Source organism: Rhizobium sp. BT03 (genome assembly GCF_030053155.1).
Classification (GTDB): Bacteria; Pseudomonadota; Alphaproteobacteria; order Rhizobiales; family Rhizobiaceae; genus Rhizobium.
Genome location: NZ_CP125641.1, coordinates 570,749 through 627,897 on the forward strand (window position 1 = coordinate 570,749; position 57,149 = coordinate 627,897).

The window sequence follows — 57,149 nt, forward strand, 5'->3', positions numbered from 1 at the left end:
TGGTCGTGAAGGCCAAACCGGTCGATCTCGACGCCGATCCAGATCAGGGGTTTGGCGGCATTCTGCAATCTTTCGCTGATTTGCGCGATCGACTGATTGAGGCTGTCCTCGTCGGATATATCAGGCGCCGCCTTTAATGCATTCGACGGACGCGTGCATTCCAGGTCCACCATGTCCTCCAGCAACTCGATATAAACAGGACGTCTTTCCGTGATGCACTGTGTCAGCGCATAATCTATGAGCATTGGCGCAAGATGAGGGCTATCGATGCGGACGGCAGCGGCGGTGATGTATTCGAACACCTGACGATCTGTTTCCCGTCCGCTGATGAAGTGATGCGAACTGTAACCGGTTTGTTCGAATGTGAGCGTTTTCTGGATACTTGGCGCACCGTTGATCAGAACGACCGGCACTTTCTCAACGTAAGATCCGGCGATCGCATTTGTTGCGCAAAGCGAGCCTGCGGAATAGGTGACGCACAGCGCGCCAATTCCTTTCAGTCTCGCATAGCCGTCGGCCGCATAACCGGCATTCAGTTCATTCACCTCTTCGATGACCTGAATACGGCTTTTCTCGACATAACTGTTCACCCATTCGATCGAATAATCGCCCGCTACGGAAAACAGGTGCCCCAGGCCCAGTTCGCCAAGTCTGTCGACCAGATATTGCCCAACCGTGTATGTATCGCCCATGTTCCAACGGCTCCCCTGTTGACGACAACTGACGTATATTAGAACTCGCTCGCGTTATCGAATAAGCGCGGTATGTATATGTCGAATATTCCGGGGCATTTTCGCTCGGGAAATCTTTCCAGCAGGAAGCGCTTGAAAGCATCATTGGTGAGTCCGTTGCCGGCGGCCTCCATGGCGACGGACAAATACTCTATATTTTTGGCAACTTCGTTTTTGTCAGCCGGAAAGCCGTGACCGGGAAGGAACAGGTCATAGTCGGACAGCAGCATGCCCTGCAAAATCCCGATCCAATGCTCCATGTATTTCGTCAGATAGAGGTGCGTTCCGCTGTAGATCAGGTCTTGCGCAATAAAAACGCCCACATCAGGAAGACCTATGGTGAGGAGAAAATCGATCTCCGTATCGACGACTTTATCAAATACGTATTTGACTCCGTCGATGATCTCGTGGCCGGCGCGGACGGTATTTTCGGGAATGACCAAGCTCTTCGGAGTGAGGTTGCCCAATTTCCAATGGTCATTCAGGGAATCCTGCCCATGCTGCCTCAGGAACTCCTTCGTCTCCGGTAATGTATGAATCGGTATGTCGCTGAATGCGGCTCCCAGGCCGAACCAATGGTCGGGGTGCCTGTGCGAGAGGTAAATCCGGTCGATCTCCTTGCCGATACTGTCGGCATACGCCCTGAATTGCAGCGCATAGGGAACGAGGAATTGCCCATCGACAAGAACAAGCTTGTTCCTGCTTTCGATGATGTGCGTCGCATTGGCGATATTGTCATCCGTGAAAGCTGAGATGAACGTATGAATACGGACATCGCCTGCTCGCCTGACGATTTTGATGGGATCCGGCAATTGCGTCACCATAGGTATCTCCCTGATTGAAAGGTCGTTTGCTGAGGTTTGACGTTCACCCGGGCATGGCGGAGATGTGGGATCGCCAAGATTCCCGGCCAGCATCCCCGGACTGTTTCCGACATGTGCGCCGGAGCGCCATCACCGATGAGATCGACGGCCGTGGGACGCGATCTTTTCCTCCAATGAATTCAGGGCGGCGCGCGCAACGTCGTAGGCGCTGTCGACGCCGGCCTCCGGCGCGTCCTCGCCGGGCCGCCAGAAGCGTCTGCGCGTCATTCGCATCGAGTTCTCGAAGGGGGGAATCGCGTTGAAGACTTCGACGAGATAAGGGCCGGAATAGACCGGCTCGATTTCGTCCAGCATGATCTCCCAGGGAATCCAGCTATCTCTGACAGCGCCCCGGTCCGGCGCTGAGATATGAACGTAATTCAGCCGGCTCTGCCGTGCTGCCCGGGCGACATTGTTCCTGAAGACTGCCGGCCCCTGGCTTTCCATCACGACCTGGGCGGTATCGATCGTGACGCCACAGACCGGAATGTCGGCGCCTTCGAGAAAATCCAGCGCTTCCGAGACCATGGTCGGCCCGGGCGTTTCCCAATTCTTGACGGGTTCGATGGCGAGCTTCACCCTCTTCTCGGCGGAATATTGCGCCAATTCCCGGAAGATGGGGGCCGCCGCTGCATATCGTGGCTTCATCCAATCCTGAAGCGCGTCGCTCCAGATCCCTTCACCGTCATCCGTCAGCGGAAAGATACCATAGGGGTACAGGAACGGCCCCGACATGATCGTATTCTCCCCGCCCAGCACCGAGGTGATGTCGACGCGGGATTTAAGATAGGACAAAGCCTGCTTGCGCTGTTCCTCGTAGGGCGAGGTCGGATCGAAGGTTCGCGTGGTCCCCACATTGGTTGTGAACTTCGCATCCCGGAAGCCCGCCTGATCGAACGCTCGTCTGAGGCTGATATAGCTTTCGACCTCAGCGTGATGATCGACATGGGCCGGTCCTGGGGCGATATGCACGTCGAAGCCGGTGTAGCCGATCTCGGTAAGAGCTTTCAGATGTCTGACGAGAACCTGGGTATAGGCCGCGTCATTCGGCCTCAAGTCCGCTGTAAACATAAAGAAGCTGAAATATATATCTCGCCTGCGTGCCTCTTCCATCTTCATCGCTCCAGCTGTGGCTATCCAGGAATGCGTGGTTCAGGGTGATGTCTCGCCCGGCATTGTGATGAGGCGAGATCCGTCGCCGCCTCCTTCACATTGCCATCGGGCTGAAACAACGGTCTGCGCCGGGCTACCATCCAAGCAGCTTGCGCAGATATTCGCGGCCCATTTTCGCGTATTGCAGCGGAGTGGCCTTGGCCGGGTCCTGCTCTGCCTCGATGCAGATCCACCCGGCGAAATCCGCCTCGGCCAACGCATCGAGGATTTCCGGAAAAGTTTCTATGGAGCCGTTGCCCGGCACGGTGAAGATCCCCGCCTCGATCCCTTGCTGGAAGGACAATTCTTTGTTGTGAATGTTCCTAACCACCTCGGCGCGAATGTCTTTCAGGTGAACATGCTTGATGCGGTGGGCGTATTTTCTGGCCAGCGCCAGCGGATCGACGCCGGCTGCCGCCTGGTGCGCGGTGTCGAGAAGCATGTTGACCAAGCGAGGATCCGTCTCGTCCATGAGCCGGTGGATCGCTTCCGTGTTCATCACCCCAGTTCCGAGATGTGGGTGATAGCAGAGCCGGCGGTTGCGGGCCCTGGCTTTCTCTCCAGCCGCATGCAGGCCTTCGATCAGCTGTTTCCACTGGTCCGCGGAGAATTCGGGGCAATTCGGAAACAGGGCGACCGGAAGCGGATTGACCGCTCCGCCAAACTCGGCGACGACAAGATCGGCCCTGCGCGGATCGTCGCTGCCGCCTTCCATGGCTTCGAGGAAGTCGAGCTGAGCATCGACGCTTTCAAGCGTATGACGATTCATCGCCTTGATGGTGAAGTAGGTGCTCACCCAAGGCTCGGAAATCCGCAATCCCCTGAGTTCGAGGACCGGCCGCAATATTTTCGGATCCGTCGGATATTTATGGCCGACGCCGCATCCGACATAACCGGCGAGCGCCATTTCACTCAGAGCCTGCTCGTAGGGGATACCGATGTCGATGTTGATGAAATCGTCATTCCACCAGAGCGTGGGGATGACACCGAGCCAGACCTTGTCGGGCGTCAGTCGATGCAGATGTGTCGTCATGGCAATGATCCAGTTCTGTGAAGACAAACGGAAGCGGCGTTAGGTCAGGTTGTGGAATCGAGAGCCGGAGAAAGCCGGAATTTTCGGCGGAGAGGCCCAGGAGCCGAAGCCCGGCCCCTTGGCGCCTGCAGGGTGGGCTCCGATCGCCTTCCAGAGCAGACCCTCGATATAGGCGTCGGGAGAAACGACGAAGGTGATATTCGCAGGTCTGGGGCCAAAGCGCTCCGTCCAGGCGGTGGGCAACTCGAACCAGGTGCCGGAATACCAGAGCTTGATCAGCGCGCGGGCCACGTCTCCCAGCAATTCATTGCCGAGAATGGTCGTGCGCACGGCCTGGATACGGGCCTCACCTTCCGGCACCGGCAGGGCGGTGAAAGCGGCCAGCAGCGCGTCGGTGATCTCGCTGCCGACCACCTTGTCGAGCGTGGCGAGATAGCGTTCCGCCAGGCCGGTTCCCAGAAGATCGAAGTGGGAGAAGGCCGTCAATTCGACGGAGAGACCCAGAAATGGCTCGAAACGGCTGGTCATGCGTTCACCTCCGCCTGCCGGGTGACGGCTGGCTGTTTGATACCGCCGGGGATCTCATAGGTGGGGCTGCCGTTCTTGCCGGGATGCTTCGGCAGGGGATTGCGGATGAGTTCGAGGATCATGTTGCGGAATTCGAACATCATCGGAACGGCTTCCAGCAGGAGGCTGGGCTGGCCGTTATAGGCCCGCGTCAAAAGCTGGAGAAATTCGCCATAGCGCGTGTTGAAGGCGATCGCCGCCTCACGCAGTTCCGTGCCTTCGAATATATCCCCCACTTTCAGGTTCTCTTTTATGGGATAGGCGCCCTCCCAATCGACCTGCAACTGCGGACCTGTGGGGTGGCCGGGCTGGTCGCCCTTCTGGTAGTAGCGGCCTTTGACGAGTTCCTCGAAACGATAGTAGTGAGCCAGTTCGTGGTCGTCGTCGTCGTAGATACCGCCGCCGTCGCCCTCGCCCTGTTCGATGATGAGCTCGATGGCTTCCAAGGCGCTTTTCAGATCGGTCACGGGAAACAGCTCGCCGCCGCCGGAGTAATAATATTCCGAGGTGATCTGGCGCGAGCTGTCGCCGATAAAGATGGTTGTGCCCGCCCCATGCGCTTCGGCTTCCAGGTATTTGATGCCTTCCACGATGGTCGAGTAGAACTCGCCGATACTGTAGAAATGGAGGTCCTCATGCCTCGGATGGCTGGCAAGCGCGGTGATATGAGCGGGAGTTTTGCGGTATATCAGACCGTTGCCGACGAGATGTTCGGGACGCTGGGCCGGCCGCTCGATTTTCAGGAAGGTCGCCAGCGCGTCACGGCCGAAAGCCTGGATGCTGACCTTGAAATCGGTCTCACCGTCCGGCAGGGCGGCGGGATAGCTGACCACGAAATCCGGCCTGACAAGATCCGGCGTGCCGCCGATGGCATTGAGAATATTGGCCGCGATGGTCAGATGCAGCATTTCTTCCACCACGATCACGCGCAGAACCTGGGTCGCATCCTGGTTGACGCCGGACTTGATCGAGTAAAGCGCCGTCAGATACGGCGGTATCGTCGCATGTTCGAGCTGCATCGCCCGGTAGAGAAACTCTTTCAGCTCATCGAGCGTCTTAATACTGTAGGAATACATGATCAGGCTCCATGAAAGATAAGTTGGGCGCACCGGCCGGCTTCGTGTCGCTTGCGTCGAGCTCATCGGTTCGTTCCGCGCAGCGGCTGCGGTCTTCGTTCAATGCAGAGACTTCAGAATGTCGCGACCGCTTCGGAAACACATGGCGGCCAGCGTCAAGGTGACATTGGCCGTGCCGATCGTCGGCATGCTGCCGCCGCCCACGAGATAGAGGTTTTCGTGGTCCCAGCTGCGCTGGTTCTTGTCCACGACGGAGTTGGTCTTCGTCGTTCCCATGATATGGGTGCCGGCCAGATGATTGCCGCCGCGGATCGCATAGCCTTGCCCTTCATAGGCCACATAGCCGAAATCGCCGGGGTCGTAGCGCGTATGATCCTGCGCGCCCAGGCGGGTAAAGACGGTGCGCGCAAACTGGCGGCCATAGGCGGCACCCTTCATGGTATATTCCGGAACCGTGAAGGACAGGATGGGCCGCATGTTGCCCAGAGCATCGGTATATTGCGGATCGACCGCGATACGGTTGCTTTCGACGGGCATGACCTCGATCATGAATGCCAGCAGCAACTGCCGCGAAACCTGGTTGATCATGCCGTGCCGAAGATCCGCCCCGTAGAGGTTGCGATCATCCACCAGTTCGAGAAGGTCGGAGGTCGGCGCACCCGTGGCCCAACCCCAGCCGTCGTTGTGGATATCGATGGCGAAGGCGGCCTGCCTTTCCCGGAAAGGGCCGTCCCGTAAGTCCACGATACCGCCCGTCGAACTGGTTCCGCGCATCGTACCGCAGATCTCCGGCATCAGCGCCCAGTTCAGCAGATAGGCGTGGTCCATCAGATTGCGCCCGACAAGGCCGCTGGTGCTGCGCAGGCCGGAGGCCAGCATAAGACGCGCCGTTTCGATGGCGCCTGCCGCAAGCACGAAAACCTTGCCCTTCACGGTGATGGTCTCGTGAGCCGGTGAGGCCGGGTCCTTGTAGATCTTGACCTCGAGAGAGCGGACTTTCCCGCTATCCGGATCGATGTTGACCTTCGATGCGACCGCCTGTGGCAGCAGTTCGACAAGCCGCTCGCCCCTTTTTCCGTTTACCGCGAACGCCTTGGCAAGCGTTTTGCCGGAGTGGTAGCGCGCTTGCACGGGACAGAGCGGTACGCAGTTGGTGTTGCCCTGGCAGCGACCGCCCTCTTCGACCTGATGCGTATCGACGGCGCCGATCGGTCGGTAGCCCTTCCCCCCGTCATAGGCCGGGTTTGGGATGCTGTTGCGCCCCTGCGGATAGGGCCTGACCTTCAGGGGATAGGTCTTGTCGTAAAGTTCGACGCTGGTGCCTTCAATGCCCTTGTTGACCTGCTGATCCAGATAGGAAAGCGGCAGGCCGCGCATGGGAAAGACATAATCGTTCGGGAAGGTCTGCCCCAGATATTGCTGATCTTCGACATTCGCCGATACGCCGATTTCCCGCTCGGCCAGGTGGTAATCCTCCTCGACTTCCTCAAAGCTCAGCGGCCAGTCCAGCCCTTGGCCGAAAAGCGTGCGCGTTTTGAAATCGGAGCGAAGTAGACGGGGCGTTTTCGCCTCCCAGTGCATGGTCGTTCCGCCGAAAATACGGGTATATACCGTATCACTGACATAAGGGCCGGATTGAACGATATAGCTCGAGCTATCGGTTTCCCCCGCCTGCAGCTTGCGAAGCTGCGGACTGCGGGGCATGGCCGCGTTGGCATTCACCGGAAAGGGCGACTGGTTGTCCTTGGAGGCGGCCGAATAGAACGTCGTCAGCAGATTGTCATAGCCTGCCAGAGTGACATTGGCACCGGTTCCGGCTTCAAGGATAAGAACGCGCTTGCCCGCCTCCGCAGCCTGCTTGGCAATGATGGCTCCGGAAATGCCGCTGCCGACGATCACGATATCGTAGTCATCGGACTCTGCGACGGTCTTGGCTTCGGCTCTTATCGCCGATTCGAGGGGAAAAAGCACTTTGGTCCTCCATTAATCCCGGAAAGCCGTATCAGGCTTTGCGGATCATGCCGTTCTGGACTCAATCGGGATTTCAGGCCGGACGGCCTGAAATCGTCATGATTTTGGGCCGCGGGAGTTTCGGGGTTTGGACTTGGCGGCCGGGGCGGCGGCGGAGCGGGCTCTGACGGCCGAGAGGAAGGAGGCATAGCTCCACGTCAGATTCCGGACGCTTTTCTCATAGCCGACGGTTCCATCGAATTGTTCGCTCAGCTCATAGTGATCGCTGTGATAGACGATGGCGCGCAGCATGACGTCGGACGAAGTCCGCAAGGCAGCCGCTGCGTCGGCGGCGCTGCTCGATGCGCCAAGTCCCAGTTCCGCGAAGAAGGGTTCGGAGAACGGATCGAGGGGGAGGGCGCCGCTGGCCTCGATGGCATTGGCAAGCCGATATTGAAACTCGGCGAAGTTGGCGGTGCACAGAGCCCAGGGATGTCCGCCGACCACCGGAGCCGCCACGTCGCCATCGTAATGATCGCCTGGATAGCGCCCGAGGAGCGGTCCAAGCCCCTGGGCCGCGTCGGCGCCATTGACCGGGTAATAGTTCGAAGACGAAGGATCGGCCCACTGGCGCCGCAGGATGGCCGCCGTTGCCAGAAGCTTGGTATCGGTCGGCTCGATGCCGCCATAGCAGACCGAAGAGACGATATCGATGTTCGCGTCGTAACCGGCTTGCTCCGCCGTGGCATCCAGAATGCTCACATAGAGCTGCCCGTTCCAGTGGCCGGCCAGCTGGCTTTCCAGCCAGGAGATAGCATCGGCCACCCCGGCAGGCACGGCAATGCCGATCGTGTTTGTGGAAATTTCCCGGAAAAAGCGCAGCTGTACGGCTCTTGCGAAAAACGAATAGCCCTCATATTCCTCCCAGAGATTTGTGGTCTTGTTCTGGTAAACGTCGAGAAGATAAGAGAGGTTGGTCTCGACCAATTGTTTGGCGATCGTCTGCGTGGCGCCATCCAGCTGATCGAACAAGGTCATGATCGCGATCGACTGAATGGCAGGCCCGTCATTCTGCTCCGACCACGGACGAACCTCGCCGGTGATGGTGAAGCAGGCGTGGCCAAGTGTGACGGTCGCGGAATTCTTCGCATTTTCCTGGCAGAGCGCGGCGAAGTTCACATAGTCGACTAGGCTCGGCAAAACCCCGCCCGAAACGGGCAGCAAGCCGGCAAGCGCGATCTCGATGGCGGTAATCGCCCCGTCGCGGACCCAGTTGAAAACATAGTCCTGGTCGACACCCGGCGTGTTTGCGGGATAGGAGGGTGCGGCGATGACGCAGCCGGGGGCCGAAAAGACGCCGGGCGATGCCGGATCCTCGATGACATAGCCATCGCTGGTGATGTTGCGCATCATCAGAAGAGAAAAATAGCGCGACAATGCGACCAGATCGGTCTGCGCGAAGGCAGGCCGCGGTTTGACTGCCGGCGCATTGGCGCCGATATGGGCCGGGTTCGCACCCGTCATTGACTGACTCCAAAGCGCAACTGTCATTGACTGACTCCAAGATCGGTTGAGACTTGCCGGGACCAGATCGAGATATATTCCGGACCCTGATGGGAGAAATATTGCGGCCGAATGGGCGTTGAGAGTGAGCACAAGGTCTCTGCTGCGGCGATGATCAAGGTGGCCGGTCACCCGCCGCCCTTCCCTCGCCGCCGCTGAACCTTTAACTAGAAAGATCGTCGACGATCTGCTTTTTATCAACCTAAAGGTGTTGATCTCAGGTCAAAAAATCGCAGAGAATTGCGCCTGGCGTTACGGGTGCTCCGGCGGGATGGATTCGACCAGCCCGGCGAGATTGGACCGCGTTGCCGCAGACCGGTTGCGCAATGCCAGAACCATTTGCAATTCCGTAGCGGAGATCGCGCTGTTCCTATGCCAGTCCATCGTGCCCCGCCCGAGCAGCAGCCAGTCGAGGGAGACATCTAGCAAATCGGCGAGCGCGCAGGCGCTTTCCAGCGAGGTGTGACCGCCATTCTGCCAGCGTGAGACGGCGGCGACGGACACGTCCAGTTCGGCCGCCAGAGCGTGAACTTTCCGGAACTTGCCGCGGGATATCGCCTCTCGAATACGTTTGCCGCGTGCCATGTCGTGGGTCATCAAGAATCCTCCCGTTGTTGCGTTAAAATTGGCAATTACCAAGAGCTTTCGATCGACGAACATCAGAAACTGCTTATGGAAGGGGACGGCAAAGCCAAGCACCGGTCAACCTGGTGAAATATCCAGATTGCGCCCGGTCGGCCTCCTGTTGAAACGTCAGCACATCAGGAGGGACGGATATGTTGCGGATACTCACCAAAGACATGCTCGAGACCGATCGACGGGCTTTCGATGAAATGTTCCGGGCTCGCGCCGCCGTTTTTCGCGATCGGCTGGGATGGCAGGTCGATGTCCGGGATCAATGGGAGAGGGACCGATACGACGAGGCCGAGGATCCCGTATATCTCGTCACGCAGCAACCTTCCGGCACACTGACGGGTTCGCTGCGCCTGCTGCCGACTACAGGAGCGACGATGCTCAAAAGCGAGTTCCGGCATTTCTTCGATCAGCCTATCGACGTCGATAGCCCGACGACCTGGGAATGCACCCGCTTTTGTCTTCATCCGTATGCCGGACACATGGAGCAATCGCGCGCAGTCGCCACGGAGCTGCTCTCAGGGCTTTGCGATCTTGCGCTCGACACCGGTATCGAGAGCATTGTCGGCGTCTATGACGCCGCGATGGTCGCTGTGTACCGGAGGATTGGCTGGAAGCCGACGCCGCTTGCCCGATCCCGGCCAGAGATCGGTAAGCTGTATGTTGGCCTATGGGATGTGACGGCGGACAATTGTCGGACACTTCGGGCCAACCTGTCCCGACTTCTGGAGCAAGCCTCTCCCTATCCTGCCAGAGCTCTTGTCGATGGCGGCATGCGGTAAGCGCCGTGGCTGTCCCAACACCCAGCAGTGGGATAGATCTCACCAGTTCTTTAACCTGTTCTTCATGTCGCGTCATGGTTGCCAAAAAATATGCTGTTCTCGGCAATCGCGAAATGTTACCGTTGCGAGCAGTTATGGAAATACGCAACCACGAGTCCATCTCATGCTGAGCAGTTCTCGTTTTTTCTACTGTCTGGACCGGATCTCCGCATCGCCGACATTGCAGGATCTGGAAACGACGCTGGATGAAGTCCGCCACATCTATGCGATATCGCATATGGTTCTGCATGTGACCCGCTCTTCGGGGGCGGCGGACAGCAATCCATTGCTGATGCTGACTTACCCGCCCGAGTGGGTGAAGCAATATCTTGACCGGGACTATTTCAGCATCGATCCCGTCATACGTCTCGGCCGGCGCGGCTTCCTGCCCGTGGAATGGTGCGCATCGAAATGGGATTCAGGCCGGGCCTACGGCTTCTTCAAGGAGGCCATGGCCTTCGGCGTCGGGCGACAAGGGGTGACCTTGCCGGTGCGGGGGCCGCAAGGGGAGCGTTCGCTGTTTACGGTGACGTCCAATCATCCCGATGCCTATTGGCGGCAGTTCCGCATGGACAGTATGCGCGACCTGCAGTTTCTCGCCCACCATCTTCACGACAGGGCCATGGTTCTGTCGGGGATGAGAAAAACCGCGGATTTTCCGCAATTGTCGCGTCGCGAACTGCAGTGCCTGGAGATGACCGCCAACGGCCTTCTGGCAAAGCAGATCTGCGCCCGCCTGTCCATTTCGGTGAGCGCGGTGCAGCTCTATCTCGCCTCGGCGCGCCGGAAGCTGACCGTCGCCACGACGAGTGAAGCGGTCGCCAAGGCGACGGCGCTGGAGTTGATATAAGGGTGGGGATCGCGTCTCACCGCCGGCCTCTGGTGCGCGTCGCCAGAACATTGCGGATCGAGAAGCTGGAATGAATCCTGAGAACGCCCGGCAGGCTCGATAATATTTCCTTGTGGATGCGCTCGAACTCGCCCGGACTGGCGACCTCCACGCGCAAGAGATAATCGGAACCGCCCGTCATCAGAAAACATTCCCGGATCTCGGGATGCCGGCGAACCGCCGCCTCGAAGCGGTCGAGATGATCCTCCGTCTGTCGCTCGAGCGTGATGTTGATGATCACGGCGATCATCTCGTCGGCGTTGCCGGTGTCCACCAGCGCCGTGTAGCCGCGGATCACCCCTGACTTTTCCATGATCTTGATGCGCCTGAGGCAGGCCGATGGCGACAGGCCGATCTCGGCGGCAAGCTTGGCGTTGCTCATGCGCGCATCGAGGCGCAGCAGTCTCAGGATATTGCGATCGATCGAGTCGAGGGCGGGCATGATGGATGATTCCAAATTTTCGTCGATTATGCGGATAATAGGCAAATCATGCAATAATCGACTGCTGATTGATAGGCAATTTCGCGCATTGTTTCATAAACTTTCTTGAGATCGAGAGGGATGGACATGGATGGCGATATTTTGGTTTCCCGCACACGCACCGCGACGACCGCGCAGGGAGCCACAGGCTATCTGACGATCGATCTTGCCGCACTCGGCCGCAACTACCGCAAGCTCGTATCGATGCTGGCGCCGGTCCGCGCGGGGGCCGTCGTCAAGGCCGATGCCTACGGTCTCGGCGCCGAGCGCGTCGCCAAAACGCTCTACGGCGAAGGCTGCAGGCATTTTTTCGTCGCCCAGTTCGTCGAGGCCGTCAGGCTGCGGCCGGCCCTTGCGCGCGACGCGCAGATTTTCGTGTTGAACGGCTTGCAGCCGGGCAACGAGATCGCCTGCGCCGAGATGGGCATCGTCCCGGTTCTCAACTCGCTGGCCCAGTGGCGGCAATGGTCGGCGGCGGCGCGCATGCTGAAGCGCTGCCTGCCTGCCGTGCTGCAATTCGACACCGGCATGTCGCGGCTCGGCTTTCCCGGGGAGGAACGAGCCGAACTCGCCGCAGCGCTTCGCGACGGCAGCAATGTCGAAATCCTGTTCATCATGAGCCATCTGGCTTCGGCCGACGATATGGAGAGCGACCAGAACGGCGAACAATCGGCCGAGATGTCGCGCATTGCCGATGAATTTCCCGGCTTCGACATGTCCTTCGCCAATTCCGGCGGGGTCTTCCTGGGTGATGCCTATCACGGCGTGCTCGCCCGCCCCGGCATCGCGCTTTACGGCGGCGCGCCCAACGCCGGCGAGACGAACCCGATGGAGCCGGTCGTCAGCCTCGACGTCGCCGTCGTGCAGACCCGCACCGTGCCGGCAGGCACCAAGGTCGGCTATGGCGGCGCGCATGTCACCCAGCGGGAAATGCGTCTTGCCACCATCGCCGCCGGCTATGCCGACGGTCTGCCCAGGTCGCTCAGCGATCGCGGCGCCGTCTATGTCAACGGCATCCGCCTGCCGATCGTCGGCCGGGTCTCGATGGACAGCGTGACCGTCGACGTGTCGGCACTGCCCGAAGGCACGCTGACGCTGGGCAGTCTGGTCGAAGTGCTTGGCCCGAACCAGACGCTCGAGGACATCGCCGGCGATGCCGGCACGATATCTTACGAAATCCTAACCGGTCTGGGCGATCGTTACGACAGGCAATATCGCTGAGAGCCCGGCGGCTCCATCATTGGGAAGATCATGAAAGTCATTGTTCTGGGTGCCGGTATCGTCGGCGTCACATCCGCTTATCAGCTGGCCAAATCAGGTCATGAGGTCACCGTCGTCGACCGGCAGAAAGGCCCGGCGCTGGAAACGAGCTTTGCCAATGCCGGCGAAGTCTCCTTCGGCTATTGCTCGCCATGGGCCGCGCCCGGCATTCCGGCGAAGGCGATGAAGTGGCTGTTCATGAAACATGCGCCGCTGATCCTGCGCCCGAAGCTCGACATGGCCATGCTCTCCTGGATGGCGCGGATGCTGTCGAATTGCACCTCCGAGCGCTACGCGATCAACAAGAGCCGCATGCTGCGGCTTGCCGATTACAGCCGCATCGCGCTGGCCGACCTTCGCGCCGAGACCGGCATCGCCTATGACGAACGCATGCAGGGAACGCTGCAGCTGTTCCGCACGCAGCAGCAGCTCGACGCCTCGGCCAAGGACGTCAAGGCGCTGGCGGCCGACGGCATTCCCTATGAGGTGCTGGACCGGGACGGCTGCATCCGCTTCGAACCGGCACTGAAACACGTGCGCGACAAGATCGTCGGCGGCCTGCTGACGCCGAAGGACGAAACCGGCGACTGCTTCAAATTCACCAATGCGCTGGCCGCCAAAGCCGAGGCGCTCGGCGTCCGCTTTGCCTATGGCACGACGATCAAGGCGCTGGATGTCGAGGCGGGCCGCGTGCGCGGCGTCATCACCGCTCGCCATCGCGATGGCGACGGCGATCCCGATCGCGAGCGCGAACGGATGGATGCGGATGCGGTGGTGGTTGCGCTCGGCAGCTATTCGCCGCTGCTGCTCAAGCCCTTCGGCATCAGATTGCCGGTCTATCCCGTGAAGGGCTATTCGCTCACCATCCCGATCACCGATGCGTCGCGCGCACCGGAATCGACCGTCATGGATGAAACCTACAAGATCGCAATCACCCGGCTCGGCGAACGCATCCGCGTCGGCGGCATGGCTGAAATCTCCGGCTATACCAACGATCTCGGCTTCGCCCGCCGCAGCACGCTGGAACATTCGGTCACCGATCTTTTCCCCGGCGGCGACGTTTCCAAGGCGTCCTTCTGGTCCGGCCTGCGCCCGATGACGCCGGATGGCACACCGGTCATCGGCCCGACCAAGATCATCGGCCTCTTCCTCAATACCGGCCACGGCACGCTCGGCTGGACGATGAGCACCGGTTCGGCGCGGTTGATCAGTGATCTGGTCGGCGGCGGCAATCCGGAAATCGACGCGCGGGATCTCGCCATCAATCGATATGGCTGAAACCGCATCAAACGGCGCAAAATGCAAAGAAATGCTTGCGCAAATCGCTTATCACCGATGGCCATTGTCTTCGAGGTTATGAATGTCCGGTCGTTCCCCTATGCCAGCCAATGGCAGCTTCCTCCACGATCCGGCGAGGCAGAGCCCGTCGTTTTGGGAGACGGCCTTCAACGGCACGGACCCGGATGCACTCTCGGAAATATTGTCGACGCCGAACTCGCCGATCAAGGCTGCGGCGCAAGCCGGCGCGCCTATCGCCTACCGCTGCAATTTCGTCTCGACGGAAGAGCTGACCATCGCCGACTGTGCCTACGAGGGCACGATCTCGGTTCGGCGCGAGGCACCCAACGGCAAGGTGATCATATTCCTGCCGATGGAGGGGAATGCCGTCTTCGATGCCGGGAAGGAGCAGATCGATTCGATTCCCGGTCGCGGCGCCATTCTCGGGGCGGGCCGCGCCTCGGGTTCCCGCCTGATCGGCCCGCGCCGTCATCTCGGCCTGTTCGTCGATCAGGCGAGGATCAACAGACAGCTCACGCATATGTTCGAGCGGACGATCAGCGGTGACACCGATTTCCATCCGACCATCGATCTGACGACCGGTTCGGGGCTCGTCCTGCAGCAGCTCGCCGTGAACCTCTATCGTGGGCTTAACGGCGACGGGCCGCTGCAGCAGTCGCCGCTGGCTCTGAGCGCGCTCTGCGACGCGATGATCTATCTGCTTCTGGAAACCTGTCCCCATCGCTATTCGGAGGCGCTTGCGCTCCCCGCGCCGGCCCCGGCTCCTCGCCACGTGAAATGGGCGATCGATTTCATGCGGGAACATATGGCCGAGCCGATTTCGCTGAGCGACATCGCCACCGCAGCCAAGGTCAGCGTCCGCACCTTGCAACAGGGTTTCCGGCAGTTCAGGAATACCACGCCGATGGCCTACCTGCATGAACTCCGGATGCTTGCCGCCCATCGCGATCTGCTCGAATCCGGCACGAGACAGGCCGTCACCGACATCGCGCACAGATGGGGGTTTACCCATCTCGGGCGATTTTCAGCCGAGTACCGGAAGCGTTTCGGTCAACTGCCGTCGCAGACCTTGAAAGCCTGATCGTGACAAGGCTGCCCATGACCGGCCGCATCGGCTGCGGCTGGGCATGAACAGAATCTGGGCTTCGTGTCAGCCGGGTGGCGATGGTCTTTAGCCGGCCTGCGATCGAGACCGGCGGGCGGCGTCAGAACTCCTCCCACTCATTGCTTGCAATGGCGGCGTTGCCATGGCTCGGATAGGCCGCGCCGAGTTTTGCCCGCAACGCGCGCGCCGGCGAGGCGGTTGTCGAGGAGCCGTTTGCTTGTCGGGCCGGGCGCATCTGGGATGCCGCGGATTTGCCAATGTGGAATTCGCTCAGCATCTGAGCGATATGGCCGACCTGCTGGACCAGGGCATGGCTCGCCGCGGTCGACTGCTCGACCATGGCGGCGTTTTGCTGGGTGCCCTGATCCATCGCGTTGACGGCAGTGTTGATCTCATGGAGCGCCGTTGCCTGCTCGCTCGACGCCCTGACGATGGCGCCGATGTGCCGGTCGATCTCCTGGACCTCATCGACGATCACCGTCAGCGTCTCGCCGGTCTGCCCGACCAGGGACACGCCCGCCTTTACCTGTTCCCCCGAGTTGTTGATCAGCCCCTTGATCTCTTTTGCCGCCTTGGCGGACCGTTGCGCCAGTTCTCGAACCTCCTGGGCGACGACGGCGAAGCCCTTGCCGGCCTCCCCCGCGCGCGCCGCTTCGACGCCGGCATTCAACGCAAGAAGATTGGTCTGGAAGGCGATTTCATCGATGACGCCGATGATGTTGGAGATCTCCCGCGACGAGCTGTCGATTGCCCCCATCGCGGCGACGGCCTGCTGGACGATCTGGCCCGACTTCTCGGCGCCGATGCGGGCCTTGGCAACCAGTTGACCCGCCTCTTCCGCGCGCCGGCTGGAGTCCTTCACCGTGGTGGTAATCTCCTCGAGCGCGGCCGCCGTTTCCTCGATGGAGGCGGCCTGCTGTTCGGTTCGCTTGGCAAGATCGTCCGCGGCGGAGCGGATCTCCTGCGACCCCGCATTGATCTGCGTCGCAGACCCGCTGATCTGCTCGATCGTCGTCGACAGCTGGTCCAGCGCATTGTTGAAGTCGTCGCGCAGGGCGTGATAGGCTTCCGGCAGATCATCGTCGATCCGGTAGCTGACATCCTTGGCGGCAATCGCCGCCATCGCCCTGCCGAAAGTGGTGCCGACAAGCTGACGCTCCGCTTCGATCGCATCGGCCTGGGCCTTCTGCTTGGCGATCTCCGCCTCGTCGATATAGACCGAGATGGCGAGATCCATATCCAGCATGACAGCCTTGACGAGGCTTGCCAGCGCGTTGCCGAACTCCGCCGGCTTCATCGTTTTTTTCGAGAATACCCCGCCCTTGGGGACCATTTCCTCGACGGCGCGGTTGATCAGATGATCGACAATGATCGCGTAGCCGCCGATATACCATTGCGGCTCCAGGCCGATGCGGGCGTGGACGGTTCCGATCGTCTTGACCTTGGCGACATAATCCTCGTTGAAATTGCCGTCGGCGATATTGACCCAGTGGCCTGCCTGCGCGCCCTTTGCCCGCGCGATGTTCTCTTCCGTCGAAAAGAAACGGCTGACTTCCGGGCTCTTGCGCAGCTGCGCGTAGAACTTGTCCAATCCGTGCGGCAGCTCGCGTTCGATCAGCGTCTTCAGAGCGCGGATGCCTGCGCGTCCCTGCTGGTCGAGCTGCATGAAATCGAGGCGGCGTTCGACGCTTCGGCTTTTGGTTTTGGCGGCTCCGCTGTCGTAACCGGGAACCGAATTGCTGCTGGCATGCATATGAGAGTGACTCGACATTCTGACCTCAACTGAAAACCGTAATTGGGCACGCGCCGCAATCACATCGAAGCCCGTCGTCATGTCGGAACTGGCGTCTACCCGCCTGATCGATGACCCCAGAAATGGGATAAGGCGGTTTATTTGCGGTTAACCAAACCGACCGAGAAATTGATTTTCGTCAAATGCTTCGTGATCTGGATATTCTCTGCGATTTTTGAATTGGCGAGCTTCGAGCCGTCCGGCTGCAGCACACGTCCGAACGAAAAAATGGCCCCGTTTCGCGGAGCCGTGTCATGATTCGGAGTTCCGGGTGTCAGCTTATGAGTTGCCGGCGGATCGCTTCGGCAATCGCATGGGCGCGATTGGCTGCCCCGAGCTTCTTCGTCGCGCTCTTCAGATAGCTGTTGATGGTTTCCGTTTGATAGTCCGACGCACCGGAAATTTCCTCGCTTGTGAGCCCCTTGCCCGCGAGTTCGAGGCAGCGGAGTTCGCCGCTGGTCAGGCGAAGGACGCCGGCTGCAAAACGGTCCATCAGCGGCTTGGTGATCGCCCGATGCAGCGGCTCGGCAAAGAAGACAAGCAGTTCCTGTTCGCTTGCGGTGAACGGCTTTTCTCGCGTGAAGCAAACCCCTCCGTAAACAATGCCGTTCCTTGAGAGCGGAATCTGTATTCGCCGCCCGATCTCATAGGATCGCAGCAAATACCGGAGGCGTTGTGACGGCGCCATGGTGTCGAAGGCTTCTTCTTCCGTCAGCGGCGTTGCCCGGTTGAGTGACTGGACGACGAGTGGATCGGATAGGCCGAGCTTTTCTCCAAAATAGGTGTCGATATAGGCGGGCGGCATATCGGTATCGATGGAGCGGCCCCTCCCGATCCGATATCCTTCGAGATCCAGTCCGCCGACGGCGATGTAACGGAAATCGACGGCCTTCCTCAGTTGTTCCAGCAGATCGCTGTTGCGCAATTGCCGGTGAGCGGGAACCTCGGAAAGATCCCTGAAATGGCAAAGGCTTTCAATTGAGGCGCACCCCATCGGCTCCCCGATTCGCGGCTGGTTAACGATTAACCCCGACTCTGGGGTCTCGGGGTTAATAAATCTTTACGTACGACCTTGAGTGCCTGGCAAGACGCAGTCTTCCGACCCCGGGCGTGCTGCCCGAGGTCGTCGCGTCGATGCTTCCCGTCGACAAGTCTACGCGGCGCGCTTCAGCGCGTCGGCGATGGTCGAAACGATCGTGTCGATCTGGCCCTTCTCGATGATGAGCGGCGGCGAGAGCGCGATGATGTCGCCGGTCACACGGATCAGCAAGCCCTTGTTGAAGCAGTCGACGAAGACGTCGTAGGCGCGGGTTCCCGGCGCGCCGTTGCGGGGCGCCAGTTCGACCGCGCCGACCAGACCGAGATTGCGGATGTCGACGACATTGGGCAGGCCTTTCAGCGAATGCAGGGCCTCCTGCCAATAGTCGGCAAGCTCGGCTGCGCGGGTCAGCAGCCCTTCTTCCTCATAGATTTCGAGGGTCGCAAGCCCGGCAGCGCAGGCGACCGGATGGCCGGAATAGGTATAGCCGTGGAAGAGTTCGATCGCGTTTTCCGGGCCGACCATTAGGCCGTCATAGACCTTGCGGCTGGCAAAGACCGCGCCCATCGGGATCGCGCCGTTGGTCAGGCCCTTCGCCGTGGTAACGAGATCGGGCACGACGTCGAAATAATCGACGGCGAACGGCGTGCCGAGACGGCCGAAGCCGGTGATGACCTCGTCGAAAATCAGCAGGATGCCGTGCTTGTCGGCGGTTGCACGCAGCTTTTCCAGATAACCCTTCGGCGGCAGGACCACGCCCGCCGATCCCGACATCGGTTCGACGATGACGGCGGCAATGGTTTCGGCGCCGTGCAGCTGCACCAGGCGTTCCAGATCGTCGGCCAGTTCCACGCCGTGGGCGGGAAGGCCCTTCGAAAAGGCATTGCGCTCGACGTCGAGCGTATGGCGCATATGGTCGGCCGGTATCTGCGGGAAGACCCGCCGGTTGTTGACGAGGCCGCCGACGGAAATGCCGCCGAAGCCGACGCCGTGATAGCCCTTCTCGCGCCCGATGATGCGCGTGCGGGTGCCCTGGCCGATCGCACGCTGATAGGCGATGGCGATCTTCAGCGCCGTATCAACCGATTCCGAACCCGAGCCCGTGAAAAAGACCCTGTCGAGCTTGCCGTCCGGGCCGCCCGGCGCATTCGCAGCCAGTTTCGCGGCGAAGTCGAAGGCGATCGGATGGCCCATCTGAAAGGTCGGGGCATAATCCAAGGTCGAAAGCTGCCGCTCGACGGCCTGGGCGATCTTCCTGCGGCCATGGCCGGCATTGCAGCACCAGAGCCCGGCGGTGCCGTCAAGCACCTGGTTTCCGTCGACATCGGTGTAATACATGCCCTCCGCGGTGGCCAGAAGGCGCGGCGTGGTCTTGAACTGCCGGTTCGCGGTGAACGGCATCCAGAAATTTTCGAGTACGGGCGCGTTCGTCTTGCTGATCTGGTCCATGCTGGCCTCCGTTGAATGGCGTGGAGAATGGCAATTTCTCCCTTGCAAACAAGTCCTTTTCTTTGGTGGTGCAAGTCATTGAAACTGAATGGATGCTCGGATATGTTTTTCGATATTCTGGACAACACAAACGGACCGTATCATGTCAGTCGACATCGGCAGCCGCCTTCGCCATCTCCGCATCGCTCATAAGCTTTCCCAGCGCGAGCTCGCCAAGCGCACCGGCGTGCCCAATTCGACGATTTCGCTGATCGAATCGAACGCCTCCAACCCCTCGGTCGGGGCCCTGAAGCGGATTCTGGACGGTATCCCGATCGGTCTGGCGGAGTTCTTCGCCTTTGAGCCCGAGCGTCCGAGGAAGGCCTTTTATGCGGCCGAGGAACTGGTGGAGATCGGCAAGGGCGCCATCTCCTACAGGCAGGTCGGGGAAAACCTGTTCGGGCGCAGCCTGCAAATACTCAAGGAATGTTATCAGCCGGGCGCCGACACTGGAAAGATTCCGCTCGTTCACGAGGGAGAAGAGGGCGGGATCGTGCTCTCGGGAAGGCTTGAGGTGACCGTCGATGACGAACGGCGTATCCTCGGGCCGGGGGATGCCTATTATTTCGAAAGCCGGCGACCGCACCGGTTTCGCTGTGTCGGGCCGGTGCCCTGCGAAGTCATCAGCGCCTGCACGCCACCGACTTTCTAAATCGCTTCAAGACCTGTCATGGGCGCATACTGCCGCCGGCGCCGACGCATTCGAGAATTGCCGTGCGGCAAACCACGGTCTCCCTTTGCGCCAGAGATTGTTCTCGCCAGGCCCGGTAAGCGATCCGGAACTCGATGTCCTTATAAAAATAGGTCTTTATTTTCTGTTTGAGGCGGCTCCTGTCCATAGCCTCCGCCGTCACGACGAGATGAGTGGCAAGCCGCTTGAATTGCCAGGGCGGCGTATGCCGCTCCTTCTCGATCACCTCGACATGGTAATAGGGATCGCGATCGGCGGGATCGGGAACCTTGTAGACGGTGGCCCAACGGACGGTCTGTGGTGAGACGTAGAGAGTGACGGTGGAAACGGCTGGTCGTTTTGCCGCCTCGGCATGCGCAAAGATAGCTCCGCCGAGAAGGGCCGCGACGGCCGGAAGGACGGCGCCGAGACCTATCCGCAGCCATGTCGATGCCATGCGTTTCAGCTCCCGCGGCCCTCGATGCGGGCGAGCACGCCATCGAGCGCGGCGGTGAGCGCGGCAAGGCCGCCCTTGTTGTCGAAGTCCGAAAGAACCTGCTCGTTCAGGCCGCCCTTGGTGGCGAATTCGCGGCTGAGCGCGCTGAACGGCTCGTTACAGGGGTTGTTGGCTTTCTGCGCCAGGCTTGCAAAGAGCGGGGCGATGTAGGCTTGGCCCTTTGCCCTTTCGAGGCCGCTTTTTTCCAGCCAGCCGGTGATCGACTCCATGACGCCGAAATGGGTCGACATGACAGCGCTGGCGGCTGCGAGGAGATCGTACTCCTTCCTCGACTGACATTGCACGGCCGTTCCGAGCGTGTCGAACAGCGCCGCGATGGTGGTATCGGCGGGATAGATGGCGGTGACGCCTTGCCGCTGTGCGACGAAGGGCAGGGGGATGGCCTGGACGAGATCGATATCGGCGCCGATCCAATCGAGCAGCGCCTGGCGCTCCGTCGCCGCGACGAGGCTGACCACCGTCTGGCCGGTCCTGAACGACAGCGCGCGCACGACCTCCTCGGCGATCTGCGGCCTTATCGCCAGGAAGACCATGTCGCTGCGATCGACGACAGTCTGGTTATCCCCGGCAATTCTGACCGAGGCGAATTCGGCTGCCAGCGTCGCGGCGATATGCGCGCTTCGCGGCGACACGTGGATTTCGGAGGCATAGGCCGGTTCGGCCAATAGACCGCGAACCATCGCCTCGGTGATGGCGCCGGTGCCGACGAATCCGATGCTGTTGATTGTCATGCGATTACTCCGCAGCCCGCAACGGCCCCAGTGCGACATCCGTCGTGCCGTTCTCGCGCCGGAAGTGGAGAAATCCGCGGATGCGTTTCACTTCGGATTCATCAGGCACTTAAGTTTCTTTCTCCAGATGCGGATCTCCATTGGGCCAGAAAACCAGCCTGTCGGCAATGTAATTTTTCCGCTTGAATTTGTCGACACGCTGTTGAAGTGGACGTCGAAAGGAGCCGTCCCATCGGGCCCGCACGGCAATTCGGCGGTGAACGCAATCGGCGGCTGGATCCGGAGATTGCCGGCGCACAAGCCCTGCTGAAAAAGCTCATCGATCTTGAGGAATGAGATCGTCTACGATATCCCAAGCAGGATCTTTATCCCGGAAAGAAGGAGCTTTGGGGAATGCCTTTCAACACCGCTCAGGTGACAAATCTCGGGAAGGCGCCGACGGCCTCGGATGTAATTTTGAAATTCATCCGTGATTCCATTGCTGACGGTTCTCTTGATGAAGGCGAACCGATCCGCCAGGACGATGTCGCCCGGCTGTTCAACGTCAGCAAGATTCCAGTGCGGGAGGCGCTTAAACGGCTTGAGGCCGAAGGCCTGGTGGAATTCCACCGGAACAAGGGCGCGATCGTCACCAGCGTTTCGGAGCCCGAGATCGCCCAGATCTTCGAGGTGCGCGCGATCCTGGAATCGAACGCCATCAAGCTCTCGATCCCGCATATGACGGAAGAGACCTTTGAAAAGGCGCTTGCCTATTGCGACGCCTTCGCAGGGGAGACGGATGTCGCCCGGTGGTCGGAATTGAACTGGCGATTCCACAGCTGCCTCTACGAGGATGCGCAGCGGCCATTTCTCGTCACCACCATCCGTTCCGTCAATGACCGGCTGGAACGATATCTCAGGGTGCAGTTGACGCTGTCGCATGGCAAGCAAACGGCGGATCGAGAGCATCGGCAGATCCTCGAAGCGTGCCGCGCGCGCGACGAAGAAAAGGCCGCAGAGTTGCTCTATGCGCACATCATGAGCGCCTGCCAATCGCTCCTCGAACATCTTCCGGCAAAAAAGCCCCGCTGAGCGTCAACCCAGCGATGGCAGGAACCGTCAGGCGCCCGCGATCTTCACGACAGCTTCGAATACGGCGCGCGGTACTTTCAGGCCTTCCGTCGCCGGTCTCGGATATTCGATGCCGGTGACACCGGGCACGAAGACGCCCTTCTCCTGAAGGCGGGATGCCTGGCGGCGGGCACGTTCGACAAGGCCATCGTCGGTGCGCCCCGGCATCATCGCGACGACGGTCAAGCCCACGCCGGGGCTGGCGCTTCCCTCTCTGAAAGACGGCGTGTCCAATGACCAGGGGCCGCCGGAGAGGCCGGCCGACAGCATTTCCACCATCAGCGCCACATTGGCGCCCTTGCGCCCGCCGAAAGGAAGCAGCGCCCCGGCAAGCGCTTTCGCCGCATCCTGGGTGTCGATACCCGCTGCGTCGACGGCCCAGCCCTCCGGGATGGCGCGCCCCTCGGCGGCGGCGGCGACGATATTGACATAGGCGGTCGCGCTCGATGCCTGGTCGATGATGAGAGGCAGCGAGCCTTCCCCCAGCGGAAAGCCGAAGGCCATCGGGTTCGTGCTGTAGACGGCGGGTCCACCCGCTTTGGCGACCACCATGGCATTGGCATTGGTGGCGGCGAGGCCGGCGATCCCTTCGTCGGCAAGCCTGCGGACGTAGTAGCCGAGTTCGCCGGCCGTGTAGCTGTTGGTCTGCGTAAAGATCGCGACGCCGAAGGTGCGCGCCGCCTCGACCAACTGTTCGAAGGCAAGATCGAAGCCGAGCTGTGCAATGCCCCGGTCGGCATCGGCGACGAAGAAGGCGGGGTAGGGGCGCTCGCAGCTCGGCGAAGGATCGCCGTTGATGCGGCCCTCTCGAAAACTGTCGAGATAATCGACCATATGCGGAAATCCGAGTGTGGCAGGCCCATAGAGTGCGGCTGACAAGGTGGCGTCCACCAGGGAGCGGGCAGTGGTTTCCCCCGCACCTGCTGCCAGGCAGGCTCGCATCGCCAAGGCCTCGGCTTCCGTCCGATCGAGCAGGATCTCATCCGTCATCGCAATCTCCAATCCCGTGTTTCCTTGGCCGCCGGATGCTGTTGAGCTTCGGTCCGGCTGTTCCCGCAGGCGATCGCAGCAAAAGCAAGACGCTTACGGCGAAAATGTACATGTATGTTCATAAACATGACTCTCGTGATCGACAAGCATGGGCATTCGTATAAATGATATCGTATACGAAATGTCCACGTAATGGCGCAACCGAACCGCAGAGGAGAATGGTCATGGGATTCAAAAGAACGATCCACGCGGTCGATACTCATGCAGGCACGCCGATGCGCGTGATCACGGGTGGCGTGCCGCATATTCCCGGCAATTCCGTCTATGAGAAAATGAAATGGCTGGAGACCAATGACGACCAGCTGCGCAAGCTGATGCTGCGCGAGCCGCGCGGCTATCCCGCCCATTGCTGCAACATCATCGTGCCGCCTTGTCATCCGGAGGCCGATGCCGGCTATGTCATCATGGAGCAGGTCGAATATCCGATGATGTCGGGCGGCAATACCATCTCGGTGGTGACGGTCCTTCCTGGAAATGGGCATGCTGCCGATGAAGGAGCCGGTCACCGAGCTGGTTCTCGAGGCGCCGGCCGGCCTGATCCGCGTCAAGGCGGAATGCCGCAACGGCAAGGTCAAGAGCGTGACCTTCAAAAACGTGCCGGCATTTGCCGCCCATCTCGATGCCGTCATCGACGTGCCGCATCTTGGAAAGGTCACCGTCGATGTCGGCTGGGGCGGCATGTTCTATGTCATCGCCGATGTCAGGCAGTTCAAAGGTCTTGAACTGATCCCGGCACATGGGCGGGAGATCGCGCGTGTTTCGGCGATGATCCGACAGGCCGCCATCGAACAATTGCCGGTAGCCCATCCGCACTATCCCGGCGTCGGCATCACGATCTCGCAGCTGTCGGGGCCGACCGACAATCCGAACGCCGACTGGAAGAATACGGTGACGATGGCGACAGGCGATCTTTCCTGGGACGATCCCGCCACCTGGACGGGAGCGCTCGATCGCTGCCCCTGCGGCACCGGCACCTGCGCGAAGATGGCCGTTCTGCATGCCAAGGGCGAATTGCCGCTCGATCAGGATTTCCGGCATCAGGGGATTCTCGGCAATATCTACACCGGCAGGCTGGTCGAAGAAGCCAGGATCGGCGACAGATCCGCCGTTGTCCCGACGCTGACCGGCACCAGCTGGATCTCCGGCCTGAATACCCTCGTTCTCGACAATGATGATCCCTTCACCGAAGGTTTCATGCCAGGGGATATCTGGGCCTGAGCATCTCCTTGGCGATGGCGATGTCTTTCGTTTCGGATTTCGGATGTTTACAAGGCTGAGGCAGCCCGAAACATTCGACCGGACGAAAGGCATCGATCGTGAATCTCATGCGCCGCGCGCTGTTGGGGACCCTATGGGCGATGATCGGCTGGAGGCCGTCATCTGCCAAGGACCCCGGCCCGGATTCCAGCGAGAAAGTGCTGCAGGCCGAGGCATCGTCGGTGACACCAAGGCATGTCCTGTGTTTTCTCGGGCGGGATCGCGACCTGAGCCACCTGTCCGAGGCGGCATCGCAGGCGATCGCCGACTTTGCCGCCGGGTTCAGCATCGATGAGGATTATTCGCAGGCCGAGCCGGATGATCGCATGAGCCGGTCATTCGACGTCTGCTGGGATCGGGTCGAACCCGATGCGTGGGACCAGACAGACGAGAAAGCCGTCGCCGATCATCAGTCGGTGCTCTACATCCTTGGGCCGAGCATGGCGCAGGCGGAGACGGTGAAGGTTTCGATGCTGGCGCTCCGCCTCGTCGAACGTTTGATCGGTGCGGGAGCGGTTGCCGTAAAGGGTGAAAGCGCCGGTATCGCCCATGGGCTCGATCGGTGGAGAGAGTTGATCCGGCAGGGAGCCGAAGCGCAGAAGGCCGCCGACGGGCTGACCCAGCAGCGGATCGGCCGGCTGGCCTTTGCGAAGCGGCCGCTCTCCGCACGGGGGTATCTCGAAAGCGTCGGCTTCCATCTCGTCGGCCTGCCGGATGTCTATGTGCCTGACACGGCCGGCAGCGAAAGGCAGATCGTCGCCATCATCGATGCGGTCGCCGAAGAGATTGCCGGGCGGGGACTCGACCCGACGCTGAAGGAGCGGCGGGCAAGCCTCTCCTTCAATTCCACTTACGAAGTGGACGAGTTCAAGTTCAATCCATATGGCATCGTCAGGCTCGGCGGCTGAGCGGGCAACCTCGCGCCTGGGCTTGTGCCGGCCTCCCTCCCTCGGGAGCATTGAACGCCGGTTCAATCCGTCTGCTGCTCCAATGTGTCGGCAAGCTCTTCATAGTGACGGGCCGATCCCGCATTTTTCTCGGCGGCATATCCGGCACTGACCGCCCGCGCTGCTTCAGCCGCGATATGGAAGGCGTCGAGCCTCTCCTGCGGGTCGGTCTCGGCTTGCCCGCCGATGTCATCGCCGCTGAAACGGCCGGCCCTGAATCCGTCCGCCAGATCGACGACGCCGATTTCGGGGACGCCTTCCTTCATCCGGCCGAAGAAGGCTGGGCCGACCCGATCGCCGTCCCGGCGGCGCAGCATTCCTTCCCCTGACGCCTTCCCATCGACACAGACGCCGATCCAGAAAGTGGGGCCGCTGGTCAAGGAGGCCGGCGCCACGAATTTGCAATGGCTGCCCGGATCTTGCGACCATTGCCGGTCTCCCGCCACAGCACCGGCATGCGAATAGAGCGCGGCCGCCAGAACGATCACCGCCGTGACCGGCAACCGCCCCATGCCGCCGCGAACCCTTCCTGCTGTCATGTCATGATCCTCGACACTCTCATCGGCCGCAGCAATGCACAATTGCCAGCCCGGCGGCAACCTGTCCAAGTGCATGGCGCATTGGTTGGCGATCCTGCTGGCATTCCTTCGGTTTACTTGTAAGTAATCGTGTCACTCACGCGCGGACGATTGAAGAAATAGCGGTCGAAGCTGTAACCGTTCTGGCCGGTGAAATTTGAGAAAAACGCCGAGACCGGTGTCGTCAATGTGTATTGAACCCGGGTCAGCACCACCTGCACGCCTGTCTCCTGGATTTTCGCGGGGATTGCAACCGCGCTCGCCGTGCCGGAATTCACCGCCGAGGTGTTGAACGCGGCGGACCAGTTAACGGTCGCACTGCCGCTCGCATTGACGTCGTTGACCGCGACCGTGATCGTCAGTTCGGTGGTTTCGTATGGCTGCAGGATGAAGCTGGCGCCCGAAAGAAGCTTGGCGACGTCGGACGTCGTCCAGGCGCTCTGCTGGGCAATCATGTCGCCTGTGGACGAGGCGATCTCGTCTATCTTGCGGCTGACCGTCAGCGCATGGCCGAGATCGGCGGTGCCGAACAGCAGCATTAGCAGGATCGGCAGCACGAGCGCGAATTCCACGCCTGAAGCAGCCGACCGGTCGCGCACGAGATGACGGATGCGGGACCGCGCGAAGCGGAAAAGGGACAGGCTCCGTTTCATGGTCATGTTAGAAAGGCTCGTTGCGGAACAGAGCGGAAGATCCGAGGAGATAGCGGCCGTCGGAAAGCTTGGCGCTCGACAGGTCGAAGAAACTGACGACGGCCGTCCATGGCAGGAACGCCTGAACCAGGATGTAGTCGCTGCCCTTGCCGATATCGTAAGTTTCGGTGACGGTGAGTTTGCCGCTGCTGTCGATCGGATCGGTGTGGGCAGCGGACGACATGTCGGAAAGCACGTTCACTTTGACGACGAGACCGCTGGAGCAGTCGAACGACAGAAGCATGTCTTCGCATATCTTGGCCTTGAAACCGGCCAACGTGATCTTGGAGGATGCCACCTCGCCGGTGCGGATCATCCGGGAGATCTTGTGCACCGAAGCATCAAGCGCCGAGTTGACGAAAAACATCAGCGACACTTCGATAATGCCGAACAGTATGATGAAGAGCGGCAGGGCCAGGATCGCAAATTCGATCGCAGCAGCCCCCTTCCGGTCGCCGATCAGGCGGCGTAGCGGTGCGAACCGTGTCCCGCGCTTCATTGGGTCAGCCGCACGGAAGAGAGATACTGCGTGAAGAGCGTCGACAGGCCTTCCGTGATCTCGGTCGACGAAGCCGCCGACAGGAACAGGCTCTTGGACGACGCACAGTCGGCCAGAGCATAGGGGATGTAGTCCCGCCTCGTGATGCTGGTCGACACATCGCTATCCATGGTGCCGCCCCACGTGCTCTTCCAGTTGGCGCTCGCCATGGTCGAGCCGACGGTGGCGTTGTAACCCCAGTCCGAGGTGATCGGCAGGTATTCGGTATAGAGCACCGCCATCGTATTGGATTGATCTTTTAGGTAGGCGCACCAATTAGGATTGAGCGGCGCGACCTTATTCCAGTATGCTCCGGATACCGCCTGCCCGCTCTTCCATACCACGCTGTCAGTCACCCATTCGCGCTGCGATTGGACGCCGTCGGTCAACAGCAGCACCAGCTTGAGCGGCGTACCCGAGGTGGTTCCGTCCCCTCCGGCGCCGACCTTCTGCTTGAGCGTCGCGAGCGAGACGTCGAAATAGGTCGCTGCAGTGGAGGTCGCGCTGGTGAGGCCATAGCTTGCGGTCGAGAGGCGGGTGCGCGCCGTGGCCGTGGTCAGTGTCGGTGCGAGAACCTCGGTGAGCGTATCGCCGAGGCTATATAATCCGACCTTAATCCGTTCATGGCTGCTGTCGGATTCGTCGATCATGTCGAGCACTTCGCGGACGGCGTCTCCGGCAACATCGGCGCGCAGCTTTATGCCCTTTGCCGTGCTGTATTCGTAGTTGTTGGCGTATTTCTTCTTGCCGACGGTATGAGCATCGCCGGTGTGGCAGGCGAACTGGCATCCGATGCCGGAATACATGGTCGCCTGGCCCGCCGTGGTTGCCGCCAGAAGCATCGACGGAGACGTGTCGATGACGATGTAGACGTTGAGATAGGACGTCGCCGGCCCCTTGACAGCGCTTCCCACGCTGACGGGGACGGTGTCGATATTGGCGATCTTCATGAACGTCGTCGGCACGGTGCCGCTCGCCGTCGCCGTGATGTTGTGGTTGGTGGTATCGATGTCGATTTCACCAAGCGTGTAGCTGTTGTCCGCCTGTGCATGGAACCAGTCGGAGACCTTCTCCTTGAGGGCGTCGGTGTCCTCGGTATTGTTGATTTGCTTGACCGCAGCGATCAGAGCGGCATCAAGGTCGCTCTGCATTTTCTGCCGGACGTTGTAACTGCGAATATAGTCAAAGCTCGCGCCGACGGCGACGAGCATCGGCACCAGGCTAAGGGCAACGATGATCGCGACGTTGCCGGTTCTGTCCCTTCCGAGGCCGCGAAGGGCGTGGAAGTATCGACCCAATGAAAATGAAAAACGTGACGTCAAAAAAACACCGCTACATAGGAACATGAAAAACAGTACGGGCAAGATCTGTTAAAGACGCTTAAGCCTTTGTTAAATCTTGAAGGTTTTGGCGAAGACGGATTGCAGGCGCGCCGTTTGTTGCGCATATCGGATATGTTTGCGAATTATGGATAGCCAAGGCTGTGGCCGACGGACGGTGCGCGCTCATGCGCGGATCGCCTGCCGATAGTGGCCGGTCGCCGTGAAAATCTGTCGTCAGCGCTGCATCAGCAAGTCATGCAGGCGTTTCTGAACCTCTTGCGCAGACATATTCCTGCTATTGAAGAAGTCGCCCACCACGGCGATCCAGCCCTCCGACATCTGGGTCGGCATGGCCTGGGATTGGGCGCTGACCTCACCCTTCTTTGCCTTGATCATCTCCAACCCCAGCTTGCCGCAACGATCGAGCCCGGACGGATCGACATCGGTGCGCACCGGCAAGGACCCCTTGATCCGGCTGAATGCGACCTGGTTGTCACGGTCGAGCACCATGCGTGCGAAAGCCTGCTGAGCCTGCGCCGTGCCGTCCCGATTGGTCAGCGGAAAGGCAAAGGCGTCGATCACCATGAAATAGGCGATGGACGTGCCCGGAACGAGGCTGCAATCGAAATCCTTGTCGACGCTATAGCCGCGCGCTGCAAGTTCGCCCTTGGCCCAGTCGCCCATGAACTGCATGCCGGCCTTGCCCTGGCCCACCGCCGCCGTGGCATCGGCCCATGTCTTGTCCTTGCGCTGCTCGATCGGCTCCACATAGTTGGACAGGCGCAACAATAGGTCCAGAGCTTCGATCATGCGCGGATCCTGCACCAGGGCGGCATCGCCGCCCATCAGACGGGCGTAACCCTCAGGCCCGAACTTGTGATAGATGATATCGTTGAAAATGAGCGACACTTCCCATCGTGCGCCGCCGAGCGCGATCGGCAGACGTCCTGTCGCCTTGATTTTTTCAGCCGCGTCGAAGAGCTCGTCCCAGGACTGCGGCATCTTCATGCCGGCGTCGGCCAAGGCCGCCGTGCTTGTCCAGAGCCAGTTTTCGGCATGGATGTTGGTCGGCGCGAAGTAGACCTTTCCCTTGTAGGAAATCCGGTCAAGAACCGTGGCAGGAATGACATCCCGCCAATGATCCGCCTGCGCGACATCATCTATATCCTGGACGATGCCCATTTCCGGCAGTTCGCGCGATCCCTCGTTTGCATTCCACTGCATCACCGCCGGTGCATATCCGTTGGCGATACGATCGCTCACCACCCGCTGGACGGCGACCTTGTTTTCCGCAGGCATGTCGACCCACTGGTTGCCGGCTGCTGCCCAGGCCCTGCGGAAAACGTCGAGCGCCGCAGTTTCGCTTTTCGATACCCAGAAATGCACGACGTCCACCGCGAGATCCTGCCCCGCCGCAGCCTGTGTCGCGGGACCTGCGACCGCCAAAGCCGCAACAAGCCACGCCCGAAAGTGTCCCCTTTTCATTCGCTACCCCTCTTTTTTATTAAACCTTGCCGCACTCTCTGTGCGCGGCTCGCTCAGGAGATGGATTCAGCCCGCATTGTGCGTGACCGCCCTGATAGTCTGCGCAATGCCGGCCGGTGTGCCAATCGTTCGACCGCCGCGGCAGCCGGTTCCGGCTTAGCGAACAGATAACCTTGGCCGATCTCACAGCCGGCATTCAAAAGGAAATGACGCTGGATCTCGTCTTCGATGCCTTCGGCAACGCACCTTTTGCCGAGGTTGCGGGCGAGGTCGATGATCGCCCGGATGATCTGTTCCGAGCGCACATCCTTGCCGATCTCGGCAACGAAGCTGCGGTCGATCTTGAGTTCGTCGAAGGGGAAGTCGCGCAGATGCACGAGCGACGCAAAGCCGGTGCCGAAATCGTCGAGCGAGACCGACACTCCATGCTTGCGGAAACGCGAAATGGTCTCGGCGATCTGATTGGCGCCGCGATTGAGAAAGACGTCTTCCGTGACTTCGATGGCAAAATCGAGCCAGTCGAGGTGGTTCGCTTCGACCGCCGCAGCGATGAGGGCATAACCATCGTCGCCGACCAGCAGGGATTCCGGCAGATTGATCGCAACCGACCCGGCTCTGAGCCCCGCTGCCTTCCACGTCCTGAGATCGCGAGCGACCGTATTGACGATACAGCGCGTCATGCTTTGGATGAGATGGCCTTCCATGAGCGGCAGGAAACGGCCGGGCGGCAGAATGCCGAGCTGGGGATGGCGCCAACGCACCAGCGCCTCAAAGCCGAGATGCTCGCCGGTCTGCAGATTGACCTTCTGCTGGTAATAGACGACGAACTCGTCACGGTCGGCGGCGACGGCGAGTGCTGCGGCAAGCCGGTTCTGCTCGAGTCGCTGGGCGAAGGATGCTTCGTCGAAGATGACGGCGGTGTTGCGCTTGGCCTTGGCGGCATAAAGCGCCAGATCTGCAATGCGCATGAGTGTCGCTTCGTCCGATGCATGGCCTGGTACGAGCGCGCCGCCGAGGCTGGCCGATACCGGCAGCAACCGGCCCTCGAAATGACATTCCGTTGCAATGGCAGCGACTGCGCGCTCGGCAATTCCCTCAAGCGTTGCCGCATCCGAAATGCCGGGAAGCAGAGCGGCAAATTCGTCACCGCCAAGCCGCGCGACCATATCGCCGGCGCGGAAAGTCTTCTGCAGCGCGCTGGCGACGTGGCTCAGAACCGCATCGCCTGCCGGATGGCCGAAACTGTCGTTGGTGGCCTTGAAGTGGTCGAGATCGACCAGCAGCATCGAAAAACCCGCGCCTGTCCGCTCGAGTGAAGCAAACAGCCCGTTCAGCGCCTCATTGAACGAAGACCGGTTGCCAAGGCCTGTCAGCGTGTCGGTATGGGCCAGATGCGTCAGCTTGATCTCGAAATCGAGGGTTCGGCGGTGCTCAGTGCGTAGCTTGATGAGCAGCGGTATGAAAAGGATGAGGGTTGCCAGGATGAGTGTGGCTGCGGTCAAGCTGAGGAGCACCGCGCTGATCAGGCGGGTATGATCGATGCTCATATCGCTCCGGTCATGCGCACTCTCGATCAAGGCGCTGAACTGACGCATGAGCATGCTGTCGGATGAGACGGCGAAGTCGATTGGTCCCCAGAAGCTGTATCGCTCCCGCCGATCCAGCAATTTCGCGGACACGACGCGTTCAGCCCTTTCAAGGAAATCCTCCAGCCGTCCGTCAAGTTCCACACGCAATTTTTCCGATGCCGCATCCCGGCCGTTCAGCCGTTCGAGAAGATTTGCCTCGACCTCGATATTCAACGCGTTCAACTGTGCGCTCATGGCGCGGATATCGTCGATCGCTTTTTGAACGTCCTCGACCATCGGCCTGACGATATATTCCGGCATATTCGGATCGGCCGAAGCGCGCATGATCGCTCGCGTCTGATTGGCAAGCTGCTGGAAGCGAATGAATTGGCGCCCGATCAGATAGCTGATGTGCTGCTGCAGGGAGTGGCGATCGAGCGCCACCTTGACCGTCAGGAAGGTCGCCCCGATCAGAACCGTCATGACGACGACGGCGGTGATGTAATGGCGTCCGATGGAACGGATATATTTCGCCACGGAGGAATGGGATTCGCCTGCCGGCATTCCTCTATTTTCCAAATCCGAACCAACCACTATTCGCGCTCCACCAGGAAAACTATAAATTGGCTGAGCCGCCTTCGGCGTACGGCCGCTCAGCTCGTTCTCAAAAACGCCTTGAATTCTCTGCTGTTGGCGCCTGCCGCTTCGGACCGCCGCGTTCGCGCCGGACAGGAGCGTCACCTTGATTGGGGAAATCGGCCTTCATGGCCCCGGTCGCACCGGAAATTGCGAGGCGCACGTCGTGACCTGCGCGCTTCGAACCGCTGTCGCGTCGTCGCTAGGGGCAAGACTGTTTGCGAGGCTCCCCGACCATACGACAGGGTAGGTGCGGCCAAAACATTCGGCGAGCCGATGCCGGCGCGGCTCCCTGCGTCAAAAATTCCAGACGACAGGGATATTCCGGTCTGTCGGGACGGACGGGCTCGCGCCGTCTGCGCTGCACCGAGAAAAACTGCTGCCATGTGCATGCAAATTATTGAACATTTTCCCCCTCTGAGCGCATGCCATCTGCATTGATGAGCAGCGCCTATTCCGGCTCGTCCCGCAACCCGTCTTCATGGCGGAGAGGTATGGGCAGCACCTCGTTCGTATGGTTCAAGACTGCGGATGGTTTGGTTTCAGAAGCGTAAACGCTTTCGTGAAAACGCAACGAAACCAGTTTCTTGCATGGGAGACGGCACGAAAATATCGTGATTTGGCCACGGGGTTCGGATTTCGGATAACGGACGCGCGCCCGCGTTCTCTCAACTGGCTCGTTCCCGCAACGCTGGCGAGCCGATGGCAGCCAGGAGCGGGTTGCAAGAACCGTGGATATCCATATTGCGCAGTCCGATCCGTATCGCGCGTCAAAAGTGATGCCGGCACGGGAGAAGGCAGCAATCTCTTAAATTTTTTCACTGCATATTCAGGGCCAAGCCGAAGTGCCCGGTTCCCCCGCGGACCGGTGCCATTGCGGCGATATCTTCGGATCGCTGTTTTCGACTCAAATGACTTGGGCGGCCTTTCCGAGAAAATTCTCGATTGGATGGATGATGCATTCGGTTGATGTCCATGGTGAGGAGATCCGTCATGACGTTGTCCCAATCGTTTCCGCAGCCGGCCGCTGTCGTCGATATTAGCGAACACAAGCAGGCGGAGCGCGAGCTCAGGAAGGCGCTTGAATTCGCCGAGGGGATCATCGCCGCCATACCGGATGTTCTTTTCGAGGTGGACGAGGGCGGCCGTTATCTTCAGGTCTGGACAAGAAACCCCGAACTGCTGGCCCAGCAGAAGGAGATGCTGCTCGGCAGGACGATCAACGACGTTCTAGCGCCGGACCAGGCGACCATCGCGATGGAGGCTCTGCACGAGGCCGGCAGAGAGGGAGCTGCCTACGGCCGATGCATTTGCATTTCCCTGCCCAATGGTGAGACGCGGTGGTTCGAGCTGTCGATAGCCAAGCGGCCGAGCGCCGATCCGGGGGCGGCCACCACGCTCCTGGCGTTCTCGCGGGACATTACCGAGCGAAAGCAAGCCGAAGACGCCATCAACCTCATGCGAATGCAGCTGTTGAGCGTGCTTCAGACCATGCCCGATATGGTCTGGGTCAAGGATATGGACGGGGTCCATGTGATGTGCAACCACGCCTTCGAGCGGCTGACCGGATTGGCCGAAGCGGACGTTGTCGGAAAAACGGATTTCGAGCTGTTCGATATTGAGAGGGCCCGGTACTTTCAGGAATCAGACAAGGCGGCGATCAAGGCGGGAAAGTGCATTGTCAGTGACGAGGAATGGGTCGTTTCCAAGGAGAAGGGTGAATCTGTTCTTCTTGAAACACGCAAGGTGCCGATTATCGATGCAGCGGGAGACGTCGTCGGCGTTCTCGGCGTGGCGCGAGATGTGACCGAGTTGAACGTCTCGCGCCAGAAAATCCACCAGATGGCCTTTTACGATCCCTTGACCTCGCTGCCGAACCGATCGCTGTTCAACGATCGGCTGCGGCAGATGATCACCTCGGCCGGATCGCGAGGCCAGCGGGCCGGGGTGATGCTGATCGACATCGACCATTTCAAGGTGGTCAACGATACGATGGGCCATCCCGTCGGCGATGATTTGCTCTGCCAGGCGGCGGCCCGTCTCAATGCGAGCGTTCGCGATTATGACACCGTCGCCCGGCTCGGCGGCGATGAATTCGCGATCCTGTTGCCGGATATCAGCCAAGGCGACGATCTCGGCCGGATTGCCAATAATATCCTCGATAAGTTCAGGGAGCGCTTTCTGCTGGATGGCCAGGAGGTCTTCATTTCATGCAGCGTCGGCATCGCGCTCTATCCCAATGACAGCGCCGATGCCAACGACCTTGTGAAATACGCCGACTCGGCGATGTATCTCGCCAAACGCTCCGGGCGAAACAGCTTTCGATTCTATTCGAAGGATCTGACGGCAAACGCCGAAGAGCGGATGCGGCTTGAATCGGAGTTGCGCCGTGCGATCGAGCGCGGCGAACTGGAACTGCATTATCAGCCGAAGGTGCTTCTGGACAGCGGCGCAATGGTCGGCTGCGAAGCCTTGCTGAGATGGCGCCACCCCGAAATGGGCATGATTCCTCCCACCCGTTTCATTCCGGTTGCTGAGGACACCGGGTTGATTGTGGAACTCGGGCGATGGGTGCTGCGCGAGGCATGCCAGACGGCGGCCGAATTGAACGCCGATAGTCAGACACCGCACAAGGTGGCGGTCAATCTGTCGGTCAAACAATTCCAATCCGCCGGACTGGTGAGGTCGATCGTCGAAATTCTCGGCGAGACCGGCTGCCGCGCGGAATGGGTCGAAATCGAAATAACCGAAAGCCTTCTGCTCGATCAGAAGGATGAAACGCTGCAGGCGCTCTCCGAACTCCGAAGCATGGGATTTTCGATCGCCATCGACGATTTCGGCACCGGCTATTCGGCGCTGAACTATCTGGCGCGCTTTCCGATCGACACGCTGAAGATCGACCGGTCGTTCATCAACAGCACCGACAGACGGAACGAGGAACTGGTGAAGGCGATCCTCTCTATCGCGCGCTGCCTCGGGCAGAGTGTGGTGGCGGAGGGCGTCGAAACCGCCGAGCAGGCAGCGTTCCTGGCGGCAAACGGATGCGGCTCGGCGCAGGGGTTTCTTTACAGCAAAGCCGTGCCCAAGGCTGATATCATCGCCCTCTGGCTCCGCTCTCCGGCCGGCGGCCTTAATTCAAGCGAGGGGGTTTGTGGGTCTACTCCGTCTTAACAACAGGTATTGAACCGGGCGCAGCTCGTTCAGTGTGCGCCGTTTCGATCTTCTGTGTCTTTGTCGGTGCCCGAAAGCCTGACCTGGAGCTCCGCGGTCAGCCATCTCGCGGCGGGCCCCGGCGGGTTTGCGACGTTGCGGATCACGTGGATCGGGTACTCGCTTTGGTCGAAGGCCGGAAACTGCAGGTGGACGAGGCGGCCATCGGCGAGATCATCCCTGGCCAGGGATGCCGGAAGCCCGCCCCAGCCCAATGCGCCGCGGATATAGAGATGTTTTGTCGCATTGTCGCTGACCCGCCAGGTCTTCAGCGAGAACACGTTGAAATCGCGGCCCTTCGTCAAGCCCGAGGCATCGTAGACGACGATCTGGGTTTCGTCCCGAACATCGGCGAGGGTCATCGGCCGGCACAACTTTCCAAGCGGATGGTCGGGGGCGGCGACGGGGATCATCGCCGACTGGCCGATCCGTTCGAAAACGATCTGATCGTTCCTTGCCGCCATGGCGCCGCCAAAACCGACGACGGCCCTGCCATTGATAACCGCATCCATGACGATCCCCAGCGTGCCGACCGTCACATTCAGCGAAACTGTGGGATAGTGACGGTGAAAGGCGCGCAGGACGTCGACGACGATGTCCGACGGCACGAAAGCGCTCATCGCCACGTTGAGTTCTGCCTCCAGCCCGTCGCTCAAGGCCTGGACGCGCGCCCGCATCAGGTCGAGATCGCCAAGCAGCCGGCGGGCATCCTCGAGCACCGACCTGCCGGCTTCCGTCAATTGCGGCCGCTTGGTGCCGGAGCGGCTGAAAAGTGCCACCCTGAGCTGAGCCTCGAGATTGGCGATCGTATAGCTGACGACCGACTGCGTTCGGTTGAGGGCGCGGGAGGCGGCTGAAAAACTGCCTTTCTCTACCACGGTCAGAAATACTTGAAGCTGATCCAATGTCGGGTGGGGCTGCATTCTCATCGATCAAAACGATAAATTTCTTCGAAAATATACCGGTTTTCGCGATGAGGTTCCAGCTTTATCTGTGTGGCTCAGTCGCGATCGCAAGTCGGTTCGGCGCGCCGCCATTGTTCAAGAGGGGTTCGAATGTCCAACATCACCACCGCTTCTTCTGCCCCGCCTGCGGGAAAATTGCTCCGGATCGGGTTATGGGCCGCGCAGGTGCTGACCTTTGCCGCTTTCACCCTGTTCGGCTGCATGAAATTCTTCATGCCGGTCGATCAACTGGCGGCAATGTGGGTATGGCCCGGCCAGGTTCCTGCATGGTTCCTGCGTCTGATGGGGATTATCGATTTTGCGGGCGGAGTAGGCGTCCTGCTGCCGGCCTTGACCCGGATCCAGCCGCGTCTGACCGTGCTTGCGGCGCTTGGCTGCGTGCTGCTGCAGATCGCTGCGATGATCTTTCATCTCTCCCGCGGCGAAGCGCCGGCCCTGCCACTCAACGTCGTCCTGCTTGCGGTTTCGGCGTTCATCCTCTGGGGCCGCGGCAAGCGGGCGCCTATTGCGCCGCGCGGATGAAGGATGCGAGCGGTTGCGATAGGGAGCGCTTGGCGAGCGATCGGACCCGATCTTGCCGCACTCCCGGAGCGTGCTGTCCGTTTGTCGCAGCTCTGTCCACTTGGCGCAGTAAAGCCGTAGGGCGAGCTGTCCCAAGCGCAAAAATAGGAATTTGTTAAGGCCGGTGCGGCGTTTGTTGTCTGACGAACAGACGCAATTCGCTGACATGAAGAGCGAGGATGTTCCCGTCGATCGGCAATGAAATACGCCGCATCCCCCAAGCAGTCGGATCCGGAGACATGAGCGTTTCCTTTCCGCCAGAACAACGAAACAAAGAATGCAGATGGCTGAAATCATCCAATTTCCAAACCCGGTCTCCGACACCTCGATGGACATTCACGACCTGCGGGTCGCAGTCGAACCGTCCGGCAATTCGGAGTTGGAGCAGTTGCTCCAGGCGCGTGCCCGGATTCGAAGTGTTTTGAACGAACTCGATAGATTGAGCGGAGAGCTGCAGGCCTGCTCCTCGTCGACGGGAGCGTAGGATCGCAGCCGTGTCATTCGGGGATCGGGGACGATCCTCGTCTAAACGCCGAGAACATTCGGCTTTCCAGTGGCGAGAATGAGAGGCGGTTCCCTGCGATGATCTCCGTGCCATCGAAGACCTGGACGAAGGGCAAGCTGCAGGTCCTTGCATGATTTCACATCGACACCCATTGCTTTGGCAGCAGGGGAATATCAGCCGCCACGCCGCGAGCGCGGGTTGTCAGGCTGATATCGCTGCGTTCCGGCAGCCTTCCTCGCTATAAAGATTCGCTATGGCGGCAGAAGCGAGTTGTGTTGGCCATGCGGCAATGGATGAACCTACTCTGACAGCGTCAGCAGAAGACTGGCGCAACAAGAACCGCGGCAAAGCGGCATTTGAGCACATGACGGCAAGGGGCCGATCAGACGTGTCCAACAAACGGAGTGGGAACCATGACCAAGACTTTGACGCGCCGGGCATTTTGCATTTCCACGGCAATCCTTTCCTTCACCGCGCTCATGACCGGCGTCTCGCAACATGCTCTCGCCGCGGATGAAACCATCAGGCTCGGCCTGGTATCGCCGATGAGCGGGCCGAATGCCCGTTACGGCGCGTTTTCGCTGCACGGCGCCGAACTGGCCGTGAAAGAAATCAACGATGCCGGCGGCATCGACGGCCGCAAGATCGAAATCTTTTCTGCCGACAGTCAGGGAACGCCGGTCGAAGGCGTTTCGGCAACCCGCCGCCTGATCGATCAGGACAAGGTCAACTATATCATCGGCGACGTTTCGAGCTCCGTCACTCTGGCAATGCAGCCGGTCGCCGAAGATGCGGGCGTGCTTCTGCTGAATGCTGCATCGTCCAACCCGAAGATCACCTATGGCGCCGGCGTCGGCGGTTACAAGTGGACCTTCCGCAACTATCCCACAGACGAGAACCGGGCGCTGATCGTGGCGAAATATGCCGCCGAGCAGCGCGGCTTCACCAAATTCGCGGTTCTGTCGGTCGACAGCGATTACGGCCGTTCGGCGATCACCTTCACCAAGAAATATCTACCCGATTTCAAGGGGGAGATCGTCAGCGAGGACTATTACAAGGAAGGCGAGGTCGACTTCCGCAGCGTGCTCGCCAAGATCCGTGACAATGGCGCCCAGGCGATCATCATGTACGGCCTTGCCGATACCACGCCGATCATTGCCCGTCAGATGCTCGAACTCGGGCTTGCCGGCAAGGTGACCCTGATCGGCAATGGCGAGTTCAATACCGAAAAGACCATCAAATCGGCGCCGAAGGTCCTTGAAGGCGCGGTCGAAGCCGCAGCTTGGCTGCCGGCCTTCGATTCCCCCGAGAGCAAGGCTTTCGTGGAGAAATTCATGGCCGCCTATAACGAGGCGCCGAACAACCACGCCTATGTCCACTGGGACACGGTCCACCTTCTCGCCCAGGCGATCAAGGAGGCCGGCAGCCCGGACCAGGGCAAGGTGCGCGATGCGCTCTCCAAGATCAAATATAAGAGCGCCGTCGGAGAGGTGACCTTCGACGATCACAACCAGGCTCGCCTGCCGATGATCCTGCTGCAGATCGAGGATGGCAAGCCGAGCATCAAAGGTGCCTACGCGGCGGATATCCAGTATCCTGCGAACTGATCCACCGTCGGGGATAGGACCATGTTCTCAACAATCCTTGAGCAGATCATCAACGGCATCGTGACGGGCTCCGTCTACGCCATCGTTGCGGTCGGCATGACGATGATATTCGGGGTGCTGCGGGCCATCAATTTCGCTCACGGCGAATATTACATGCTGGGAACGTTCGGAGCATGGTTTGCCATCGACTATCTCGGACTGTCCTACGAGGCTTCGATCGTCGTCGGCGTGCTGTCGACGATCGTCATCGCCTATGTGGTCGGCAAATTCGTGATGCAGCGCATGGTCGGCGCTCCGGCCGAATCCGGGGTGCTCGCCACGCTCGGTATCGCGCTCGTCCTGCAGAATACCGTCATCCTGGTCTTCGGCGGCGGCTACAAGTTCTTCTCGGGCGGCTATATCGAACCCGTGTCGATCCTCGGCTTCAGCCTGGCCGAGCAGCGCGTCATCATCCTCATCGTCTGCCTGATCGTGTTCATCGGCCTCGAACTGATGGTGACCTATACCAGGATGGGCAAATCCATGCGGGCGGTATCGCAGAACGTCGAATGCTGCGAAGTGGTCGGCATCGACGTGCCGCAGGTCGTGCTCAGGACATTCATCCTCGGCGCAGCCCTTGCCGCCCTCTCCGGGGTGCTGACGGCGCCGGTCAATGTCAGCGTCTATGGCGGCATGGGTGAGCTGATTACCTTCAAGACCTTGCCGATCATCATCATGGGCGGCCTCGGCAATGTGCGCGGCACCTTCTTCGCGGCGATGATCCTCGGGATCGCCGAGAGCCTTGTTGCCACCTATGTCGGACTGCAGTTCCGCGACACTGTCGGCTTCGCCACGCTGATCCTGATGCTGATGTGGCGCCCGCACGGACTGTTCTCGACGCAGGCGCGCTTCTGAGCGCGCTCGGCCGAACCTTTCTCGAAATTGAGGACTTGCTATGTCTCTCACGGAAGTCTCGCAATCACAGCAGCGCCGCGATCTTCGCCTGCCGCTCGGTTTGCTGCTGCTGTTGGCTGCGCTCTCCGCCCCCTTCGTCGCCAGCACCTATGTCGTCCATGCGCTGATCATTGCGCTGATCTTCATGCTGCCGGCGCATGGCCTCAATCTTCTGGTCGGTTATACCGGCCTGCTCTCGCTCGCCCAGGCCGCGTTTTTCGGCATCGGCGCCTATGCCTCGGGCCTGCTGGCCGTTACCTACGGCACGCCGTTCTATGTCAATGTCGCCGCCGCCGGGCTGGCGGCGGGCGCCATCGCCCTGCCTCTCGGCATCCCGGCCCTGCGGCTGCGCTCGACATCCTTCGTGATGTGTACGCTCGGCTTCGTGATCATCGGCCAGGCGATCGCCAAAAACTGGATTTCGCTCACCCGCGGCGATATGGGCCTCTCCAGCATACCGAAGCCGCATTTTGCGCTCGGGCCGCTGTCCTTCACCGTATCGGGCACGACGGCCTTCTATTATCTGGCGCTGACCGTTGGAATTCTGGCGACACTCGGCGTCTGGATGATCGTCCGCTCGCCTGCCGGTCGCAACATGATCGCCATCCGGGAGAACGAGACGCTGGCCGAATCCGTCGGCATCCCCACCTGGCGTTACAAGCTGATCGTCTTCATGCTGAGTGCGGTGTTCGCCGGCGTCGGCGGCAGTCTCTACGCGCATTATCTGACGGTGGTCAGCCCGCTGACCTTCCAGATGTATTATTCGACGACGATGCTGATCATCGTGCTTGGCGGCGGCGCCGGGACGATTTCGGGCGTCGTCTTCGGCAGCCTGCTGTTCGTCGGCCTGACCGAGGCCCTGCGTGTGACGCCGGAACTTCGGATGATCGCCTACGGGCTCTGCCTGCTCGTCCTGGTCTTCTGGTTCCGGAAGGGTTTTGCGCCCGTCATCAACCGCCTCTGGGATTCGATCGGGAGCGCGAAATGACCGGTCTTCCCATTCTCGAAATCAGCAATCTCACGAAATCCTACGGCGCGGTGAAGGCGGTCGACGATGTCAGCATTTATGTCGAGCGCGGCGAGATCGCCGGTTTGATCGGGCCGAACGGCTCGGGCAAATCGACCTTCTTCGATTGCAGCACCGGCCTCGGCAAACCCGATAGCGGCAAGGTGAGGCTCGACGGCCAGGATATCACCGGATGGTCGCTGAACCGGATCGCCCGCGAGGGGCGCATGCTGCGCTCCTTCCAGAAGACGGTCGTCTTCAAATCGCTCGACGTCGAGGAAAACCTGATCATTGCCGGGCAGATGTTCAGCTTCCCGTCGCTGTTCTCCACCTTCGGGATCGGCAAGCTGTCGCGCAGCCGGGTGTCGGGATTGCGCGAACGGGCGCAGGAACTGATCCGGATGGCCGGCTTGTGGGATGTGCGCAAACAGCCGGCCGGCAATCTTTCCGGCGGGCAGCAGAAGCTCATCCAGTTCGCCTCCATGCTGATGCCGGAGCCGAAGCTGATCCTGCTCGACGAGCCGATGGCGGGCATCAACCCGAAGATCATCGAGCGGGTGGTCGAGACCATTCTCTACGCCAACAAATCGCTCGGCGTCAGCTTCCTGATCATCGAACACAATATCGACGTGGTGACCAGCATCTGCCGGCGGGTGATCGTGCTCGACCAGGGGCGCAAGCTCGCCGAGGGCCTGCCGCAGGAAATCATCAACGACCAGCGGGTCAGGGAGGCCTATCTCGGTGGCTGATTCAAACCTCTCGATCAAGAGCCTGCGTGCCGGCTATGGATCCCTCGACATTCTGAACGGCGTCGATCTCGACGTGCCGGCAGGCCAGTTCGTGGCGCTGATGGGACCGAACGGAGCGGGAAAATCGACACTTCTGAAGACGCTTTACGGCATGACGACTATCAAGGACGGCAGCATCGACTGGCGCGGCAAGAACATCGCCGGCTACAAGTCGCGCGCCATTCTCGGTGAAGGCATATCTTTCGTGCCACAGGGCCGCTGCAATTTTCCGGTCATGACGGTGGACGAAAACCTGCAGATGGCAGCCTATACGCTGCGCGACGACAAAGTGAAGGCGGATCGTGACTATGTCTACGATCTGTTCCCGATCTTGAAGACGCGGCGCTCGACGCTGGCCGGCAATATGTCGGGCGGCGAGCAGCAACTGCTCGAAGTGGCGATGGCCGTCCTACAGCGCCCGAAAGTGCTGCTGGTCGACGAGCCGTCGGTCGGCCTTTCGCCGGCGGCGATCGGCATTGTTTTCGACGAGCTGCTGCGCCTGCATGCCGCCGGGCAGACCATTCTGCTTGTCGAGCAGAACACCAAGAAAGCCATGGAGGTCGCAGAACGCGCCGTGATCCTCAGGCTCGGCAAGGTCATCTGGGACGGTCTGCCGGGGGAGATCAGCCACGACGAACTCGGCGAGCTTTTCCTGACGGGCAAGATGCGCGGCGAGACCGAAGCCGTACATTGACCCAAGAAGAACTAAGGACATATCCATGAGCACTTTCGTGCCAGCCTCACGCGTCTCCAGGATCAAGGTTTCGCCGAGCACGGCGGCGGCGGCGCGCGCCCGCGAGCTGAAGGCGGCCGGCCGCGACATTGTCGACATGACGGTCGGCGAGCCCGACTTCGATACGCCGGATCACGTCAAGGCCGCGGCCCATGCCGCCATCGACCGGGGCGAAACCAAATACACCGCCGTCAACGGCACGCCTTCGCTGCGCAAGGCGATCATCGGCGATTTCGAGCGGCGTCTCGGATTGCAATATGCCGATAACGAGATCTGCGTCGGCGGCGGCGCCAAGCAGATCCTGTTCCTCGCCTTGATGGCCAGCGTCGAGAACGATGCCGAGGTCATCATTCCGGCCCCCTATTGGGTTTCCTATCCCGATATGGTGATCGCCAACGAGGGCAAGCCGGTCATCGTGCAATGCCCGCAGGAACAGGGATTCAAGCTGACGCCGGAAGCCCTCGAAGCGGCGATTACGCCGAAGACCATGTGGCTGATCCTGAACGCGCCGTCGAACCCGACCGGCGTTGCCTATAGCGGCGAGGAATTACGGGAGATCGGAAAGGTGCTGCTGCGGCACCCCCAGGTCATGGTTCTCTCCGACGACATTTACGATCAGGTCTGGTTCAAGGACGAGCCGATGACGACGCTGGTCGCAGCCGTGCCGGAACTGAAGGAGCGGGTGCTTCTCACCAACGGCGTGTCGAAATCCTACGCCATGACCGGCTGGCGTATCGGCTACGGGGCGGGACCGGCTCCCCTGATCGCCGCGATCAACAAGCTGCAATCGCAGATGTCGTCCTGCCCGTCCTCGGTCAGCCAGGCGGCGGCCGCGCACGCTTTGGCCTCGGATCAGAGCTTCGTCACCGACAGTGTCAAGGTCTATAAGGAGCGCCGCGACTATGCCTGCCGGCGTCTGAACGCCGTGCCGGGCCTGTCCTGCCTGGTGCCGGACGGAGCCTTCTACCTCTTTCCCAACTGCGCCGGCGTGATCGGCAGGAGGACGCCGGAGGGCAAGGTGATCGAGACCGACCTCGACTTCGTTCTCTATCTGCTCGACGGCGTCGGCGTGGCGGCTCTGCAGGGCGCGGCCTACGGCCTGTCGCCGTATTTCCGCCTGTCGATCGCCACCTCGATGGACGCCATCACCGAAGCCTGTGACCGCATCGAGCGGGCGGTCGGCGAATTGCGTTGAATTCTGCGGCACGCGGGAGGGGCTTGCGCGCCTCCCGCCCTAGGTCTTAGGTTCCGTAAAACCGAAGCTTGAGGCCATGAGCGTAGATTTCAGAAAACTGCGGAGTTTCGTCAAGATCGTCGATACCGGCAGCGTTTCGCGTGCAGCCGCCCTGCTTCGCACCGCTCAGCCTGCGCTCTCCCAGCAGATCGCCGCGCTGGAGGCCCACTTCAAGCACAAGCTTCTGATCCGAAGCAATGTCGGCATCACGCCGACCGAGGCCGGCCTGATCCTCTATCGGCATGCCCAGCTGATGCTGAAACAGATCGATCAGGCGCAGACCGATATCAACCAGTCGGCAAAGTCGGTGGCCGGGCGGGTATCGATCGGGCTTGCGACCTATTCGACGTCGAGCGCCTTGTCGCTTCCGATCCTGAAGGAAATGAAAGCCCGCCATCCCGACGTCGTCGTCCACATAAACGACAGTTTCGGCCATATCCTCAGCGAGCTCATCATGACCGGCAAGATGGACATGGCGCTGATCTATGCCGCGGACCCCATCAAAGGGGTGACGCTCCAGCCGCTATTCCGCGAGCAGATGTTCCTGGTATCGCCGCCGGGCACGGAATTGCCCGGGGATCCTTCCGAGCCCCTGCCGCTGGCATCGGTCGATGCTCTGCCGCTGCTGCTGCCGAGCAAAGGCCATCTGCTTCGCCGCCTCATCGACGAAGCCTTCGCTCGCGCCCGCGCCCATCCGCAGGTGCTGTCGGAAATCGAGTCGATGCCGGCGCTCGACGCCGCGGTGCGGGAGGGGCTGGGCTCGACCATCCTTCCTGCATCGGTGGTGACGGAGACCGCCTACTTTGCCGGCACGCAAGTGCGGCCGCTGACCAAGCCGGTCATCGAAGCGACGGTCTCTCTCTGTGTCTCCGACCATCTGCCTCTGTCGGAGCCGGCGCTCGCGGCTCGGGCCGTCCTGTTGGAGATCGTGGCAAAGCTGATGAGCAGCCAGCATCAGGGTATCAAGAAGGTTTAGAGCGATCCCTTTTCCGACCTCGTCTGCCATAAGCAAACCCTATGGCGGCAGACGGCAACTGTGTTAGCCAAGCCGGTCGCCGATCCCCTAACCTCCTCAGAAGATACAAGGGTCTCCGAAACCGCATGAGACCACGGTTGCTTCGAGGGAAACATGGCAAAACTGGCTTTCGACACGGGCGGCACCTTCACCGACTTCGCATTGCTGGACGATAATGGCGATCTCCACCTGCACAAGGTGCTGAGCACGCCGAAGAACCCGGCGGAAGCCGTCGTGCAGGGCGTATCGGAACTCCTGGAACAATTCTCCTCCGCCATCTCGATCGAGCATCTCCAGGTGCTGGGGGCGACGACGGTGGTGACGAATGCCGTGCTGGAGCGCAAGGGTGTCGAGACCAGCTTCATCACCACCGATGGCTTTCAGGATATGCTGCGCATCCGCAACGAAGGCCGCTACGACCTCTACGATCTCAACATCAAATATCCGGACCCGCTGGTCACGCGGTCGAACAGCTATGGCGCCGTCGAGCGCATCGCCGCCGATGGCGAGGTGATGACCGAGCTCAAGGAAGAGACCGTCCGTGAAATCGCATCGCATCTGAAGAAGAAGGGCATCAGTTCCGTCGCCGTATGCCTGCTGCACGCCTATAAATATCCGCAGCACGAACAGCGCGTGGCAGCCCTCCTGCGTGAGGAAGATCCCGACATCTTCGTATCGCTGTCGTCGGAAGTCTGCCCTGAGATGCGGGAATTCGACCGCGCCTCGACGACGGTCGTCAATGCCTATACCCGCCCGCAGATGGCCGGTCACGTGGCCCATCTTCAGCGCGAGTTCGCTGCGAAAGGCATCGACCGTCAGGTTCTCTGGATGACCTCGTCGGGCGGTCTGGTGCCGAGCCGGCGCGCCGCCGAACTTCCTGTCCGCCTGATCGAATCCGGGCCTGCCGCCGGTGCCGTCGCCGCCGCCGAGTTCGGGCGCATTGCCGGCGAGGGAAGCGTGCTTTCCTTCGACATGGGCGGCACCACCGCGAAGCTTTGCCTGATCCCGAACGGCGAGCCGACCGTCGGAACGGACCTCGAGGTCGCTCACTATCAGCGTTTCCGCAAAGGCTCGGGCTTTCCGCTGAAGATTCAGTCGATCCAGATGATCGAAATCGGCGCCGGCGGCGGTTCGATCGCGGCAAAGAACCCGCTTGGCCTCCTCGATGTCGGCCCGCATTCGGCAGGCGCGATGCCGGGGCCGGCCGCCTATCAGCGCGGCGGCACGCAGCCGACGGTGACCGATGCGGATATCCTGCTCGGATATATGGGGACGGAGTCCTTCGTCGGCGGTTCCTTCAAAGTGTCGAAGGACGCCGCGCGCGAAGCGATGGCCGCACTTGCCAAATCGCTCGATGTCAGCGTCGACCGCTGCGCCTGGGGCATTCACGATCTCGTCAACGAATCCATGAGCAAGGCGGCGGCCATGCATGCCACCGATCTCGGTGTCGATCCCCGGTCGCTGCCGATGGTGGCATTCGGCGGCGCGGGCCCGGTGCATGCCTATGGCATCGCCCGCAAGCTCGGCATCAAACGCATCATCTGCCCGACCGGGGCGGGCGTCACCTCGGCCATCGGCCTGCTGATCGCCCCCGTCGCCGTCGATCTCTCCGCAAGTCATCCGATGCCTGTCGACAATTGGGATGTCGCGGCGGTCGACCGTCTGCTGGACGATCTGGCTGCCCAGGGTGCGGAAGTGGTTTCCGCCGCCGGTATCGCCAAGGAGACCATCACCAATCGCTACACGGTCGATATGCGCCATGTCGGCCAAGGGCACGAGATCACCGTGGCTCTACCCGATCGCGGCCTGCCGAGGCAAGAATTCCTCAAGCAGTTGCTCGCCAATTTCTACAAGCTCTATCGCGAGCTGTTCGGCCGCACGGTCAACGCGTCCGTCGAAGTCATCACCTGGCGGCTTCGCGCCAGCGGTGAAAAGGATCGGGTGACCCGGCCTCATGACGTCAATGCTGCCGATGCATTGAAGGGGCAGCGCTATGTCTATTTCCAGGAGCTCGGGGCCTATGCCGAGACGCCTGTCTATGACCACTACCGGCTGCCGGTGGGGCGCGAATACGCAGGGCCGGCGATCGTCGAGCAGCGCGAATCCACGGCCGTCGTCGGGCCAAGCGGCGTCTTCCACGTCGATGCCAACGGCAACCTCATGATCAACATTCAGTAAGGCGAAATCCGATGTCGAAGACCGCTACCGATTTCAACGATCCGATCAATCTGCAGGTCATGTGGAACCGCTTGATCTTCATCGCCGACCAGGCCGACAACGTGCTCGGCAAGACAGCCTTCTCGCCGATCGTCCGCGAGAACCACGATTACGTCACCGTGCTGCTCGACAGCAAGGGGCGGGCGCTTGCCCAATGCACCTGGTCCATCCCGGTCTTCATCACCTCGCTGCCGGCCGCGGCCCAGCAATATTTCCTGCCGAAGTTTCCGGCGGAAACACTTGCCGAAGGCGACGTTCTCGCGACCAACGATCCGGAGATCGGCACCGGCCATCTGCCCGATGTCACGATGATCACCCCGATCTTCAAGAACGGCAAAGTGGTGGCCTATGCCGGCTCGATCGCTCACCTGCCTGACATCGGCGGCGCGCCGCTTCATTCGGAGGCGAGCGACATTTTCGAGGAAGGCATCCGCTTCCCGATCGTCAAACTGCACAAAGCCGGCATTCCCAATCAGGACGTTCTCGACATCATCGCCGCATCGGTGCGGCTGCCGACCGAAGTCCAGGGCGATCTGGAATCGATGATTGCCGCCAACAATGTGATGGGCCGCGAACTGGTGAAATTCCTCGACGAATACGGCCTCGACGATATCGACGGGCTCGCCGAGGCGATCCATTCCCGCTCGGAGGCGCAGACCCGCAAGGCGATCAAAGCGTGGCCAAATGGCCGCTATTCGGCGCAGATGACGCTGGACGGCTATGAGAGCGACATCACCTTGAAGGCGACGGTGATCGTCGGCGACGATTCGATCCATGTGGATTACACCGGCACGTCCGATCAGGTTCTCCACTCGATCAACTGCCGCACTAACTACCGCTACGCCCATTCCGTCTATGCGCTGAAATGCCTGCTCGATCCCGATACGCCGAACAATGAGGGCTGCATCACGCCGATCACCGACGACGCTCCGCTTGGCTCCGTTCTCAATCCGGAGCAATGGACGGCGGGCAATTCCCGCAACCTGATCGGCCATGCGATTCCCTCCCTGATCTTCCGGGCGCTCGAAGGCGTGGTGCCCGATAAGGTCATGGGCGATAGCGGCGGCGCCCCCATATGGGCGGCCAACTGCGTCGGCCGCCGGGACGACGGCTCGCAATATGGATCCGTGCAGAATTTCCATGGCGGCCAGGGCGCCCGCGCGGAATTCGACGGCCTGGATACGCTGAGTTTCCCATCGAACTGCAAGGTGACGGCCGTCGAAATGTTCGAAATCGCCGTGCCCGTGCTGATGGAGCGCAAGGAGCTGATCGCCGATTCCGGCGGCGCCGGCAAATATCGCGGCGGCCTGGGGCAGCGGGCAATCCTGCGCAATCTCGGCCGCTCGGCGATGAACATCTATCTCGCATCCGAGCGTGTCCGGCATCCCTGCTTCGGTGTCGTCGACGGACAGGACGGCACGCCGGGCAAGGTCAGCAAGGAAGGCCGGCCGCAATTTCCGAAGGGCAAGGTCGTACTCAAGACCGGCGAGCGGCTCGAAGTCGAAACGCCGGGCGGCGGTGGATGGGGCAGGGTGAGCGAGCGCCCGGCCGCACTGATCGAGCAAGATCTTGCCGAAGGCCTGATCACCCCAAAGGCGGCGAAGCTTATATATGGCTATAAGGGCGCGGCCGCGGTGGCCGCGGAATAGGAGGAGCCATTATGGGCCTGTTGAACGGAAAGATCGCGCTCGTCACCGGAGCGGGAACGGGCATCGGCCGCGAAGCCGCGATCCTTCTTGCCGAGGAAGGCGCCACCATCGTTCTCACAGGTCGCCGGATGGCGCCGCTGCGGGAGGTCGCCGGCCTGATCGAGAAGCGGCGCGGCAAGGCCTTTACCCGGCCTCTGAATATCGAATCGCGGCAGGAAATCCTCGAAAGCGTGAAGTGGATCAAGGATGGCATCGGCCCGGTCGATATCCTCGTCAACAATGCCGGCAGCGCGAGCAAGGTGCTGAACGCGCGGTTCCTCAGCGAAGAGGAATGGAACTCCACGGTCAACGTCAATCTGACTGCCGTCTTCAACCTTACCCAGGCGGTCTTACCCGACATGATCGCCAATGGCGGCGGCACGGTGATCACCGTCTCCTCGCTTGCGGCTCTCAATCCGAACCTTCTGGGCGGGGCGGCCTATGGCGCTGCCAAGGCGGGCGTGAAGAATTTCATGACCTTCGTTCACAACACTTATCGAAACCAGGGCATCCGGGCGACGACGATCCTTCCCGGCGAAACCAACACGCCGATCATGGACAACCGCGCCCGGCCGCCGCTTGAAAGCGAGCGGGCCGTGATGCTCGATCCGCATGACGTGGCGAGGGCGATCGCGCTCTGCGCAAGCCTGCAGAAGGGCGCCGTCATCCCCGAGCTTCACATCTGCCCGACTTTCATGCGGGACACATCGGCCGATATCGAGACAGCACGCTGGGTCGGTGCGCCGGCCGATACGCCCGACATGCCGAAACCAAGGAAATAGGAGGACACCATGAACGGCGCAAAGCTGCGCGCCCGGCTGCAGGCCGGCGAAGCCATCTCGATGTTTACGCCCCACCACTCCTCTTCGGGCCTGGCCGCCCGGCTGGTGGAACTGGGCGCGGATTCGGTCTTCGTCGACTGCGAGCATGGCACCTGGAGCTTCGAGGATGTCAGGATGACCTCCCAGATCGTTCGCTCGGTTGGCGGCGCCGCGATCGTCCGTCCGCATTCGCATGAGCGCCCCGTCATCATCCGCTATTTGAATGCCGGTGCCGACGGGATCATGGTGCCGATGGTCGAGACTTCAGAACAGGCGCGCGCCATTGCCGATGCCGTCCGTTATGCCCTGCCGTCCGATTACGAAAAGCGGCTGGTGATCGGCATGGTCGAAACGCAGCATGCGATCGCCAATCTGGATGAGATGCTTCGTGTCGACGGCATCGACGTGTTCTTCATCGGTCCCGGCGACCTCTCCCAGGATATGGGTTATCCGCCGGCTCCGCCGTTCGGCGAGCCGCGCCCGGCAGCCGTCATGGACGAGGTCGCCCGCGCCGTCGGCAAGATCCGCGCCGCGGGCAAGATTGCCGGTACGCTCGTCACTGCCGAGGAACTGCCGCACTGGCGGGAAAAGGGCGTTCAGTTCTTCTATATCCATTCGGATCCGTTCCTGCGCCGCGGCCTCGCCGGTATCAGGCAGGCGCTTGTGCGCTAGCGGCGGAGGCCGGCCAACCTTGCAACTTGATCCTGCTGATCGGGAGCGCCGGTGAAACCGGCGCTCCCGCGTGCGTTCATGGCTATTCCAATGCGGCTTCACCTGCCGCGCAGCAGGTCGTTTTTCTGCCGCCGAATTTCCAATATTTAATTTCATAAGCATATAATGCAAATTTCCTGCCGGCGGCGGCTGGGATGCGGCCTCCCGCTCGCTGCAGGAAGCGATGATGGCGAGCGGCAACGCGAAGAGCGTGCAGGTGGTCAATGTTCCCGGCGCCGGCGGCACGGTCGGTCTTGCCCAGTTCATCGGAACGGGCAAGGGCTCGCCCAACCAGCTGCTCGTCGCCGGCATTACTCTCGTCGGCGCTAGCATTTCCAACAAGTCGCCCGTCGACCTGACCCAGGTGACGCCGCTTGCGCGCCTCACCGGCGATCCGCTGGTCATCGTCGTTCCGAAGGATTCGCCCATCAAGTCGATCGACGATCTCTTGGCCGCCATCAAGGCGGATGTCGCCAAGACGATCTGGGTCGGCGGATCGGCGGGTGGCGCCGACCATATCCTCGCGGCGCTCGTCACCAAGGCGGCCGGCGCGGATCCGAGCAAGATCAACTATGTCGCCTATTCCGGCGGCGGTGAATCGCTCGCCGCCATGCTGGGCGGCCAGGCAACGGCCGGCGTATCGGGCTATGGCGAATGGGAAGGCCAGATCAAGTCGGGCGATCTGCGAGCGCTCGCCATCTCCTACCCGGAGCCGATCGAAGGCATCGAAGCCAAACCGCTGAAGGCGCAGGGGCTCGACATCGAAATGGTGAACTGGCGCGGCATCTTCGCAGGTCCGGGTGTCGAGGGAGCCGATCTCGATGCGCTGAAGGCGGCCGTGGATAAGACGGTCAAATCGGAACAGTGGAAGGCGATCCTGAAGACCCGCGGCTGGTCTGACTATTACGCTCCTTCCGATGAGTTCAAGACCTTCATCGCTTCCGAGACCGACCGCGTCAGGACGATCCTGACTTCCATCGGGCTTGCCGATTGATGTGACGCAGGAAGGGAGGGGCTTTGCTCCTCTCTTTCACGGCGAGGAAACCATGCACCCCAAGACAATTCATTCTCCAAACCGCCCGCCGGTGGTGATCGCCGTCATTCTGTTTGCGATCGCGGCCATTACCTATTGGGACGCAAGCCATATGACGGCTCGTGCGGCCTATGGGATGAACGCCAGCGCGGCCTCCTATTTTGTCGCTCTCCTCTTCGCCGTTCTCGGCATCGGGCATCTGATTGCCGCCTTCAAACCCTCAGATATCGAGGTCGGGGCCGCCGACTGGCGGGCGGTCGGCTGGGTCGGCCTGGCGCTGTGCGGGCTGATCGGTTCCATCTGGGTCGGCGGAGGTTTCATCATCGGCTCGACGCTGCTTTTTGCCCTGACCGCCCGCGCCTTCGGCCGCAAGGCGTTTTTGATCGATCTCTGTCTGGGGGCCGGAATCGGGTTGGCCGTCTTCCTGCTGTTCAACAAATTGCTGACGCTCGCCTTGCCGCAAGGCCCGCTCGAGCGGCTTTTCTGAGGAACTTCCCGATGGATTCCATTTCCTTCCTCATCGACGGCTTTGCACTCGCGATCCAGCCGGCAAACCTGATCTACGCGGCGATCGGCGTGATGATCGGCACTGCCGTCGGCGTCTTGCCCGGCATCGGCCCGGCGCTGACCGTCGCGCTGCTGTTGCCCGTAACCTTCAAGCTCGATCCGGGCGGCTCGATCATCATGTTCGCCGGCATCTATTACGGCGGCATGTATGGCGGCTCGACCACGGCGATCCTGCTCAACACGCCGGGCGAAAGCGCGTCCGTCGTCACCGCGCTCGAAGGCAACAAGATGGCGCGCTCGGGCCGCGGCGGCCCGGCGCTGGCGACCGCCGCCATAGGCTCCTTCGTCGCGGCGCTGATCGCCACGCTCGGGCTCGCCTTTCTGGCGCCGTTGCTGGTCAGGATCGCGGTGAAGTTCGGCCCCTGGGACTATTTCGGCCTCATGCTGATCGCCTTCGTGACGGTTTCGGCCACATTCGGCGCCTCGCCGCTGCGAGGGTTGACGAGCCTCGCCTTCGGCCTCTGGCTTGGCCTTATGGGAATAGACCAGCTCACCGGCCAGGCCCGGCTGACATTCGGCGTTCCCGAGTTGCTCGACGGCGTGGAGGTCACCACGCTCGCCGTCGGACTGTTTGCGATCGGCGGCGTTTCTCGTGGCTTCCCGCCATCTCCACAAGCCGGAAAAGCCCATTCCTGTGAAGGGGTCGATCTGGATGACCGGGGAGGATTGGAAGCGCTCCTGGAAGCCCTGGTTGCGGGGAACGCTGATCGGCTTTCCGATCGGCACGCTGCCGGCCGGCGGTGCGGAAATCCCGACTTTCCTCAGCTACAATATCGAGCGGCAGCTGAGCCGGAGACCGGAAGAATTCGGCCAGGGCGCAATCGAAGGGATCGCCGGGCCTGAGGCTGCCAACAACGCATCGGCCGCCGGCACGCTCGTCCCGCTGTTGACGCTCGGGCTGCCGACCTCGGCAACGGCGGCGGTGATGCTCGCCGGTTTCCAGCAGTACAATATCCAGCCAGGCCCGCTGCTGTTCACCCAGCATGCCGATCTGGTCTGGGGGCTGGTGGCAAGCCTGTTCATCGCCAATGTCATGCTGCTTGTCCTCAATCTGCCCCTGGTCGGCATGTGGGTGCGGCTTCTGGCGATCCCGTTGCCGTGGCTCTATGCCGGCATTCTGGTCTTCGCATCGATGGGAACGATCGCCGCCAACCCCTCGGTCGTCGAGTTGCCCCTGTTGACGGGTTTCGGCATCGTCGGCTTTCTGATGCGGCGATACGATTATCCGATCGCGCCGGCCGTCGTCGGACTGATCCTCGGGCCGCTTGCCGACAGCGCGCTGCGCCGCTCCTTGCAGATGAGCCTCGGCGATCCGATGATCCTGCTCCAGCATACGGGCTCGGCGATCATGATCGCCGTCGCGACGATTGCCTTGATTGCGCCTTTCATCTTTCGTGGATTGTCACGCTTTCAGCAGGATGAGGATTGAAGCGTGCCCTGGAGTACGAGTCCGGCATAGAAGTTGAATTCCATTTTGTACTCATATATGCCAATGGGGTCCTGGCGTCTGGCCAAGGGCGGCGATGACGCGATCGGCCATGAAGGCGCAGCGGGCGCCATCGAACGGGAACAGCGCCGAGAAAGCGCCGGAGAGCCGCTTTTCGATCGACTGGCGCATCATCTTCCGCGCCCGGTGCAGCCGCGTCTTGGCGGTTTCGGGTCTGATGCCGAGATAGGATGCGGCCTCGTCGGTGCTCATGCCCTCGACATCGCGCAGCACGAAGATGGTGCGAAAATCATCCGGCAATTCGTCGACCGCCTGTTCGAGCAGATGCCGCGCCTGGCTCCGCGACAGCTCGGTTTCCGGATCTGTCGCGGATAGCGAGGACGGGAACTGCACCACCTGGCCGCTTGCCGACGTCGCCTGCATGTCGATCTCCTCCAGCCCGGTGGTGTTCTTTCGCGCCCGCACCCGGCCCAGCGCCTCGTTGAGCGCAATTCGGGTCAGCCATGTCGAAAGCCCGGCCTCACCCCGGAATGCCGACAGATTGGTGAAGGCCTTGATGTAGGCGGCCTGGACGACATCTTCCGCCTCCGCATCGTTGCGGATGACGGCGCGCGCGGTGCGGAACAGGCGCTGATTGTGACGTTGGATGATGGTGCGGATGGCGGGCTCGTCGCCGATTTTTGCCAGCGGCACGAGATCGGCATCGGCAAGCGCCGATCGAAGCGGTCGATGTCGTGTGACCGGAACCGGAATGGCTGTCATGGAAACCTCCGCTACGCCCTCTTTCCAGGAGCCCGGCCTATGGCCGGACCTCCAGTGTGCCCGTCATGGCGGGATGAAAGCGGCAGTAGAAATCGACCGCTCCCGCTTGGCTGATCGTCATGCGGCCTTCCGATTTCGGCGGCAGGTCAACATCGAAGCTTTTGTCGCGTGCCGTCGCCGTATGCCGGAATATATCATCGTTTCGCCAGACGATCACATCGCCGACATGCAGTTCGGCAGGCGGCGCAGCGAATTTCATTCCTGCAATGGTCACCTGATATTCCGCCGCGGCGGCAACGCCGCAGCCTGTCCAAGGCAGCGCAAACAGCAGCGGCAGCGATTTCATCGGCAAGCGCATCGCAAGCCTACTTCATCATCGAGGCAAGATGCTCGGCATGCATCTGGTGCTGCTTGAACAGGGTCAAGCCCGTTTCCAGGAGCGACTTGAGCTCTTTATTCTGAGCCGAGGGGATCAGCACCTTGGCAAGCGCATCGTTGACCGACTTATGATAGGCGACTTCGTTTTCGACATAGGCCTTGTCGAAAGCCGCACCGTCGAGAGCGCCGAGCGTCGTCAGTTCCTTGCTTGCCTCAGTCGACAGCGACTGGCTGATCTTGTTGTCCTCGGGCGTCACCTTCAGCTTCTTGACGAGGGCGAGCGCCTGATCGTTGACGGCCTTGTGGTCGCGCTCCATCGTTTTGGCGAATTCGATGACTTCGACATTCTTGCTTTTTTTCAACGCCTGTTCAGCGGCGGTGACATCGATCTGCCCCGCGGTATAGGCGATATGGGCGATCTGAGGATCGGTCGGCTTGGCATCGGCGGCAATCAAAACCGTGCCGAGCGAGGCCGCTATCAGGGCTGCACCGAAAATCTGTTTCAACATGATCTGTCTCCCCTGTGTCGTGTAAATGCCTTCCGCGGCGCCGGTGCGCCTTTGGAAGCAGACATTGGATGCAGATCGGTCGAAAAGGTTCCCGGAAAATTTTCCGCGGGGCGGGCGTTATCGGCGTCGGCCGCCGATGCTTCAGTCTTTACCGAGGAAGCGCTGAAGCACGATCGCGTGATTGTGCTCAAGGTCTTTCGCCGCGTAGAGAAGTGTCGCGTTCGATTTCCCGATATGGCGTTCGAGCTCCTCGACGACCGACGTGTTCTCTTTGAGCTCTTCCCGGTAACGGCGCTGGAACTCGGTCCATTTGGCCGGGTCGTGGCCGAACCATCGGCGCAGCGCCGGGCTCGGCGCGATCTCCTTCAGCCAGACGTCGACCGCGGCATCCTGCTTGCTCAGCCCACGCGGCCAGAGCCTGTCGACCAGGATACGCGTGCCGTCCTTGTCTTCCTTCTGTTCGTAGATTCGTTTGATGTGCACGGCCATTTGCTCACCTGCATCGGTTTGAAACCAATTTCGACCGAAGAGACGGGCGAGGGATTTGGTTCCATCTTAAGATATATGGTTGCCAAATAGTCACAGCGGACTGCCTCTGAGCTGTCACAATTGATTTTTCGCGTGTAACTGGTATTGCTCGGTCATCTGCCGCTGATACTTTCCGATTCTCTCAACATTGCCAAAAGGATACCTGATGCGAAAGCTGGCGCCGTTGGTCCTTGTCGCAGTTCTTAGCGCATGCGCCCGGCCATCGGATGGCCCAACTGCCGGTGGTTTCTACAATGCCACCTCACCGCAAACCAACGAGCGAATCCCGGTCGTCAGATTGTCGGAGGCGCCGATGGGCCCGGTTTCGGCCGCCCCGCTTGCCTATGCATCCACTGATCCCGGGCTCAGCGCCATGCGCTCGGGCGGGTTTGCCGATACCAAGCTCAGGCGCGGCGATGTCATCGACGTGACGATTCTCGACCCCGGCGAGGACGGGCTTTTCTCCTCGACCCAGAGCAAGACCCTCAATCTCGGCCGCTTCACCGTCGATTCCACCGGCAACGTGACCCTTCCCTTCATCGGCAAACAGCGGGTGGTGGATTCTTCGACCGAAGCTTTGCAGACGCGCATCGTCACCGGCCTGAAGGGCTCGGCGGTCAATCCGCAGGCCGTCGTCACCGTGGTCGACAGGCCTTCCAGCGGTGTCACCGTCAATGGCGATGTGCGCGCGGCCGGCCGCTTCCCGCTCACCGCCCGCAAGGAGCGCGTGCTCGACGCGGTGGCCCTTGCCGGCGGCGCGTCTTCCGCGCCGGGCTCGGCCACCGTCACGCTGATGCGCGGCAAGCAGCGCGCCACCGTGCCGCTGCAGCGCGTCATCGACGACAGCAAGCAGAATGTCTACCTGCTGCCTGATGATCAGATCTATGTCGACAAGGATTCGCCGACCTTCACCGCCTTCGGCGCCTTCAAGAGCGTCGGCGAGTTCGAATTCGAGCCGGGCAGACTGACGCTCGCCCAGGCGCTCGGCCGGGCAGGCGGCCTGCTCGACGACCGGGCCGATGCGAGCAATTTCTATGTGCTGCGCAACCAGCCGGTCTATACGCAGGTGGCGGCGGCGAACGCCAAGA

The 57,149-nt window shown here is 60.9% G+C and carries 52 protein-coding genes and 3 pseudogenes (2 of these 55 running past the window's edge); 28 read left to right on the forward strand and 27 right to left on the reverse strand.

All coding sequences use genetic code 11. The annotated features are described in order from the left end of the window. The 9 genes from QMO80_RS24445 to QMO80_RS24485 all read right to left on the reverse strand — a co-directional run. Positions 1-692: the start of an alpha-keto acid decarboxylase family protein gene (locus tag QMO80_RS24445; RefSeq protein ID WP_283200458.1), read on the reverse strand. Its footprint begins 964 nt before the window's first position; 692 of the gene's 1,656 nt are visible here — the first part of the coding sequence; its start codon is at positions 690-692; the stop codon falls past the left edge of the window. Between the two features lie 38 nt (positions 693-730). Then, on the reverse strand, positions 731-1,555 hold the full coding sequence (locus tag QMO80_RS24450) for an MBL fold metallo-hydrolase (protein WP_283200459.1): 825 nt from the start codon (positions 1,553-1,555) through the stop codon (positions 731-733). 129 nt (positions 1,556-1,684) lie between these two features. Continuing rightward, positions 1,685-2,713, reverse strand: a complete 1,029-nt coding sequence (locus QMO80_RS24455) for a sugar phosphate isomerase/epimerase (protein WP_283200460.1) — start codon at positions 2,711-2,713, stop codon at positions 1,685-1,687. Between the two features lie 127 nt (positions 2,714-2,840). Then, on the reverse strand, positions 2,841-3,779 hold the full coding sequence (gene iolE, locus QMO80_RS24460; protein ID WP_283200461.1) for a myo-inosose-2 dehydratase: 939 nt from the start codon (positions 3,777-3,779) through the stop codon (positions 2,841-2,843). 39 nt (positions 3,780-3,818) lie between these two features. Next, a complete protein-coding gene (locus QMO80_RS24465) occupies positions 3,819-4,307 on the reverse strand; it encodes a hypothetical protein (RefSeq protein ID WP_283200462.1) in 489 nt (162 codons plus the stop codon). After that, positions 4,304-5,422 carry a ferritin-like protein gene (locus tag QMO80_RS24470; RefSeq protein WP_283200463.1) on the reverse strand — a complete coding sequence of 373 codons (1,119 nt, stop codon included), beginning with the start codon at positions 5,420-5,422 and terminating at the stop codon, positions 4,304-4,306. Before QMO80_RS24470 ends, QMO80_RS24465 begins: the two co-directional genes overlap by 4 nt. A 99-nt stretch (positions 5,423-5,521) precedes the next feature. Beyond that, on the reverse strand, positions 5,522-7,393 hold the full coding sequence (locus QMO80_RS24475; RefSeq protein ID WP_283200464.1) for a GMC oxidoreductase: 1,872 nt from the start codon (positions 7,391-7,393) through the stop codon (positions 5,522-5,524). Positions 7,394-7,489: 96 nt separating this feature from the next. Beyond that, entirely contained in the window at positions 7,490-8,923 is a 1,434-nt protein-coding gene (locus tag QMO80_RS24480; protein ID WP_283200465.1) for a glycoside hydrolase family 15 protein, read from the reverse strand. 264 nt (positions 8,924-9,187) lie between these two features. Further along, on the reverse strand, positions 9,188-9,532 hold the full coding sequence (locus QMO80_RS24485; RefSeq protein ID WP_018245423.1) for a helix-turn-helix domain-containing protein: 345 nt from the start codon (positions 9,530-9,532) through the stop codon (positions 9,188-9,190). A gap of 179 nt (positions 9,533-9,711) precedes the next feature. Between QMO80_RS24485 and QMO80_RS24490 the strand changes: the two genes are divergently transcribed. Together QMO80_RS24490 and QMO80_RS24495 are read left to right on the forward strand one after the other, a co-directional pair. Next, a complete protein-coding gene (locus QMO80_RS24490) occupies positions 9,712-10,350 on the forward strand; it encodes an acyl-homoserine-lactone synthase (protein WP_283200466.1) in 639 nt (212 codons plus the stop codon). A gap of 163 nt (positions 10,351-10,513) precedes the next feature. Next, positions 10,514-11,239: a LuxR family transcriptional regulator gene (locus QMO80_RS24495; protein ID WP_283200467.1), complete on the forward strand. Its 726-nt coding sequence runs from the start codon at positions 10,514-10,516 to the stop codon at positions 11,237-11,239. Between the two features lie 16 nt (positions 11,240-11,255). Here QMO80_RS24495 and QMO80_RS24500 read toward each other — a convergent pair whose 3' ends face one another. After that, entirely contained in the window at positions 11,256-11,720 is a 465-nt protein-coding gene (locus QMO80_RS24500) for an Lrp/AsnC family transcriptional regulator (protein WP_283200468.1), read from the reverse strand. Positions 11,721-11,846: 126 nt separating this feature from the next. On the opposite strand from QMO80_RS24500, the gene alr reads away from it, so the two are divergent. From alr to QMO80_RS24515, 3 genes are all read left to right on the forward strand, one after another. Beyond that, on the forward strand, positions 11,847-12,980 hold the full coding sequence (gene alr / locus QMO80_RS24505) for an alanine racemase (RefSeq protein ID WP_283200469.1): 1,134 nt from the start codon (positions 11,847-11,849) through the stop codon (positions 12,978-12,980). A 30-nt stretch (positions 12,981-13,010) separates the two neighbouring features. Continuing rightward, on the forward strand, positions 13,011-14,297 hold the full coding sequence (locus QMO80_RS24510; RefSeq protein ID WP_283200470.1) for a D-amino acid dehydrogenase: 1,287 nt from the start codon (positions 13,011-13,013) through the stop codon (positions 14,295-14,297). Between the two features lie 82 nt (positions 14,298-14,379). After that, positions 14,380-15,399: an AraC family transcriptional regulator gene (locus QMO80_RS24515; RefSeq protein ID WP_283200471.1), complete on the forward strand. Its 1,020-nt coding sequence runs from the start codon at positions 14,380-14,382 to the stop codon at positions 15,397-15,399. Between the two features lie 124 nt (positions 15,400-15,523). Here QMO80_RS24515 and QMO80_RS24520 read toward each other — a convergent pair whose 3' ends face one another. The 3 genes from QMO80_RS24520 to QMO80_RS24530 form a co-directional block, all read right to left on the reverse strand. Further along, a complete protein-coding gene (locus QMO80_RS24520; RefSeq protein ID WP_283200472.1) occupies positions 15,524-17,194 on the reverse strand; it encodes a methyl-accepting chemotaxis protein in 1,671 nt (556 codons plus the stop codon). Between the two features lie 295 nt (positions 17,195-17,489). Then, a complete protein-coding gene (locus QMO80_RS24525) occupies positions 17,490-18,209 on the reverse strand; it encodes a LuxR family transcriptional regulator (RefSeq protein ID WP_283200473.1) in 720 nt (239 codons plus the stop codon). A 159-nt stretch (positions 18,210-18,368) separates the two neighbouring features. Continuing rightward, entirely contained in the window at positions 18,369-19,703 is a 1,335-nt protein-coding gene (locus tag QMO80_RS24530; protein ID WP_283200474.1) for an aspartate aminotransferase family protein, read from the reverse strand. Positions 19,704-19,845: 142 nt separating this feature from the next. Here QMO80_RS24530 and QMO80_RS24535 point away from each other — a divergent pair, with 142 nt between their 5' ends. After that, positions 19,846-20,394 (forward strand): cupin domain-containing protein, encoded by a 549-nt coding sequence (locus QMO80_RS24535; protein ID WP_064844805.1) that lies wholly within the window; start codon positions 19,846-19,848, stop codon positions 20,392-20,394. 16 nt (positions 20,395-20,410) lie between these two features. Here the strand turns inward: QMO80_RS24535 and QMO80_RS24540 are convergent, their stop codons facing one another. Then, the gene (locus tag QMO80_RS24540) at positions 20,411-20,869 is read right to left on the reverse strand and encodes a DUF5086 family protein (RefSeq protein ID WP_283200475.1); all 459 of its coding nucleotides are present in this window, start codon (positions 20,867-20,869) and stop codon (positions 20,411-20,413) included. A gap of 5 nt (positions 20,870-20,874) precedes the next feature. Further along, positions 20,875-21,660, reverse strand: coding sequence for a pyrroline-5-carboxylate reductase (locus tag QMO80_RS24545; RefSeq protein ID WP_283200476.1), 786 nt, complete (start codon positions 21,658-21,660; stop codon positions 20,875-20,877). Here QMO80_RS24545 and QMO80_RS24550 point away from each other — a divergent pair. Both QMO80_RS24550 and QMO80_RS24555 read left to right on the forward strand, forming a co-directional pair. Then, positions 21,644-21,970, forward strand: a complete 327-nt coding sequence (locus QMO80_RS24550) for a hypothetical protein (protein ID WP_283200477.1) — start codon at positions 21,644-21,646, stop codon at positions 21,968-21,970. The two genes, QMO80_RS24545 and QMO80_RS24550, sit on opposite strands and share 17 nt — an antisense overlap. Positions 21,971-22,053: 83 nt before the next feature. Further along, positions 22,054-22,731 (forward strand): GntR family transcriptional regulator, encoded by a 678-nt coding sequence (locus QMO80_RS24555; protein WP_283200478.1) that lies wholly within the window; start codon positions 22,054-22,056, stop codon positions 22,729-22,731. A 27-nt stretch (positions 22,732-22,758) separates the two neighbouring features. On the opposite strand, the gene QMO80_RS24560 is transcribed toward QMO80_RS24555, so the two are convergent. After that, positions 22,759-23,760, reverse strand: a complete 1,002-nt coding sequence (locus QMO80_RS24560) for an Ldh family oxidoreductase (RefSeq protein ID WP_283200479.1) — start codon at positions 23,758-23,760, stop codon at positions 22,759-22,761. A gap of 224 nt (positions 23,761-23,984) precedes the next feature. Between QMO80_RS24560 and QMO80_RS24565 the strand changes: the two are divergent. Both QMO80_RS24565 and QMO80_RS24570 read left to right on the forward strand, forming a co-directional pair. Beyond that, a pseudogene (locus QMO80_RS24565) lies at positions 23,985-25,038 on the forward strand (proline racemase family protein). A 98-nt stretch (positions 25,039-25,136) separates the two neighbouring features. After that, the gene (locus QMO80_RS24570) at positions 25,137-25,985 is read left to right on the forward strand and encodes a hypothetical protein (protein ID WP_283200480.1); all 849 of its coding nucleotides are present in this window, start codon (positions 25,137-25,139) and stop codon (positions 25,983-25,985) included. A gap of 62 nt (positions 25,986-26,047) precedes the next feature. Here QMO80_RS24570 and QMO80_RS24575 read toward each other — a convergent pair whose 3' ends face one another. From QMO80_RS24575 to QMO80_RS24600, 6 genes are all read right to left on the reverse strand, one after another. Beyond that, the gene (locus tag QMO80_RS24575; RefSeq protein ID WP_283200481.1) at positions 26,048-26,563 is read right to left on the reverse strand and encodes a hypothetical protein; all 516 of its coding nucleotides are present in this window, start codon (positions 26,561-26,563) and stop codon (positions 26,048-26,050) included. 113 nt (positions 26,564-26,676) lie between these two features. Beyond that, positions 26,677-27,261: a TadE/TadG family type IV pilus assembly protein gene (locus QMO80_RS24580; RefSeq protein ID WP_283200482.1), complete on the reverse strand. Its 585-nt coding sequence runs from the start codon at positions 27,259-27,261 to the stop codon at positions 26,677-26,679. A 1-nt stretch (position 27,262) separates the two neighbouring features. Next, the gene (locus QMO80_RS24585; protein ID WP_283200483.1) at positions 27,263-27,793 is read right to left on the reverse strand and encodes a TadE/TadG family type IV pilus assembly protein; all 531 of its coding nucleotides are present in this window, start codon (positions 27,791-27,793) and stop codon (positions 27,263-27,265) included. Continuing rightward, complete coding sequence (locus tag QMO80_RS24590; protein WP_283200484.1) at positions 27,790-29,154, reverse strand: TadE/TadG family type IV pilus assembly protein; 1,365 nt, start codon at positions 29,152-29,154, stop codon at positions 27,790-27,792. Before QMO80_RS24590 ends, QMO80_RS24585 begins: the two co-directional genes overlap by 4 nt. A gap of 234 nt (positions 29,155-29,388) precedes the next feature. Then, positions 29,389-30,639 (reverse strand): ABC transporter substrate-binding protein, encoded by a 1,251-nt coding sequence (locus QMO80_RS24595; protein ID WP_283200485.1) that lies wholly within the window; start codon positions 30,637-30,639, stop codon positions 29,389-29,391. 53 nt (positions 30,640-30,692) lie between these two features. After that, a complete protein-coding gene (locus QMO80_RS24600; protein ID WP_283200486.1) occupies positions 30,693-32,771 on the reverse strand; it encodes a bifunctional diguanylate cyclase/phosphodiesterase in 2,079 nt (692 codons plus the stop codon). Between the two features lie 1,065 nt (positions 32,772-33,836). Between QMO80_RS24600 and QMO80_RS24605 the strand changes: the two genes are divergently transcribed. Continuing rightward, complete coding sequence (locus tag QMO80_RS24605; protein WP_283200487.1) at positions 33,837-36,014, forward strand: bifunctional diguanylate cyclase/phosphodiesterase; 2,178 nt, start codon at positions 33,837-33,839, stop codon at positions 36,012-36,014. A gap of 29 nt (positions 36,015-36,043) precedes the next feature. Here the strand turns inward: QMO80_RS24605 and QMO80_RS24610 are convergent, their stop codons facing one another. After that, positions 36,044-36,976 carry a LysR family transcriptional regulator gene (locus tag QMO80_RS24610; protein ID WP_283200488.1) on the reverse strand — a complete coding sequence of 311 codons (933 nt, stop codon included), beginning with the start codon at positions 36,974-36,976 and terminating at the stop codon, positions 36,044-36,046. A 132-nt stretch (positions 36,977-37,108) separates the two neighbouring features. On the opposite strand from QMO80_RS24610, the gene QMO80_RS24615 reads away from it, so the two are divergent. From QMO80_RS24615 to QMO80_RS24690, 16 genes and pseudogenes are all read left to right on the forward strand, one after another. Continuing rightward, a complete protein-coding gene (locus QMO80_RS24615; RefSeq protein WP_283200489.1) occupies positions 37,109-37,540 on the forward strand; it encodes a DoxX family protein in 432 nt (143 codons plus the stop codon). A 316-nt stretch (positions 37,541-37,856) separates the two neighbouring features. After that, a complete protein-coding gene (locus QMO80_RS24620) occupies positions 37,857-38,063 on the forward strand; it encodes a hypothetical protein (protein WP_283200490.1) in 207 nt (68 codons plus the stop codon). 434 nt (positions 38,064-38,497) lie between these two features. Continuing rightward, positions 38,498-39,691 (forward strand): ABC transporter substrate-binding protein, encoded by a 1,194-nt coding sequence (locus QMO80_RS24625; protein WP_283200491.1) that lies wholly within the window; start codon positions 38,498-38,500, stop codon positions 39,689-39,691. Between the two features lie 21 nt (positions 39,692-39,712). Further along, the gene (locus tag QMO80_RS24630; RefSeq protein ID WP_049732089.1) at positions 39,713-40,585 is read left to right on the forward strand and encodes a branched-chain amino acid ABC transporter permease; all 873 of its coding nucleotides are present in this window, start codon (positions 39,713-39,715) and stop codon (positions 40,583-40,585) included. A gap of 40 nt (positions 40,586-40,625) precedes the next feature. Continuing rightward, positions 40,626-41,612, forward strand: coding sequence for a branched-chain amino acid ABC transporter permease (locus tag QMO80_RS24635; protein WP_283200492.1), 987 nt, complete (start codon positions 40,626-40,628; stop codon positions 41,610-41,612). Further along, the gene (locus tag QMO80_RS24640) at positions 41,609-42,379 is read left to right on the forward strand and encodes an ABC transporter ATP-binding protein (protein WP_283200493.1); all 771 of its coding nucleotides are present in this window, start codon (positions 41,609-41,611) and stop codon (positions 42,377-42,379) included. The genes QMO80_RS24635 and QMO80_RS24640 overlap by 4 nt, the downstream gene beginning before the upstream one ends. After that, positions 42,372-43,112: an ABC transporter ATP-binding protein gene (locus QMO80_RS24645; protein WP_037114240.1), complete on the forward strand. Its 741-nt coding sequence runs from the start codon at positions 42,372-42,374 to the stop codon at positions 43,110-43,112. The genes QMO80_RS24640 and QMO80_RS24645 overlap by 8 nt, the downstream gene beginning before the upstream one ends. A gap of 25 nt (positions 43,113-43,137) precedes the next feature. After that, complete coding sequence (locus QMO80_RS24650) at positions 43,138-44,346, forward strand: aspartate transaminase (protein ID WP_283200494.1); 1,209 nt, start codon at positions 43,138-43,140, stop codon at positions 44,344-44,346. 76 nt (positions 44,347-44,422) lie between these two features. Then, positions 44,423-45,361: a nitrogen assimilation transcriptional regulator NAC gene (gene nac, locus QMO80_RS24655; RefSeq protein ID WP_283200495.1), complete on the forward strand. Its 939-nt coding sequence runs from the start codon at positions 44,423-44,425 to the stop codon at positions 45,359-45,361. A 153-nt stretch (positions 45,362-45,514) separates the two neighbouring features. Next, positions 45,515-47,578: a hydantoinase/oxoprolinase family protein gene (locus QMO80_RS24660; RefSeq protein WP_283200496.1), complete on the forward strand. Its 2,064-nt coding sequence runs from the start codon at positions 45,515-45,517 to the stop codon at positions 47,576-47,578. A gap of 11 nt (positions 47,579-47,589) precedes the next feature. Then, positions 47,590-49,266 (forward strand): hydantoinase B/oxoprolinase family protein, encoded by a 1,677-nt coding sequence (locus QMO80_RS24665; protein ID WP_283200497.1) that lies wholly within the window; start codon positions 47,590-47,592, stop codon positions 49,264-49,266. An 11-nt stretch (positions 49,267-49,277) separates the two neighbouring features. After that, on the forward strand, positions 49,278-50,087 hold the full coding sequence (locus QMO80_RS24670; protein WP_283200498.1) for an SDR family oxidoreductase: 810 nt from the start codon (positions 49,278-49,280) through the stop codon (positions 50,085-50,087). 9 nt (positions 50,088-50,096) lie between these two features. Next, positions 50,097-50,798: an HpcH/HpaI aldolase/citrate lyase family protein gene (locus QMO80_RS24675; protein WP_283200499.1), complete on the forward strand. Its 702-nt coding sequence runs from the start codon at positions 50,097-50,099 to the stop codon at positions 50,796-50,798. Positions 50,799-50,976: 178 nt separating this feature from the next. After that, positions 50,977-51,831 (forward strand): annotated as a pseudogene (locus tag QMO80_RS24680) (Bug family tripartite tricarboxylate transporter substrate binding protein); the annotation flags it as partial. Between the two features lie 52 nt (positions 51,832-51,883). Then, complete coding sequence (locus QMO80_RS24685) at positions 51,884-52,357, forward strand: tripartite tricarboxylate transporter TctB family protein (RefSeq protein WP_283200500.1); 474 nt, start codon at positions 51,884-51,886, stop codon at positions 52,355-52,357. An 11-nt stretch (positions 52,358-52,368) separates the two neighbouring features. Further along, positions 52,369-53,866: pseudogene (locus tag QMO80_RS24690) on the forward strand (tripartite tricarboxylate transporter permease). Between the two features lie 51 nt (positions 53,867-53,917). On the opposite strand, the gene QMO80_RS24695 reads toward QMO80_RS24690, so the two are convergent. The 4 genes from QMO80_RS24695 to QMO80_RS24710 form a co-directional block, all read right to left on the reverse strand. Next, entirely contained in the window at positions 53,918-54,646 is a 729-nt protein-coding gene (locus tag QMO80_RS24695; RefSeq protein ID WP_283200501.1) for an RNA polymerase sigma factor, read from the reverse strand. A 37-nt stretch (positions 54,647-54,683) separates the two neighbouring features. Continuing rightward, on the reverse strand, positions 54,684-55,004 hold the full coding sequence (locus QMO80_RS24700) for a cupredoxin family copper-binding protein (protein ID WP_283200502.1): 321 nt from the start codon (positions 55,002-55,004) through the stop codon (positions 54,684-54,686). Between the two features lie 7 nt (positions 55,005-55,011). Then, entirely contained in the window at positions 55,012-55,533 is a 522-nt protein-coding gene (locus QMO80_RS24705; protein WP_283200503.1) for a DUF4142 domain-containing protein, read from the reverse strand. A 141-nt stretch (positions 55,534-55,674) separates the two neighbouring features. After that, complete coding sequence (locus QMO80_RS24710) at positions 55,675-56,022, reverse strand: DUF488 domain-containing protein (protein ID WP_283200504.1); 348 nt, start codon at positions 56,020-56,022, stop codon at positions 55,675-55,677. 205 nt (positions 56,023-56,227) lie between these two features. Here QMO80_RS24710 and QMO80_RS24715 point away from each other — a divergent pair, with 205 nt between their 5' ends. Further along, a protein-coding gene (locus tag QMO80_RS24715) for a polysaccharide biosynthesis/export family protein (RefSeq protein ID WP_369685946.1) crosses the window boundary here: on the forward strand, positions 56,228-57,149 show its 5' portion. It continues 218 nt past the right edge of the window; only the first 922 of its 1,140 coding nucleotides appear in the window; the start codon lies at positions 56,228-56,230; its stop codon lies beyond the right edge, outside the window.

Coding starts and splice junctions, on each gene's coding strand:
- alr (WP_283200469.1), top strand. CDS start 11,847: ATGGATGGCGATATTTTGGTTTCCCGCACACGCACCGCGACGACCGCG.
- QMO80_RS24450 (WP_283200459.1), bottom strand. CDS start 1,555: ATGGTGACGCAATTGCCGGATCCCATCAAAATCGTCAGGCGAGCAGGC.
- QMO80_RS24470 (WP_283200463.1), bottom strand. CDS start 5,422: ATGTATTCCTACAGTATTAAGACGCTCGATGAGCTGAAAGAGTTTCTC.
- QMO80_RS24535 (WP_064844805.1), top strand. CDS start 19,846: ATGTCAGTCGACATCGGCAGCCGCCTTCGCCATCTCCGCATCGCTCAT.
- QMO80_RS24545 (WP_283200476.1), bottom strand. CDS start 21,660: ATGACAATCAACAGCATCGGATTCGTCGGCACCGGCGCCATCACCGAG.
- QMO80_RS24560 (WP_283200479.1), bottom strand. CDS start 23,760: ATGACGGATGAGATCCTGCTCGATCGGACGGAAGCCGAGGCCTTGGCG.
- QMO80_RS24660 (WP_283200496.1), top strand. CDS start 45,515: ATGGCAAAACTGGCTTTCGACACGGGCGGCACCTTCACCGACTTCGCA.
- QMO80_RS24670 (WP_283200498.1), top strand. CDS start 49,278: ATGGGCCTGTTGAACGGAAAGATCGCGCTCGTCACCGGAGCGGGAACG.
- QMO80_RS24635 (WP_283200492.1), top strand. CDS start 40,626: ATGTCTCTCACGGAAGTCTCGCAATCACAGCAGCGCCGCGATCTTCGC.
- QMO80_RS24510 (WP_283200470.1), top strand. CDS start 13,011: ATGAAAGTCATTGTTCTGGGTGCCGGTATCGTCGGCGTCACATCCGCT.
- QMO80_RS24490 (WP_283200466.1), top strand. CDS start 9,712: ATGTTGCGGATACTCACCAAAGACATGCTCGAGACCGATCGACGGGCT.
- nac (WP_283200495.1), top strand. CDS start 44,423: ATGAGCGTAGATTTCAGAAAACTGCGGAGTTTCGTCAAGATCGTCGAT.
- QMO80_RS24550 (WP_283200477.1), top strand. CDS start 21,644: ATGCTGTTGATTGTCATGCGATTACTCCGCAGCCCGCAACGGCCCCAG.
- QMO80_RS24705 (WP_283200503.1), bottom strand. CDS start 55,533: ATGTTGAAACAGATTTTCGGTGCAGCCCTGATAGCGGCCTCGCTCGGC.
- QMO80_RS24610 (WP_283200488.1), bottom strand. CDS start 36,976: ATGCAGCCCCACCCGACATTGGATCAGCTTCAAGTATTTCTGACCGTG.
- QMO80_RS24585 (WP_283200483.1), bottom strand. CDS start 27,793: ATGAAGCGCGGGACACGGTTCGCACCGCTACGCCGCCTGATCGGCGAC.
- QMO80_RS24515 (WP_283200471.1), top strand. CDS start 14,380: ATGTCCGGTCGTTCCCCTATGCCAGCCAATGGCAGCTTCCTCCACGAT.
- QMO80_RS24665 (WP_283200497.1), top strand. CDS start 47,590: ATGTCGAAGACCGCTACCGATTTCAACGATCCGATCAATCTGCAGGTC.
- QMO80_RS24695 (WP_283200501.1), bottom strand. CDS start 54,646: ATGACAGCCATTCCGGTTCCGGTCACACGACATCGACCGCTTCGATCG.
- QMO80_RS24525 (WP_283200473.1), bottom strand. CDS start 18,209: ATGGGGTGCGCCTCAATTGAAAGCCTTTGCCATTTCAGGGATCTTTCC.
- QMO80_RS24640 (WP_283200493.1), top strand. CDS start 41,609: ATGACCGGTCTTCCCATTCTCGAAATCAGCAATCTCACGAAATCCTAC.
- QMO80_RS24555 (WP_283200478.1), top strand. CDS start 22,054: ATGCCTTTCAACACCGCTCAGGTGACAAATCTCGGGAAGGCGCCGACG.
- QMO80_RS24485 (WP_018245423.1), bottom strand. CDS start 9,532: ATGACCCACGACATGGCACGCGGCAAACGTATTCGAGAGGCGATATCC.
- QMO80_RS24575 (WP_283200481.1), bottom strand. CDS start 26,563: ATGACAGCAGGAAGGGTTCGCGGCGGCATGGGGCGGTTGCCGGTCACG.
- QMO80_RS24700 (WP_283200502.1), bottom strand. CDS start 55,004: ATGCGCTTGCCGATGAAATCGCTGCCGCTGCTGTTTGCGCTGCCTTGG.
- QMO80_RS24455 (WP_283200460.1), bottom strand. CDS start 2,713: ATGAAGATGGAAGAGGCACGCAGGCGAGATATATATTTCAGCTTCTTT.
- QMO80_RS24465 (WP_283200462.1), bottom strand. CDS start 4,307: ATGACCAGCCGTTTCGAGCCATTTCTGGGTCTCTCCGTCGAATTGACG.
- QMO80_RS24500 (WP_283200468.1), bottom strand. CDS start 11,720: ATGCCCGCCCTCGACTCGATCGATCGCAATATCCTGAGACTGCTGCGC.
- QMO80_RS24580 (WP_283200482.1), bottom strand. CDS start 27,261: ATGACCATGAAACGGAGCCTGTCCCTTTTCCGCTTCGCGCGGTCCCGC.
- QMO80_RS24710 (WP_283200504.1), bottom strand. CDS start 56,022: ATGGCCGTGCACATCAAACGAATCTACGAACAGAAGGAAGACAAGGAC.
- QMO80_RS24625 (WP_283200491.1), top strand. CDS start 38,498: ATGACCAAGACTTTGACGCGCCGGGCATTTTGCATTTCCACGGCAATC.
- QMO80_RS24595 (WP_283200485.1), bottom strand. CDS start 30,639: ATGAAAAGGGGACACTTTCGGGCGTGGCTTGTTGCGGCTTTGGCGGTC.
- QMO80_RS24630 (WP_049732089.1), top strand. CDS start 39,713: ATGTTCTCAACAATCCTTGAGCAGATCATCAACGGCATCGTGACGGGC.
- QMO80_RS24520 (WP_283200472.1), bottom strand. CDS start 17,194: ATGTCGAGTCACTCTCATATGCATGCCAGCAGCAATTCGGTTCCCGGT.
- QMO80_RS24605 (WP_283200487.1), top strand. CDS start 33,837: ATGACGTTGTCCCAATCGTTTCCGCAGCCGGCCGCTGTCGTCGATATT.
- QMO80_RS24650 (WP_283200494.1), top strand. CDS start 43,138: ATGAGCACTTTCGTGCCAGCCTCACGCGTCTCCAGGATCAAGGTTTCG.
- QMO80_RS24600 (WP_283200486.1), bottom strand. CDS start 32,771: ATGCCGGCAGGCGAATCCCATTCCTCCGTGGCGAAATATATCCGTTCC.
- iolE (WP_283200461.1), bottom strand. CDS start 3,779: ATGACGACACATCTGCATCGACTGACGCCCGACAAGGTCTGGCTCGGT.
- QMO80_RS24685 (WP_283200500.1), top strand. CDS start 51,884: ATGCACCCCAAGACAATTCATTCTCCAAACCGCCCGCCGGTGGTGATC.
- QMO80_RS24480 (WP_283200465.1), bottom strand. CDS start 8,923: ATGACAGTTGCGCTTTGGAGTCAGTCAATGACGGGTGCGAACCCGGCC.
- QMO80_RS24675 (WP_283200499.1), top strand. CDS start 50,097: ATGAACGGCGCAAAGCTGCGCGCCCGGCTGCAGGCCGGCGAAGCCATC.
- QMO80_RS24530 (WP_283200474.1), bottom strand. CDS start 19,703: ATGGACCAGATCAGCAAGACGAACGCGCCCGTACTCGAAAATTTCTGG.
- QMO80_RS24620 (WP_283200490.1), top strand. CDS start 37,857: ATGCAGATGGCTGAAATCATCCAATTTCCAAACCCGGTCTCCGACACC.
- QMO80_RS24540 (WP_283200475.1), bottom strand. CDS start 20,869: ATGGCATCGACATGGCTGCGGATAGGTCTCGGCGCCGTCCTTCCGGCC.
- QMO80_RS24495 (WP_283200467.1), top strand. CDS start 10,514: ATGCTGAGCAGTTCTCGTTTTTTCTACTGTCTGGACCGGATCTCCGCA.
- QMO80_RS24615 (WP_283200489.1), top strand. CDS start 37,109: ATGTCCAACATCACCACCGCTTCTTCTGCCCCGCCTGCGGGAAAATTG.